Source organism: Amycolatopsis sp. La24 (assembly GCF_029087445.1).
GTDB lineage: Bacteria > Actinomycetota > Actinomycetes > Mycobacteriales > Pseudonocardiaceae > Amycolatopsis > Amycolatopsis nivea.
Genome location: NZ_JARACH010000047.1, coordinates 1 through 55331, shown reverse-complemented (window position 1 = coordinate 55331; position 55331 = coordinate 1). Strand labels below are relative to the sequence as shown.

60 protein-coding genes (1 of these 60 running past the window's edge) are annotated in these 55331 nt (G+C 69.7%); 14 read left to right on the top strand and 46 right to left on the bottom strand.

What is annotated here, in order from left to right; genetic code table 11:
• The 8 genes from nuoE to PUT80_RS33120 all read right to left on the bottom strand — a co-directional run.
• Positions 1-32, bottom strand: partial view of an NADH-quinone oxidoreductase subunit NuoE gene (nuoE, locus tag PUT80_RS33155; RefSeq protein ID WP_043836118.1) — the 5' portion only. Its footprint begins 832 nt before the window's first position; 32 of the gene's 864 nt are visible here — the first part of the coding sequence; its start codon is at positions 30-32; the stop codon falls past the left edge of the window.
• Positions 29-1360: an NADH-quinone oxidoreductase subunit D gene (locus PUT80_RS33150; protein WP_037818884.1), complete on the bottom strand. Its 1332-nt coding sequence runs from the start codon at positions 1358-1360 to the stop codon at positions 29-31. Before PUT80_RS33150 ends, nuoE begins: the two co-directional genes overlap by 4 nt.
• On the bottom strand, positions 1357-2118 hold the full coding sequence (locus PUT80_RS33145; protein WP_037818880.1) for an NADH-quinone oxidoreductase subunit C: 762 nt from the start codon (positions 2116-2118) through the stop codon (positions 1357-1359). Before PUT80_RS33145 ends, PUT80_RS33150 begins: the two co-directional genes overlap by 4 nt.
• Positions 2119-2124: 6 nt before the next feature.
• Positions 2125-2673, bottom strand: a complete 549-nt coding sequence (locus PUT80_RS33140; RefSeq protein WP_009072052.1) for an NADH-quinone oxidoreductase subunit B — start codon at positions 2671-2673, stop codon at positions 2125-2127.
• A 4-nt stretch (positions 2674-2677) separates the two neighbouring features.
• Entirely contained in the window at positions 2678-3088 is a 411-nt protein-coding gene (locus tag PUT80_RS33135; RefSeq protein ID WP_037818926.1) for an NADH-quinone oxidoreductase subunit A, read from the bottom strand.
• Positions 3089-3645: 557 nt separating this feature from the next.
• A complete protein-coding gene (locus PUT80_RS33130; protein ID WP_275294517.1) occupies positions 3646-4938 on the bottom strand; it encodes a geranylgeranyl reductase family protein in 1293 nt (430 codons plus the stop codon).
• 10 nt (positions 4939-4948) lie between these two features.
• Positions 4949-5638, bottom strand: coding sequence for a demethylmenaquinone methyltransferase (locus PUT80_RS33125; protein WP_037818876.1), 690 nt, complete (start codon positions 5636-5638; stop codon positions 4949-4951).
• A 10-nt stretch (positions 5639-5648) separates the two neighbouring features.
• Positions 5649-6302 carry a DUF4386 domain-containing protein gene (locus PUT80_RS33120; RefSeq protein WP_275294516.1) on the bottom strand — a complete coding sequence of 218 codons (654 nt, stop codon included), beginning with the start codon at positions 6300-6302 and terminating at the stop codon, positions 5649-5651.
• 81 nt (positions 6303-6383) lie between these two features.
• Here PUT80_RS33120 and PUT80_RS33115 point away from each other — a divergent pair, with 81 nt between their 5' ends.
• Positions 6384-6842 (top strand): MarR family transcriptional regulator, encoded by a 459-nt coding sequence (locus PUT80_RS33115; RefSeq protein WP_275294515.1) that lies wholly within the window; start codon positions 6384-6386, stop codon positions 6840-6842.
• A 10-nt stretch (positions 6843-6852) separates the two neighbouring features.
• Here the strand turns inward: PUT80_RS33115 and PUT80_RS33110 are convergent, their stop codons facing one another.
• Both PUT80_RS33110 and PUT80_RS33105 read right to left on the bottom strand, forming a co-directional pair.
• Complete coding sequence (locus PUT80_RS33110) at positions 6853-7956, bottom strand: glycosyltransferase (protein ID WP_275294514.1); 1104 nt, start codon at positions 7954-7956, stop codon at positions 6853-6855.
• A gap of 3 nt (positions 7957-7959) precedes the next feature.
• Positions 7960-9030 (bottom strand): glycosyltransferase family 1 protein, encoded by a 1071-nt coding sequence (locus PUT80_RS33105; protein WP_275294513.1) that lies wholly within the window; start codon positions 9028-9030, stop codon positions 7960-7962.
• Positions 9031-9254: 224 nt separating this feature from the next.
• Between PUT80_RS33105 and PUT80_RS33100 the strand changes: the two genes are divergently transcribed.
• Positions 9255-10088: an inositol monophosphatase gene (locus tag PUT80_RS33100; protein ID WP_037818869.1), complete on the top strand. Its 834-nt coding sequence runs from the start codon at positions 9255-9257 to the stop codon at positions 10086-10088.
• A 76-nt stretch (positions 10089-10164) separates the two neighbouring features.
• Here the strand turns inward: PUT80_RS33100 and PUT80_RS33095 are convergent, their stop codons facing one another.
• The 5 genes from PUT80_RS33095 to menD all read right to left on the bottom strand — a co-directional run bounded on the left by PUT80_RS33095 (position 10165) and on the right by menD (position 15032).
• Positions 10165-10629 (bottom strand): DUF3592 domain-containing protein, encoded by a 465-nt coding sequence (locus tag PUT80_RS33095; protein WP_275294512.1) that lies wholly within the window; start codon positions 10627-10629, stop codon positions 10165-10167.
• 9 nt (positions 10630-10638) lie between these two features.
• Positions 10639-11313 carry a hypothetical protein gene (locus PUT80_RS33090; RefSeq protein WP_275294511.1) on the bottom strand — a complete coding sequence of 225 codons (675 nt, stop codon included), beginning with the start codon at positions 11311-11313 and terminating at the stop codon, positions 10639-10641.
• A gap of 57 nt (positions 11314-11370) precedes the next feature.
• A complete protein-coding gene (locus tag PUT80_RS33085; RefSeq protein ID WP_275294510.1) occupies positions 11371-12888 on the bottom strand; it encodes a M1 family metallopeptidase in 1518 nt (505 codons plus the stop codon).
• Positions 12889-12979: 91 nt separating this feature from the next.
• Entirely contained in the window at positions 12980-13324 is a 345-nt protein-coding gene (locus PUT80_RS33080; RefSeq protein WP_200864430.1) for a hypothetical protein, read from the bottom strand.
• Positions 13325-13355: 31 nt separating this feature from the next.
• On the bottom strand, positions 13356-15032 hold the full coding sequence (gene menD, locus PUT80_RS33075) for a 2-succinyl-5-enolpyruvyl-6-hydroxy-3-cyclohexene-1-carboxylic-acid synthase (protein ID WP_037818922.1): 1677 nt from the start codon (positions 15030-15032) through the stop codon (positions 13356-13358).
• A gap of 93 nt (positions 15033-15125) precedes the next feature.
• Between menD and PUT80_RS33070 the strand changes: the two genes are divergently transcribed.
• The 3 genes from PUT80_RS33070 to PUT80_RS33060 are packed head-to-tail and all read left to right on the top strand — an operon-like array spanning position 15126 to position 18119.
• Positions 15126-16049, top strand: a complete 924-nt coding sequence (locus PUT80_RS33070) for a 1,4-dihydroxy-2-naphthoyl-CoA synthase (RefSeq protein WP_037818864.1) — start codon at positions 15126-15128, stop codon at positions 16047-16049.
• 13 nt (positions 16050-16062) lie between these two features.
• On the top strand, positions 16063-17202 hold the full coding sequence (gene menE, locus PUT80_RS33065; RefSeq protein WP_275294509.1) for an o-succinylbenzoate--CoA ligase: 1140 nt from the start codon (positions 16063-16065) through the stop codon (positions 17200-17202).
• A 47-nt stretch (positions 17203-17249) separates the two neighbouring features.
• Entirely contained in the window at positions 17250-18119 is an 870-nt protein-coding gene (locus PUT80_RS33060; RefSeq protein WP_238603457.1) for a 1,4-dihydroxy-2-naphthoate polyprenyltransferase, read from the top strand.
• Between the two features lie 109 nt (positions 18120-18228).
• Here the strand turns inward: PUT80_RS33060 and PUT80_RS33055 are convergent, their stop codons facing one another.
• Positions 18229-19668 carry an aldehyde dehydrogenase gene (locus PUT80_RS33055; RefSeq protein ID WP_275294508.1) on the bottom strand — a complete coding sequence of 480 codons (1440 nt, stop codon included), beginning with the start codon at positions 19666-19668 and terminating at the stop codon, positions 18229-18231.
• 104 nt (positions 19669-19772) lie between these two features.
• Here PUT80_RS33055 and PUT80_RS33050 point away from each other — a divergent pair, with 104 nt between their 5' ends.
• The gene (locus tag PUT80_RS33050; RefSeq protein ID WP_275294507.1) at positions 19773-20420 is read left to right on the top strand and encodes a TetR family transcriptional regulator; all 648 of its coding nucleotides are present in this window, start codon (positions 19773-19775) and stop codon (positions 20418-20420) included.
• Here PUT80_RS33050 and PUT80_RS33045 read toward each other — a convergent pair.
• Genes PUT80_RS33045 through PUT80_RS33035 form a run of 3 tightly spaced genes read right to left on the bottom strand, consistent with a single transcriptional unit; the run spans position 20398 to position 22246 of the window.
• Positions 20398-21474 carry a PLP-dependent cysteine synthase family protein gene (locus tag PUT80_RS33045; RefSeq protein ID WP_037818859.1) on the bottom strand — a complete coding sequence of 359 codons (1077 nt, stop codon included), beginning with the start codon at positions 21472-21474 and terminating at the stop codon, positions 20398-20400. The two genes, PUT80_RS33050 and PUT80_RS33045, sit on opposite strands and share 23 nt — an antisense overlap.
• Entirely contained in the window at positions 21471-21761 is a 291-nt protein-coding gene (locus PUT80_RS33040; protein WP_275294506.1) for a DUF4229 domain-containing protein, read from the bottom strand. The genes PUT80_RS33045 and PUT80_RS33040 overlap by 4 nt, the downstream gene beginning before the upstream one ends.
• Positions 21762-21772: 11 nt before the next feature.
• Positions 21773-22246 (bottom strand): Lrp/AsnC family transcriptional regulator, encoded by a 474-nt coding sequence (locus PUT80_RS33035; protein ID WP_009072012.1) that lies wholly within the window; start codon positions 22244-22246, stop codon positions 21773-21775.
• Between the two features lie 362 nt (positions 22247-22608).
• Here PUT80_RS33035 and PUT80_RS33030 point away from each other — a divergent pair, with 362 nt between their 5' ends.
• Both PUT80_RS33030 and PUT80_RS33025 read left to right on the top strand, forming a co-directional pair.
• Positions 22609-22821: a BldC family transcriptional regulator gene (locus tag PUT80_RS33030; RefSeq protein WP_009072010.1), complete on the top strand. Its 213-nt coding sequence runs from the start codon at positions 22609-22611 to the stop codon at positions 22819-22821.
• Between the two features lie 174 nt (positions 22822-22995).
• Positions 22996-23178, top strand: a complete 183-nt coding sequence (locus PUT80_RS33025; protein WP_037818857.1) for a hypothetical protein — start codon at positions 22996-22998, stop codon at positions 23176-23178.
• Positions 23179-23271: 93 nt separating this feature from the next.
• Here the strand turns inward: PUT80_RS33025 and PUT80_RS33020 are convergent, their stop codons facing one another.
• The 7 genes from PUT80_RS33020 to hemL form a co-directional block, all read right to left on the bottom strand.
• On the bottom strand, positions 23272-24564 hold the full coding sequence (locus PUT80_RS33020; protein ID WP_037818855.1) for an AAA family ATPase: 1293 nt from the start codon (positions 24562-24564) through the stop codon (positions 23272-23274).
• An 85-nt stretch (positions 24565-24649) separates the two neighbouring features.
• Positions 24650-25642 (bottom strand): c-type cytochrome biogenesis protein CcsB, encoded by a 993-nt coding sequence (ccsB, locus tag PUT80_RS33015; RefSeq protein ID WP_275294505.1) that lies wholly within the window; start codon positions 25640-25642, stop codon positions 24650-24652.
• Between the two features lie 3 nt (positions 25643-25645).
• Entirely contained in the window at positions 25646-27250 is a 1605-nt protein-coding gene (locus PUT80_RS33010) for a cytochrome c biogenesis protein ResB (RefSeq protein WP_275294504.1), read from the bottom strand.
• The gene (locus PUT80_RS33005) at positions 27247-28020 is read right to left on the bottom strand and encodes a cytochrome c biogenesis CcdA family protein (protein ID WP_037818851.1); all 774 of its coding nucleotides are present in this window, start codon (positions 28018-28020) and stop codon (positions 27247-27249) included. The genes PUT80_RS33010 and PUT80_RS33005 overlap by 4 nt, the downstream gene beginning before the upstream one ends.
• A gap of 498 nt (positions 28021-28518) precedes the next feature.
• Complete coding sequence (locus tag PUT80_RS33000) at positions 28519-29100, bottom strand: TlpA disulfide reductase family protein (protein ID WP_037818850.1); 582 nt, start codon at positions 29098-29100, stop codon at positions 28519-28521.
• A complete protein-coding gene (locus PUT80_RS32995) occupies positions 29097-29723 on the bottom strand; it encodes a histidine phosphatase family protein (protein WP_009071997.1) in 627 nt (208 codons plus the stop codon). The genes PUT80_RS33000 and PUT80_RS32995 overlap by 4 nt, the downstream gene beginning before the upstream one ends.
• Complete coding sequence (gene hemL, locus PUT80_RS32990; protein WP_037818849.1) at positions 29720-31024, bottom strand: glutamate-1-semialdehyde 2,1-aminomutase; 1305 nt, start codon at positions 31022-31024, stop codon at positions 29720-29722. Before hemL ends, PUT80_RS32995 begins: the two co-directional genes overlap by 4 nt.
• A gap of 103 nt (positions 31025-31127) precedes the next feature.
• Between hemL and PUT80_RS32985 the strand changes: the two genes are divergently transcribed.
• Entirely contained in the window at positions 31128-31640 is a 513-nt protein-coding gene (locus PUT80_RS32985) for a TspO/MBR family protein (protein WP_078870730.1), read from the top strand.
• On the opposite strand, the gene PUT80_RS32980 is transcribed toward PUT80_RS32985, so the two are convergent.
• The 12 genes from PUT80_RS32980 to PUT80_RS32925 form a co-directional block, all read right to left on the bottom strand.
• Positions 31637-32170, bottom strand: a complete 534-nt coding sequence (locus tag PUT80_RS32980; protein ID WP_134663677.1) for a DUF5666 domain-containing protein — start codon at positions 32168-32170, stop codon at positions 31637-31639. The two genes, PUT80_RS32985 and PUT80_RS32980, sit on opposite strands and share 4 nt — an antisense overlap.
• Before the next feature lie 7 nt (positions 32171-32177).
• A complete protein-coding gene (locus tag PUT80_RS32975; protein WP_134734117.1) occupies positions 32178-33380 on the bottom strand; it encodes an ABC transporter permease in 1203 nt (400 codons plus the stop codon).
• On the bottom strand, positions 33377-34075 hold the full coding sequence (locus PUT80_RS32970; protein ID WP_037818846.1) for an ABC transporter ATP-binding protein: 699 nt from the start codon (positions 34073-34075) through the stop codon (positions 33377-33379). The genes PUT80_RS32975 and PUT80_RS32970 overlap by 4 nt, the downstream gene beginning before the upstream one ends.
• Positions 34072-35313: an efflux RND transporter periplasmic adaptor subunit gene (locus tag PUT80_RS32965; protein WP_275294503.1), complete on the bottom strand. Its 1242-nt coding sequence runs from the start codon at positions 35311-35313 to the stop codon at positions 34072-34074. Before PUT80_RS32965 ends, PUT80_RS32970 begins: the two co-directional genes overlap by 4 nt.
• A 64-nt stretch (positions 35314-35377) precedes the next feature.
• Entirely contained in the window at positions 35378-35716 is a 339-nt protein-coding gene (locus PUT80_RS32960) for a hypothetical protein (protein ID WP_275294502.1), read from the bottom strand.
• Between the two features lie 49 nt (positions 35717-35765).
• Complete coding sequence (locus tag PUT80_RS32955; RefSeq protein ID WP_037818844.1) at positions 35766-36236, bottom strand: hypothetical protein; 471 nt, start codon at positions 36234-36236, stop codon at positions 35766-35768.
• The gene (locus PUT80_RS32950; RefSeq protein ID WP_051729650.1) at positions 36236-36805 is read right to left on the bottom strand and encodes a hypothetical protein; all 570 of its coding nucleotides are present in this window, start codon (positions 36803-36805) and stop codon (positions 36236-36238) included. The genes PUT80_RS32955 and PUT80_RS32950 overlap by 1 nt, the downstream gene beginning before the upstream one ends.
• Before the next feature lie 20 nt (positions 36806-36825).
• Positions 36826-37797, bottom strand: a complete 972-nt coding sequence (gene hemB / locus PUT80_RS32945; RefSeq protein WP_078870729.1) for a porphobilinogen synthase — start codon at positions 37795-37797, stop codon at positions 36826-36828.
• Positions 37798-37890: 93 nt separating this feature from the next.
• A complete protein-coding gene (locus PUT80_RS32940) occupies positions 37891-39423 on the bottom strand; it encodes a bifunctional uroporphyrinogen-III C-methyltransferase/uroporphyrinogen-III synthase (protein WP_037818842.1) in 1533 nt (510 codons plus the stop codon).
• Positions 39424-39505: 82 nt separating this feature from the next.
• Complete coding sequence (hemC, locus tag PUT80_RS32935; RefSeq protein WP_037818841.1) at positions 39506-40453, bottom strand: hydroxymethylbilane synthase; 948 nt, start codon at positions 40451-40453, stop codon at positions 39506-39508.
• Positions 40454-41767 (bottom strand): glutamyl-tRNA reductase, encoded by a 1314-nt coding sequence (locus PUT80_RS32930; protein ID WP_037818840.1) that lies wholly within the window; start codon positions 41765-41767, stop codon positions 40454-40456.
• Positions 41768-42556, bottom strand: coding sequence for a redox-sensing transcriptional repressor Rex (locus PUT80_RS32925; protein WP_037818914.1), 789 nt, complete (start codon positions 42554-42556; stop codon positions 41768-41770).
• 979 nt (positions 42557-43535) lie between these two features.
• Between PUT80_RS32925 and PUT80_RS32920 the strand changes: the two genes are divergently transcribed.
• The gene (locus PUT80_RS32920) at positions 43536-44204 is read left to right on the top strand and encodes a hypothetical protein (RefSeq protein ID WP_275294501.1); all 669 of its coding nucleotides are present in this window, start codon (positions 43536-43538) and stop codon (positions 44202-44204) included.
• Between the two features lie 29 nt (positions 44205-44233).
• On the opposite strand, the gene PUT80_RS32915 is transcribed toward PUT80_RS32920, so the two are convergent.
• The 3 genes from PUT80_RS32915 to PUT80_RS32905 are packed head-to-tail and all read right to left on the bottom strand — an operon-like array spanning position 44234 to position 47592.
• Positions 44234-45790 carry a molybdopterin-dependent oxidoreductase gene (locus tag PUT80_RS32915; protein ID WP_275294500.1) on the bottom strand — a complete coding sequence of 519 codons (1557 nt, stop codon included), beginning with the start codon at positions 45788-45790 and terminating at the stop codon, positions 44234-44236.
• A 58-nt stretch (positions 45791-45848) separates the two neighbouring features.
• Positions 45849-46064 (bottom strand): glutaredoxin family protein, encoded by a 216-nt coding sequence (locus tag PUT80_RS32910; protein ID WP_037818910.1) that lies wholly within the window; start codon positions 46062-46064, stop codon positions 45849-45851.
• A gap of 22 nt (positions 46065-46086) precedes the next feature.
• Complete coding sequence (locus PUT80_RS32905) at positions 46087-47592, bottom strand: AMP-binding protein (protein WP_275294499.1); 1506 nt, start codon at positions 47590-47592, stop codon at positions 46087-46089.
• A 293-nt stretch (positions 47593-47885) separates the two neighbouring features.
• Between PUT80_RS32905 and PUT80_RS32900 the strand changes: the two genes are divergently transcribed.
• The 3 genes from PUT80_RS32900 to PUT80_RS32890 all read left to right on the top strand — a co-directional run bounded on the left by PUT80_RS32900 (position 47886) and on the right by PUT80_RS32890 (position 50878).
• Positions 47886-48584, top strand: a complete 699-nt coding sequence (locus PUT80_RS32900; protein ID WP_037818909.1) for a sigma-70 family RNA polymerase sigma factor — start codon at positions 47886-47888, stop codon at positions 48582-48584.
• 97 nt (positions 48585-48681) lie between these two features.
• Entirely contained in the window at positions 48682-49770 is a 1089-nt protein-coding gene (locus tag PUT80_RS32895) for a DUF5667 domain-containing protein (protein WP_275294498.1), read from the top strand.
• Between the two features lie 199 nt (positions 49771-49969).
• On the top strand, positions 49970-50878 hold the full coding sequence (locus tag PUT80_RS32890; protein ID WP_051729659.1) for an HAD-IB family hydrolase: 909 nt from the start codon (positions 49970-49972) through the stop codon (positions 50876-50878).
• A gap of 7 nt (positions 50879-50885) precedes the next feature.
• Here the strand turns inward: PUT80_RS32890 and PUT80_RS32885 are convergent, their stop codons facing one another.
• Positions 50886-51293 (bottom strand): RidA family protein, encoded by a 408-nt coding sequence (locus PUT80_RS32885; protein WP_037818834.1) that lies wholly within the window; start codon positions 51291-51293, stop codon positions 50886-50888.
• 61 nt (positions 51294-51354) lie between these two features.
• On the opposite strand from PUT80_RS32885, the gene PUT80_RS32880 reads away from it, so the two are divergent.
• Positions 51355-51966 (top strand): TetR/AcrR family transcriptional regulator, encoded by a 612-nt coding sequence (locus PUT80_RS32880; protein ID WP_275294497.1) that lies wholly within the window; start codon positions 51355-51357, stop codon positions 51964-51966.
• Positions 51967-51969: 3 nt separating this feature from the next.
• On the opposite strand, the gene PUT80_RS32875 is transcribed toward PUT80_RS32880, so the two are convergent.
• The 4 genes from PUT80_RS32875 to PUT80_RS32860 all read right to left on the bottom strand — a co-directional run bounded on the left by PUT80_RS32875 (position 51970) and on the right by PUT80_RS32860 (position 54763).
• Positions 51970-52998 (bottom strand): lysophospholipid acyltransferase family protein, encoded by a 1029-nt coding sequence (locus PUT80_RS32875; protein WP_275294496.1) that lies wholly within the window; start codon positions 52996-52998, stop codon positions 51970-51972.
• Positions 52995-54041 carry an NAD-dependent epimerase/dehydratase family protein gene (locus tag PUT80_RS32870; RefSeq protein ID WP_037818830.1) on the bottom strand — a complete coding sequence of 349 codons (1047 nt, stop codon included), beginning with the start codon at positions 54039-54041 and terminating at the stop codon, positions 52995-52997. Before PUT80_RS32870 ends, PUT80_RS32875 begins: the two co-directional genes overlap by 4 nt.
• Positions 54042-54302: 261 nt before the next feature.
• Complete coding sequence (locus tag PUT80_RS32865) at positions 54303-54404, bottom strand: AURKAIP1/COX24 domain-containing protein (protein ID WP_007030867.1); 102 nt, start codon at positions 54402-54404, stop codon at positions 54303-54305.
• Between the two features lie 143 nt (positions 54405-54547).
• Entirely contained in the window at positions 54548-54763 is a 216-nt protein-coding gene (locus tag PUT80_RS32860; protein ID WP_033291067.1) for a helix-turn-helix domain-containing protein, read from the bottom strand.
• Positions 54764-55331 lie beyond the last annotated feature (568 nt).

Genomic DNA, 55331 nt, shown 5'->3' with positions numbered 1-55331 from the left:
CCCGGCTCCGGGACTGCGGTCGGGTTCGTCATCGGTCAACTCCCCCCAGAACCGGGTCGATCGAAGCGATCACGACGACGAGGTCGGCCACCAGGCCGCCTTCGGCCATCGCGGGCATCGCCTGCATGTTCACGAAACTCGGCTCCCGCAGGTGCACGCGAAGCGGGCGGGTGCCGCCGTCGGACACCAGGTGCGCGCCGATCTCGCCGCGCGGCGATTCGACCGGCGCGTAGACCTGGCCCGGCGGCACGTGGAAGCCCTCGGTGACGAGCTTGAAGTGGTGGATCAGGGATTCCATCGACTGGCCCATGATCTTCTTGACGTGGCCGAGCGAGTTGCCCATGCCGTCGCTGCCGATGGACAGCTGCGCGGGCCAGGCGATCTTCTTGTCCTCCACCATGACCGGGCCCGGCTCGGCCATCTTCGCGACCTGCTTCATGATCCGCAGGCTCTGGTGGATTTCCTCGAGCCGCAGCAGGTACCGCGCCCAGCTGTCCGCGTCGGTCGAGGTCGGCACGTCGAACTCGATCTCGTCGTAGCGCGAGTACGGCTCGGTCTTGCGCAGGTCCCACGGCAGGCCCGCGGCGCGCAGCACCGGGCCGGTGATGCCGAGTTCGAGGCACGCGTCCAGCGGCAGCACGCCGACGTCCTTGAGCCGGTTCCGCCAGATCGGCTGACCGGTGAACATCTTGTCGTACAGCGGAAGCCGCTTGTCCATGAGCTTGCAGAAGTCGAGGACCTTTTCCGTCCAGTCCTCGGGGAAGTCCTGCGCGAGCCCGCCGGGCCGGATGAACGCGTGGTTCATCCGCAGGCCGGTCAGGTACTCCAGCAGGTGCATGGCTTCTTCGCGCTCGCGGAAGCCGAGCGTCATCGCGGTGGTGGCGCCGAGGTCCATGCCGCCGGTCGCGATGAACACCAGGTGCGAGGTGATCCGGTTGAGCTCGAGGAGAAGCACGCGCAGCAGTTCCGCACGCGGCGGGGCCTTGATGCCCAGCAGTTTCTCGACGCCGAGGCAGTAGCACATCTCGTTGGACAGCGGGGCGAGGTAGTCCGCGCGGGTCACGAAGGTGACGCCCTGGGTCCAGTTGCGGAACTCCGCGCTCTTCTCGATGCCGGTGTGCAGGTAGCCGACGACCGCGCGCAGCTGCGTGACCGTCTCGCCTTCCAGCTCCAGCACGAGCCGGAGCACGCCGTGCGTCGACGGGTGCTGCGGGCCCATGTTGATGACCATGCGATCGTCGTGCTGGGCGTCGCCGAGCACTTCGTCCCAGTCCCCGCCGGAGACGTGGTAGACGGGGCCTTCGGTGGTGTCCCGGACTTCCGCGTACTCGGCTTCCGTCGTTTCGTTGGTGCTGGTCACGAGTACGACCTCCGCTGGTCTGGCGGCGGGATTTCCGCGCCCTTGTATTCGACCGGGATCCCGCCGAGCGGGTAGTCCTTGCGCTGGGGGTGGCCGTCCCAGTCGTCCGGCATGAAGATGCGGGTGAGCCCGGGGTGGCCGTCGAAGACGATGCCGAACATGTCGTAGGCCTCGCGCTCGTGCCAGTCCGCCGTCGGGTAGACCGGGACGAGGGACGGGACGTGCAGGTTGTCCATGTCCATCGTGACTTCGAGGCGGATCCGGCGGCGGTAGGTCATCGACAGGAAGTCGTAGACCGTGTGCATCCGCTGCGGGACGTCCACGCCGTAGTCGACGCCGGTGACCGCCAGCAGCATTTCGAACCGCAGGCCCGGGTCGTTGCGCAGGACCTTGGCGATGTCGACGAGGTGCTCGCGGCTGACGTAGAAGGTGATCTCGCCGCGGTCCACAGTGGTCTGAAGGATCGCGGTCGGCGGGATCTTGTTGTCCGCCAAGGCGGCCATGAACTCGTCGGCGAACTCGTCGAACCAGCCGCCGTACGGGCGCTCCGCGGGCGGCGGGCTGTAGGCGGGCAGCCGCAGGCCGCCGTAACCGGAGGTGTCCCCGCTGCCGCGGACACCGAACATGCCCTTGCGCTCGCGTCCGGCGACGACCGGTTCGGCCGCGCCGGGGCCGTGCGCTTCGAGGCCTGCTTCGGGCCGCTCCGCGCTGGACTGCGGGCCGCCGGTTTCGGGAGTCTCTTCGGGGTTCTCAGGCACCGGTGCTCACTTCTTCGCGTACTTGATCGAGGACGGGATCAGCTCGGTACGGGCCCCGCTGGCCGCGCGGATCGCGGCGCGGCGGGCGTTGATCGGCTCGTCCTGGATCTTGGCGTGCAGCTTGAGGATCGCGTCGAGCAGCATTTCCGGCCGCGGCGGGCACCCCGGCAGGTACATGTCGACCGGCACGATGTGGTCGACGCCCTGCACGACGGCGTAGTTGTTGAACATCCCGCCGGACGACGCGCAGACGCCCATCGAGAGGACCCACTTGGGCTCGGCCATCTGGTCGTAGATCTGGCGCAGGACCGGGGCCATCTTCTGGGTCACCCGGCCGGCCACGATCATCAGGTCGGCCTGGCGCGGCGTCGCGGAGAACCGCTCCATGCCGAACCGCGCGATGTCGTAGCGCGAACCGCCGACCGACATCATCTCGAACGCGCAGCAGGCGAGCCCGAACGTGGCGGGCCACAGCGAGTTCTTGCGTGCCCAGTTGACCAGTCCCTCGAGGCTGGCAAGAAGGATGCCGTTGGGGAGTTTTTCTTCGAGGCCCATGGGTTCAGTTCCAATCCAGGCCGCCGCGCCGCCACACGTAGGCGTACGCGAACCCGACCGTCACGATGAACAGCACGATCTCCACCAGGCCGAAGACACCGAGTGCGTTGGCGTTCACCGCGAACGGGTAGAGGAACACCATCTCGATGTCGAACAGGATGAAGAGCATGGCCGTGATGTAGTAGGCCACCGGCATCCGGCCGCCGCCGACGAGCGGCTGCGGCGACGGTTCAATGCCGCACTCGTAGGCAGCGGTCTTCGCGCGGTTGTACCGCTTCGGCCCGACGAGCGGACCCAGCAGCACGGAGAACACGGCGAACCCCGCCGCGAGCACGAAAAGCAGAACGAGCGGCAGATACACGTTGAGTCCGGGCGCCGCCGGTCCGGGATCGGCCTGCGCCAGCACGGGCACCATCAGCACGGGGTCTTCGCCATCCTTTCCGCGCCGCTGCGGGTTGTTCTCGGGTGGTGGTCCGAGTTCTCGGTTGCGCACCCTAAGGGAGCTGGGTCACACCGCCGAGGGTCAGGGCGCCCTTACGGCCCGTGTCCGACCCACCACCTGCTTGTGAAATAGTTCACAAGCGACGAGTCGCGGTTGTGAAGCGATTCACAAAGCATGGGGGGAGTGTAGGACGTGAGTCACACTCTTGTCCCGAGGGGTTATGGACTAAGGCAGCCCTAACTAGACAGAACGATCCCCCAGGCCCACCCCCGCGCACAATCGCGAGACCAGCGGTAAAGCCCGATTCAAGAACCGCGCCGAGCAGAACCCCCGACTCGATCTTGTGACGTATCACACTGACCGGCCGGACAACCATTGCTCCACCCGGGTAATGCTCCGGCCCCGGAACGCCCGTGCCGCCCCGAAACCTGGCTCCCGAACGCCCTCGTCACGCCCGGCCCAGAACGCCCCAATGTGGCATTGGGTGCATGTCACGCACCCAATGCCACATTGGGGCGGGTGGCGAGAGGTCAGCGCGGGCTGGGGGTGACGCGGGCCAATGCCGCGATCAACCGATCCACCCCATCGCCCCCACGAGCGTCGTAACACCCGGAAAGCCCCTTGTACACCAAGGGAAGAATCTTGTTGACCCGCAACCCGTACTTGGTAGCCGCGTGCATGATCTTCGGCTTCCCGATCAACTTCGCGAACACGTTCCCCAGCCGGTAATACCCGCCCATCAGCTCGCCGACAGCACGGGGATACCCCTCCAACGCCCGCTCCCGAGACGGCCCCTCCGGCCGAGCCAACGCCTGCACCACAGCCTCAGCCGCGAGCTGCGCCGACTCCATCGCCGCCGAAATCCCCTCGCCGTTGAACGGGCTCACCATCCCCCCGGCGTCGCCGAGCAGCAGCAGCCCGTTCCGGTAATGCGGCGTCCGGTTGAACCCCATCGGCAACCCGGCCCCGCCGACCTTGCCGATGGCGTTCTCCTCGCGGTACCCCCATTCCTCAGGAGTCCCGTCAAGCCACTGCCGCAACAACGCGCGATAGTCGGTGTTCCGGAACGACGCCGAGGTCGACAGCATCCCCAGCCCGACGTTGACCGTCCCGTCCCCCAACGGAAACGCCCACCCGTACCCAGGCAGCAGCTTCGGATCCCGAGGATCAGACCGGTCCCACAGCTCAAGATGACCCTCGATGAACGGGTCATCATGCTTGGGACTCTTGTAGTACCGCCGAACCGCGACCCCCATCGGCCGCTTCTCGTTCTTGTCGATCCCCACGCTCAACGCCAGACGCGCCGACACCCCGTCGCAAGCCAGCACCAACGGCGCCCGATAACTGACCGGCGTCTTCTCCGGCCCGACCTTCGCCTCAACCCCCACGACCCGGCCGGAAGCATTGGTAATCGCCCCCGTGACCGTGGTCCGCTCGTACAACCGAGCCCCAGCCTTCACCGCGGTCTTCGCCAGCAGGTCATCAAAGTCGTGCCGAGTACGCGAGACGCCGTAAGGCGGGTAATCAGTGAGATCCGGCCAATCGAACTCCAGCGTCAGATCCCCGGTGAGAATCCGCAGCCCCCGGCTCCGCACCCAGCCCGCTTCCTCGCTGGTGTCCAGACCGAGGTCGATCAACTGCTTCACACCCCGCGGCGTGAGCCCGTCCCCGCACACCTTCTCGCGCGGAAAGACGGTCTTCTCCAGCAGCAGCACGTCCACCCCGGCGCGCGCGAGGTAGGTGGCCACGGTCGAACCAGCCGGTCCAGCCCCGACCACGATCACTTCGGCGTCGTGGTCCGGGCTGCGGCGCGAAGTCGTCATGCCGCCGAGTTTAGGCAGGCTTGCGCGCTCGGTGGATCGCGACGACGCCGAATGTGAGGTTCAGCCACTCCACCTCGGTCCATCCGGCGCTCGCGATGATCTCGCCGAGCCCGCGCTGATCAGGCCAGGCGAGCATCGATTCGGCCAGGTAGGAGTAGGCCTCGGGGTTGGTCGAGGACCGGCTGCCGACCCAGGTGAGCAGCTTGAGGACGAACCGCCGGTAGATGAACCGGATGGGGGCGAAGGTGGGCGTCGACACCTCGCAGATCACCAGCCTGCCGCCCGGTTTGACCACCCGCAGGATCTCCGCGAGCGCGCCCTTGGTGTCGACGAAGTTCCGCAGCGCGAGGGAGATGGTGACGGCGTCGAAGCTGTTGTCGGCGAACGGCAGGCACATCGCGTCCGCGGCGACCATCGGCACCTTCCGGTGCAGGCCCGCCTTGAGCATCCCGACGGAGAAGTCTGCGGCGAGGCACCAGGCTCCGCCGCGCGCGTACTCGACGGTGGACACCCCGGTGCCCGCCGCGAGGTCGAGCACCTTCTCCCCCGGTTTGGCGTCCAGCACGCGCGCCGTGGTGGTGCGCCAGCGCCGGTCGAACCCGAACGTCATGAACGAGTTCGCCCGGTCGTAACCGGACGCGACGCCGTCGAACATCGCGGCGACTTCGTGCGGATCCTTGTCCAGGCTCGCTCGGGGCATGGGTCCGAGATTAGTCCGTCCGTGCCGCGCGGTCGCGCGGGAGCAGGACGCTGGCGGCGACCAGCCACGCCAGCCCGCCGAACCGGCCGACCGGGATCAGCGGATACAGCGCCGGGGTCAGCAGCGACAGCGAGGCGAGCACCGCGGCCGCGGCGACCACCAGCCCGGCGACCGACAGCCAGCGCGGCAGCAGGTTCAGGAACAATGCGGGCACCGCGATCCCGGCGATCAGCAATGCCAGCGGCACCACGAAGCCCGGCCCGCCGGACGCGAACGCGAGGCTGGTCAACGCGCGCGCCACCGCCGGCGTCTCGCTGGACTGCGCGGCGGTCCAGGTGATCAACCCGCTCATCGCGAGCGCGGCCGCGGACAGCACGCCGCCGGTCAACCCGATCACCGCGCCCGGTGCCGCGACGCCGAGCCGCCGCTGTCTGCGATAGGCGGTCGCGGCCCAGACCGCCAACGGAACCGACGCGCCGAACACCGCGAACGCGAGCAGCTGCACAACGCCCTGGTTGCCGCCGATATACGCGGCGACCTCAGCCGCACTGGAATCCGGCCGCGTCCCCGTCGCCCCGAGCACCGCCGACGCGACGGTCAGCGCTCCGAACGCCAGCGCCGGTGCCAGCAAGGGCGGACCGCCCTGCCGAGTCATGGTCGTCATAGCAAACCTCCAGGTCAATTAGTTTCACTAGTGTAACGATTACACTGGCGTAATGGATTGTCAAGCGATACGGTTCAGGGCATGCAAGGACCTCCGCAGTTCGGCAGCGCTTTCCTGCTGGCCCAGCTGGGCGCACACGCGACCCAGCGCTTCGCCGAACGCGTCGCGGACCTGGGCCTGACCCCGCCCCAGACCGGCCTGCTCCGGGCGATCGCGCGGCGGCCCGGCGAGAGCCAGCAGGCGCTGGCCGCGGAACTGGGCACGCCGCCGACCCGGCTGGTCGCCCTCGTCGACGGCTTGGAGCAGCAGGGCCTGATCGAACGCCGTCGCAATCCGCAGGACCGGCGCCTCTACGCGGTTTTCCTGAGCGACAAAGGCCAGGAGACGATGGCCGCACTCGCGAAAGCCGCCACAGCACACGAAGACGAGATGATGGCCGCACTGTCCACAGAGGAACGTTCGGTGCTGCGCGACCTGCTGGCCCGAGTCGCCGCCGACCACGACCTAACCCCCGGCGTCCACCCCGGCTACCGCGGCTAGTTGTCCTTTGTCAGCCCAGCGCGGCGAGCATTCCGCGGACTGAGTTCGGCCAAGCGAACTCCTCCGCCCGCGCCCTCGCGGCTGCCCGCCGGATCTCTTCAGGACTATCCAGCAGGCCGGTCACCGCGCTGGCGAACGCGGGCGCGTAGTCATCCACCGCCGCCCCGCACCCGGGCCGCACGATCTCCCGCAATGCCGAGGACGCCGAAACCACTACCGGCGTACCGGAAGCAAGCGCCTCCAAAGCCGCTAGCCCGAACGTCTCATGCGGTCCCGGAGCCAGCGAAACATCCGCGCTGGCCAGCAATCGAGCCACCTCGCCGCGTCCAGCCAAGAAGCCGAGGAACGTCACCGGCAAGCCCCGGGCCCGCCGTTCCAATGCCCGTCGTCGCGGACCGTCCCCCGCAATCACCAACCGCACCCGCGCGCCGGACTCAGTCAGCTCGGCGACCGTATCCACGCTCCGCTCAACATGTTTCTCCGGCGACAACCGACCACAATGGACAATCAACGCGTCGGCACCGCCAGCCAGCGCCGACCGCCACCCGGAATCCCGCATCGACGGCGCGAACGTCGCCAGATCCACCCCTAGCGGCACCCGCCGGACGTTGGGCGCGGCGATCCGCTCGAACTCCGCGTGTGCGAAGGCTGTAGTGCACACCACCGTGTCGTACGACGCCGCCATCCGCCGGTTGGCGGCATCCGCGACGTGCCGGGCCATCGCGCCGGGCAGCAAAAACTGTTCCAGCAACCGGTCCAGCCGCTCGTGCGAAATGACCATGCTGGGCACGCCGTTCCGCCGCGCCCAGACGCCCATCCCGCGCAGGGTCAACCGGTCGGACACCTCCAGCCGGTCCGGTTCCAGCCGCCGCAGCACCGCGCGGACCCGCTGCGGATCGACCGCGCGGTACCCGCCGGTGCCGGGAATTTGCAAGGCAGGCAACGAATACCGGCACACCCCGGTCGGCAGGCTTTCCACCGCGTACCGCCGCCCCGGCACGACCAGCGTCACCCGGTGCCCGCTGGCGACGTACCCCGCGCCGAGGTGGTTCAGCGCGGTCCGCAGCCCGCCGGACCGCGGTCCGTAGAAGTTCGCCAGCTGGACGATGTGCATGGCTCAAGCCGCACGCGCGACTCGGCCCTGTACCGCTTCGTAGTGCCCGACCAACTCCCGGCACACCGCGGGCCACGTCCGGCCCAGAACCACTTTCCGCGCCTTCTCGCCCAGCCGGGCCCGCAACGCCGCGTCGCGCAGGTCGTTGACCTTGGCAACCAGCGCCGGGCCGAACGCCTCCCGGTCAGCCGGCAGCAAATACCCGGTACGGCCTGGCAAGACGAGATCCTTCGGGCCGCCCGCGTCCGGCGCGAGCACCGGCAGTCCGGACGCCATCGCCTCCTGCACCGCCTGACAGAACGTCTCGTGCGGTCCGGTGTGCACGAAAACGTCGAGGCTCGCGTACGCGACCGAAAGCTCGTCACCGTACTTCGCGCCGAGGAAAGCCGCGCCAGGCAACCGTTCCCGCAACGACGGCAGCTCAGGTCCGTCGCCGACGACGACCACGCGCACGCCCGGCATCCCGGCCAGCACGGTCAGCCGGTCGACCTCCTTCTCCGGCGCGAGCCGTCCGACGAACCCGACCAGCAGCTCGCCGTTCGGCGCGAGTTCCGCGCCCAGCGCCGGATCCGCGTGCGCCGGGGAAAACCGGCTGATGTCCACGCCGCGCGCCCAGCGGTGCACGCGCGGAACGCCGTGCAGTTTCAGCTGTTCGATCGAGTCCGACGACGGCGCGAGCGTCCGGTCGGCCCGCGAGTGCAGGCGGCGCACCCAGCGCCAGGCCGCCCGCGCGCCGATGCCGAAGCCGTACGACGTGGCGAACCCGGCGATGTCGGTCTGGTAGACGGCGATCGACGGCACCCGCAGCCGTCTGGCCGCGGCGAGCCCGCGCGCGCCGACCACGAACGGCGAGGCCAGGTGCACGACGTCCGGGCCGAAATCGGCCAGCGCGGTCAGCACGGTGCGCGTCGGCAGGCCGATCGGCAGCGAGTTCACGCCGGGGAAGTCCAGCGCCGGAATGCGGACGACCGGCGCGCCGCGGTAACTCGCCGGACCCGGTCCCGGGGCGACGACCAGCACGTCGTGCGCGGATTCGACCAGGTGCTCGACGACCCGCAGCACGGAATTCGTCACGCCGTTCACCTGGGGCAGGAAACTTTCGGTGACTATGGCGACTCGCACGGCGTCACTGTCGCAAAACCGCAGGCAGGGCGGGCCAATCCCGCGTAACCGACCGGCCAACGGTGGCGAAACACTCCGCAGCGTCCGCGCCCGGGCGCCGACCGTCGAAGAATTCGCCACGACATGTCATCTTCCGGTCGTGTCCCGGACACCAGGAACGCCCAGACTAAGCAGGCATGACCCTCTTGTCCTCCAGGCCGTCGCGGCCCGTGGAACCCGGGCTGCTCTCCCGAGCACTCGAGGTCGCGGGGCGGCTGGCGAACGACGCCACCGACGTGATCACCGCGACCGCGGGCCGCGGCGCGCACCCGGCGACGCTGGATTCGCCGTTCGACTGGGTCACCGACACCGATCGGATCCTGGAACGGCACACCCGCCGCGTGCTGACCGCGGAGTTCCCCGGAATCCCGGTGGTAGGCCACGAATTCGGCGCCGACCACGGCGCGGACGTCGCGGAGTACCGCTGGGTGGTCGACTCCGTGGACGGCACCGCGAACTACGTCGCCGGAGTGCCGTGGTGCGCCTACAGCCTCGCCCTGGTCGACGCGAGCGGCCCGGTGGTGGGCGTCGTCGCCGACCCGTACCGGGCGCAGATCTACGCCGCCGCCCGCGGCCGGGGAGCCCGCGCGAACGGAAAACCGCTGAAACTGGTCGACCGCGCGGGCACCGCCGGAGCGATCGTCTGCACCGAACTGGCGCGCAAGGGCCCGTGGCCGGGAATGGGCGAGTTCATCGAACGAGCGGCAGCCGCCCACACCGGGGTGCGGGTGCTGGGGTCGGCCGCCCTGTCGATCGCCCAGGTCGCGCTGGGGCACGCCGCCGCGGCGGTGCTGCACAGCTACCACGAATGGGACGTCGCGGGCTCAGTCGCAATGGCGATCGAGGCGGGCGCGGTGGTGCTGGACAAACATGGCGAGGACGCTGCCCTGCCTACCGACGGACTGCTGGTCGCCGCACCCGGCGTCGCCGACGAAGTACTCGGCTGGTGGCAGGAAACCGCCGGAACCTGAAGTTCGTGAGGGCCACCCTGAGGGAATCTGATTCCCTCAGGGTGGCCTTCACGAACCGTGCCGAGCCACCCGAAGCTCACACCTTCGCGGGGATCGGTTCCGGAGCGGACGCGGACCGGTCCCGCTTCATCAACCGGCGCAACCACCACAGCAGCGGGCCCGCCACCAGCCACGTGATCAGCACCGTCATGCCCACCGGCAGCAGCGTCAACGTCGCGGTCCGGCCGGCGACCCTGGTCAGCTCGGGGTTCGTCGCGTCGTACTCGATCGCCACCAGCTGGCCGGCGGCGAGGCCCGACGGGTACAGCACCCCGGTCGGCGGGCTGTGCACGATGCCGTCCGGGGTCTGGTACTGGATGATCGTGCGGTCGAAGGCCACCGACTCGACCGTCGCGTTCGCCGTGCCCAGGTGCGATTCGATCGCGCTGTCGTTGCGGAACGCGGCGAAAACCAGGCTCACGCACATCACCGTGAGCAGCACAGCCACGCCCAGCACGGCGAACCACGCGATCCGCCGTGCCTTCACACTCCTGGCTGCCACACCGAGAGTTTAGTCGGGTGCACCGACCAGCTCGGCACTCGGCAGCCAGTGCGCCCGGTACAGCACGTGCAGGTTGTACGAGTTCACCAGCAGCTGAGACGTCCAATGCAGCTGAAAACACTTGTGCTGCGCCGATTCCTCGCCCGGAGCCGAACCAGGGGCTCCGAACGCGAGGTCGAAGAAGTCCTCGGCGGTGTGCCGGAAGACCGCCGGGCTGCCGGTCAGGAACATCGTGTTCGCGTGGAACCGGTCGAGCAGCCGGTCCCGGATGGGCCATCCCGGCCAGTCGATCGGCCGCCGATCGGCCGGGACCCGCACCGTATGCGGCCGGGACGGGCCGAGCGCTGCCCGCAGCCGCGGCCACTGCGAGGGGCGCAGGTGCGCGGTGTGCTGGCTCAGCACGAGATCCAGCGGACGACCGGCGAACTCCGGTTCCTCGGGAATCCGGCCGGTGCGCAACGGCAGGTGGATGATCGTGTGCCGGGACCGCGAGGCCAGCAGCCACAGCACCCCGATCCGGTACGCCGCGCCGCGGTCGACGTACATCTCCACGTGCGACATCTCCGTGCCCGGAGCGACCTCGAACAACAGCGCGGTGTCCAGAACGGGATCAGGGCGCAGCACCCGCCACTCCCGGCCGTCGAGCCGGGCGTGGCGGAGCTGCGCCCGCACTTTCATGGCCACGGAAATCCTCCTCCTGGAGCGGAACTCTCCAGGATCCCGCGGCCAGGCAAGCGAATTTCAGTGCCGCTCAGCCGCCGCCAGCGCGCGGTGGTTCGCCTGGATCTGGTCCCACGCCTTCGGCTTCGCCGGAACGGCGGCGAACGCCTTGGCCGCCGCGACCGTCCCATTAGGACCGACGGCGGGCTTCCCCTTGGTGAACAACCAGGTCTGGAACAGCTCCTGCAACGGCTTGCCCGACACCTTCTCGGCGAGCGCGATGAAGTCCGGGATCACCGCCGCTTTACCGGCCTTGGCCGTCTGCCACTGCTGGAGGATCGAGAAGAAAGCCTGGTCGCCGACCGTGGTGCGCAACGCCTGCACGGCCATCGCGCCCCGGTCGTACACCGCGCGGTCGAACTGGTTCGGCTCGCCCGGATCGCCCGGCAGGACCTGCCAGAACGGGTCGTCGGCGGCGTAGGAGTCGTACGCGTACTGCGCGAGTTCCGCGGTCGTGCCCTCGCCCTGGTGCTCGGACCACAGGTACTCGGCGTAGGACGCGAAGCCCTCGTTCAGCCAGATGTCGCTCCACTTGCCCAGCGAAACGTTGTCGCCGAACCACTGGTGTGCGTTCTCGTGCGCGATCAGCGTGGTGTTGGAGCCGGCTGCGAAGTTGCGCGCGCCGTAGGTCGGCCGGGTCTGGTTTTCCAGCGAGAAGGTGATCCCGCTGGTCACCACGCCGCCCTCGGCCTCGAACGGATACGGCCCGAACTGCGACGCCAGGAACTCGTCGACCTCCGGCGTCCGCTCCACGCTCGCCTTGGCCGCGTCGAGCGAATCGCCGAGATCCGACCCGTAGGCGGTGATGAACGGCTTGCCGTCCGGCGTGGTGGACTGGACCACGTCGTACTTGCCGACGATGAACGACGTCAGGTAGGTCGCCTGCGGTTTGGTGCTGCGCCAGTTCCACCGCGTCCAGCCGGCCCGCTTCTTGGTTTTCTTCACGAGCGTGCCGTTCGAGATGGCGGCGAGCCCGTCCGGAGCCTCGATCGACACGTCGTAAGTCGCTTTGTCGGTCGGGTGGTCGTTGGAGGGGAACCACCACTGCGCGCTTTGCGGCTCGTCGACCCCGAGCGCCCCGAACGCGCCCTTCTTCCACGTGTTCAGTCCGCCGACCTTCTCCGTCGACGGGCTGTCGGAGTAGCTCACGACGACCGTCGCGGACTGGCCCTTCAGCAGCGGCTGCGCCGGCGTGATCACCAGCTCGCCGTCGCCGTTCTGATTGGTGAACTGCGCGGGCCGGTTGTTCACCAGCACCTTCGACGCCTTGAGCGCGAAGTCAAGGTCGAAGCGCGACAGGTCCTGGGTGGCGGTGAGCAGCAGCGTCGTGGTGCCCGACAGGACGTCGGTCTCCGGCTGGTAGCTCACGCGGATGTCGTAGTGCTGCACGTCCGTGCCGCCGTTGCCGGCGTTCGGGTAGTACGGGTCGCCGACCCCCGGCGCGCCCGGTGCCGGCACTGCCGAGGCGGTGCCTGCCAGCAGCACCGTCGCGACTCCAGCCGCAACCGCCCCGATTCCGGCCCGAGTTCTCGATCGCATGGTTCCTCCAAGGTGGCCAATGCGACCGAACGTATCCACGTGAGCACCCCACAGGTACGTCCGAACGACGGGTTCTTACCCACTGGGAAGATCATCCGGATTCGGCGATCCACCACGCGATGGCGATCGGGATGCCGTACAGGATCGGGCCCGCGTACAGCCCCGGCCACGGTCCCCAGCCGCGCCGCACGGCGAGCCCGGCCATCGCGAACGACCCGGCGATCGCCGCGAACCAGCCGACCCACGGCAGCGACGCGACCGCCTGCTGCCCGGCCGCGCTGCAGATCGCCCTGCTGTCCCCGGCGAAGCAGTTGTCGCTGGCCATCACCAGAAACGACGAGAAATACGAGCACACCAGCCCGATCAGCGCCAGCGCCGCCACCGCCGCGCTGAACCAGGCCCACCGGCCTCGCGGGCGCAGGTCCGCCTCGTTCACGAAATCCCCCATATTCACCGGCCCCCGCCGGTTAAACCGTCCCCACCGCTTCCGCGACCGCGGACTTCAGCCGCGCGTGGAGATTCCGGTGCTGCGCCCGGTCGACCCGGACCTCGACGACCCGCAGGCCCGGCGCGGGCCGCAGCGCGGCACGGAACTCTTCGACCGTCTCGGCCAGGACGTGCGGCACCCGGTAGCCCGCACAGAGCGCACCCAGATCCGCGCCGTGCGGCGTGCCGAAGACGCGCTCGAAGCTCGCCGAGTGTTCCGGCGCGCCCTGCTCCAGCAGCGAGAAAATGCCGCCGCCGTCGTCGTTCAGCACCACGATCGTCAGGTCCGGCAACTGCTCCGCCGGACCGGTGAGCAGGCCGGACGCGTCGTGCAGGAAGGTCAGATCGCCAAGCAGCGCGTACGACGGCGCGCGGTGCACAGTGGCCGCGCCGATGGCCGTCGACACCGTGCCGTCGATCCCGGCGACGCCGCGGTTGCGGTGCACCAGGACGTCCGGACGCAGCCGTCCAGCGAGCGCGACATCGCGCGTCGGGTTCGAGGAGCCGACCACCAGCAGCGCGCCTTCCGGCAGCGCGTCGACCAGCTCCGTCGCCACCCGTACGCCGCTCGGCCACGGCTCGGCGGCCAGCGCCGTCGAAACCGCCTGGCTGGCCGCGGCGTCCGCGCGCTGCCAGCTCGCGAGCCACTCTGGGTCCGCGGGCTTCGTCGGTTCGGCGAACCACTGTCCGACCTGGCGGACGTTGTGCGCGGGCGCGGGCCAGTCCGAATCCGGGCGCACCAGCAGCACCTCGACCTCCGGGTCCGACAGCACCTTCTGGACCTGCCGGAACACCGTCGGACGGCCGAGGCACAGCACCTGCTCGGGCCGGTGCCGCGAGATGAATTCCTCGACGCCCAGCAGCCAGGCTCCGGACGACATCGCGGTCGCGCCGGACAGGCCGAGCCCGCCGGTCTCCGAAACCACCGGCCAGCCGTGCTGTTCGGCCCACTCGCTGGCCGCCTGCGCGCCGGTGTCGCACGCGATCACCAGGCCGTGCCGCGCCGAGGGGACCACGAACGAGGGCAGCGCGCCGAAGTCCGGCAGCTCGGTCCAGCGTTCGCCGTCCGGGCGGCCTTCGAGCGATTCGTACCACTCGCCGTCATCGTCGAGGTCCGGCACGAGCGGCTCGCGGAACGGGATGTTCAGGTGTACCGGCCCGCAGCGCCACTCGCCGTACGCGGCGTTCCACGCGCGGCAGATCTGGCTGCGCCAGTAGGAGTTCTGCCCGGCCCGGCGTTCGGCGACGGCCAGCTCGTCGAAGTAGCGGACCGCGTCGCCGTACAGCTCGTACTGGTTGATCACCTGGCTCGCGCCCGCCGAACGCAGCTCCGGCGGACGGTCGGCGGTGAGCACGATCAGCGGCACGCCCGCCCGGTCGGCCTCCAGCACGGCCGGGTGGAAGTTCGCCGCCGCGGTGCCGGAGGTGCAGACCACCGCCGCCGGACGGCCGGTGCGCGCCGCGATGCCGAGCGCGAGGAACGCCGCGCCGCGCTCGTCGATGCGGACGTGCAGCTGCAGCCGTCCCGAAGCGGCGGCGTCGTAGAGCGCGATGGACAGCGGCGCGTTGCGAGATCCTGGACACAACACGACGTGCGACACGGTGTTGCGGACGAGTTCGTCGACGATGACCCTGGCCTGCGCGGTGGACGGGTTCACCGGCAGGCCCCCGTTAAGGAACCGTCCGACGGGCACTCCCCGGGGGCGGCGTCAGGCACAGCGATCATGTCCACAGGTCCTATTCTCCCAAACGTGGATGACGCCCGAGTTTCCGAGCTGTTCGACCCCGCCGCCTGGTCCGAGGTCGAAGGGTTCTCCTTCACCGACATCACCTACCACCGTTCGCGAGATGCCCGCTCCGGCAAACGGGTGGTCCGGATCGCTTTCGACCGTCCGGAGGTCCGCAACGCCTTCCGCCCGCACACCGTCGACGAGCTCTACCGGGCGCTCGACCACGCCCGGATGAGCTCGGACGTCGGCTGCGTCCTGCTCACCGGGAACGGCCCGTCGCCGAAGGACGGCGGCTGGGCGTTCTGTTCCGGCGGTGACCAGCGTATTCGCGGACGCTCCGGGTATCAGTACGCGAGCGGGGAGACCTCGGACACGGTCGACCCGGCGCGGGCGGGGCGGCTGCACATCCTCGAGGTGCAGCGATTGATCCGTTTCATGCCGAAACCCGTGGTCGCCGTGGTGCCCGGCTGGGCGGCGGGCGGCGGGCATTCGCTGCACGTCGTGTGCGATCTCACCCTCGCCTCGGCCGAGCACGCGCGGTTCAAGCAGACCGACGCGGACGTCGGCTCGTTCGACGCGGGCTACGGTTCGGCGGGCCTCGCCCGGCAGGTCGGGCAGAAGTTCGCGCGCGAGATCTTCTTCCTCGGCCGCGACTACACCGCCGAGCAAATGCACCGGATGGGCGCGGTCAACGAGGTCGTGCCGCACGCCGAGCTGGAGCGGGTCGCGCTCGAATGGGGCTGGACGATCATCGGCAAGTCGCCGACCGCGCAGCGGATGCTGAAGTACGCGTTCAACGCGATCGACGACGGGCTCGTCGGACAGCAGCTGTTCGCCGGCGAAACCACCCGGCTGGCGTACATGCAGGACGAGGCCGTCGAGGGCCGCGACGCGTTCCTGGAGAAGCGCGACCCGGACTGGTCCGACTACCCGTACTACTACTGAGAAGGTCGTTTCCGTGCACGTGGTGTGGCTCGACGGCAGCGCCGACGCGCTGACCGCCCTCGACGCGGCCCTGGCGGCTGCCCTCGACGGCGGTCCGGCGGTGCTGCCGCTCAACTCGGCGGATCCGTCGGCGCCGGCGCTGCTCGAGGCGATGGCCCCGGAGCAGCCGGTCGAGCCGGACACCGCCGTGGTGATCGCCACGTCCGGGTCCACCGGAGCGCCGAAGGGAGTGCTGCTGTCGCCGCGTGCGCTCATCGCGTCCGCGACGGCAACGCACGCCCGGCTCGGCGGCCCCGGGCACTGGCTGCTCGCCACGCCCGCGCACTACATCGGCGGCCTGCAAGTCCTGATCCGAGCGCGGCTGGCAGGCACGAAACCGGCGTTCCTGACCGGCACCGGCTTCCGCCCGGACGAGTTCGCCGCCGCGGCCGCGCCGGTGCTCGCGGAGAACGGCCCGCGCTACACCGCGCTCGTGCCGACCCAGCTAGTCCGCCTGCTCGACGACGGCGGCGCCGGCCTGGCCGCCGCGAAGGCCTTCGACGGCATCATCCTGGGTGCCGCCGCCACCTCGCCCGCGCTGCGAGCGCAAGCGGCTGAGGAAGGCGTGCAAATCGTCCCGTCGTACGGCATGAGCGAGACCGCCAGCGGCTGCGTCTACGACGGCGTTCCGCTCGACGGGGTGCGCGTAGAACCCGACGCTGACGAGCGACTGTGGATCTCCGGCCCGGTGCTGTCGCACGGCTACCGCCTCGCTCCGGAACTGACCGCGGAGTCGTTCCGGGAAGGTTCTTTCCGCACCTCCGACCGCGGCCGCGTGTTGGCCGACGGCCTGATCGAGGTGCTCGGACGCGCGGACGACGTCATCAACACCGGCGGGGTCAAGGTGTCCGCCGCCGCGATCGAACGGCTGCTCGGCGCGCAGCCCGGGGTGCGGGACGCCTGTGTCGTCGGGATTCCGGATCCGCAGTGGGGCGAGGCGGTCGTGGCGATGGTGGCGGGTTCGACGGACGAGGCCGCGCTGCGAGCCGCGGTCCGGGCTGAGCTGGGTGCGGCCGCGACGCCGAAACGCGTCGAGTTCGTCAGCGAGTTGCCGTTGCGCGGACCGGGAAAGATCGACCGGCAGGCAGTGGTCGCCGCCCTCCGGACGCGCTGAGCGGGTTCACCGAACGGGTGAAGATCGCATGGCGTTGAATGGACCCCATGGCGACAGTCAGTGAGTGGATCGAAGGCGCCCGGCCGAGGACGCTGCCGAACGCGATCGCACCGGTCGTGGCGGGCGTCGGAGCGGCGATCGCGCTCGACGCGTTCTCCTGGTGGCGTTCGCTGCTCGCTCTGCTGGTCGCGTTGTCGCTGATCATCGGCGTGAACTTCGCCAACGACTACTCCGACGGCATCCGCGGCACCGACGAAAACCGCGTCGGCCCGCTGCGTCTCGTCGGCTCCGGCGCGGCGAACCCGAAGGCCGTGCTGCGTGCCGCGCTGACCTCCCTGGGCTTGGCCGGAGTGCTGGGCCTGGCGCTCGTCGCGCTGAGCGGATACTGGTGGCTGCTCGCGATGGGCGCGCTGTGCATCCTCGGCGCGTGGTTCTACACCGGCGGCAAAAAGCCTTACGGCTACTACGGTTTGGGCGAGATCGCGGTCTTCGTGTTCTTCGGACTGGCCGGCGTCCTCGGCACGGTTTACGTCCAGGCCGGCCGGGTCAGCTGGGACGCACTGGGCTGCGCGGTAGCGGTCGGCTCGTTCTCGATGGCGGTGCTGGTGGCGAACAACCTGCGCGACATCCCGACCGACCTCGAGTCCGGCAAGCACACCCTCGCGACCCGCATGGGCGACGGCGGCACGCGAAAGCTCTACCTGACCCTGGTGACGGTCCCGTACGCGCTCACCGTGCTGATGGGGATCTGGCACCCGCTGCTGTTCATCACCTTCGTGACCGCGCCGCTGCTGCTGAAGCCCATCAAGTCCGTCGGAGGCGGCGGCAAGGGCCGGGAGCTGATCCCGGCCCTGCGCGACACCGGCATGGCGATGTTGGCGTGGGCGGTGCTGAGCGCGGTCGCCCTGTCGCTCTAGCGGCTCACTGCGGTCGCCTGCTAATTCGCAAATACCGCCCGGGCCCTGCTCCGCCTTGAGCCCACCGAACCGAGCCGGGCGGTATTGAAAACGCGGTCGCCCTCGCGCTCTAACGCCCCACCGCAATCGCCTGCCACTCCACGAACTCCGCCAACCCGTGCGAGCCGTACTCACGGCCCACCCCGCTCGCCTTGAACCCGCCGAACGATGCGTTCCCATGCCGCGGTGCGCCGTTGACGTGGAACGTCCCCGTGCGCACCGCCCGTGCGAGCTCGACGCCGTGTTCCGCGTCGGCCGTCCATACGCCGCCGCTCAGGCCGTAGTCGGAGTCGTTCGCGAGCCGGATCGCCTCTTCCTCGGTGTCGAACGGGATCACCACGAGCACCGGCCCGAAGATCTCCTCGCGCGCGATCCGCATGTCGTTCGTGACGTCGGCGAACACCGTCGGACGCACGTAAAACCCGTCCGCCAGTTCAGGATTCGCGAGCGGCTCGGCACCGCCCGCCGCGATCCGTGCGCCCTCCTCGACGCCTAGCCGCAGGTACGACAGCACGCGCTCGTACTGGTCTTGGCGCACGATCGGCCCGACGAACGTGTCCGGCTTCGCGGGATCGCCGACCACGAGCCCGTCGGCCATTTCCGCGAGCGCGGTCACCACCTCGGCGTACCGCTCGCGCGCCGCGAAGATCCGCGTGTGGGCCACGCACATCTCGCCGTTGTTCGCGAACGTCGCGGTCCGGATCCCCTCGGCGACGGTCTTCGGGTCCGCGTCCGCGAGCACGATCGCCGCGGACTTTCCGCCCAGCTCCAGCCCGACGCGCTTGAACTGCTCTCCCGCCAGCGACGCGATCCGCCGCCCGGCCGCGGTCGAGCCGGTGAACGAGATCTTGTCGACGCCGGGGTGCGTCACCAGGTACTCGCTCACGTCGCGATCGGCCGCGAACACGCTCACCACGCCCTCGGGGAACCCGGCCTCGGCGAAGATTTCCGCCAGCAGCATCGCGTCGAGCGGGGTTTCCGGCGCGGCCTTCAGCAGCACCGGATTGCCCGCCAGCAACGCTGGAATCAGCTTCACCAGCGCGGCCGAATGCGGCGAGTTCCACGGGATCACCGCGGCCACCACCCCGACCGGCGCGGCGCGCACGATCGTCCGGTTGCCCGCCTCGTCGGTCAGTGTCTCCTCCCAGCCGAACTCGCGCGCGGTCTTGAGCCACGCCGCCGTGCGCTCCGGGAGGTTGTGCTGCGTCCAGCCGGTGAACCAGCTCGGCGAGCCGTTCTCCGCGGTGATCAGCTCGGCGATTTCGTCAGCGCGGGCGGCGTGCAGTTCGTTGAACCGCTCGACCAGGCGCAGCCGCTCGGCCAGCGGAGTTCTCCCCCACGGCTCGAGCGCCCGCCGGGCCGCCGCCACCGCGCGGTCGACGTCCGCCTTCGAGGCCTTCGGCGCGGTCCCGACCAGCGCCCGGTCGTGCGGCGAACGGATTTCGAAGGTGTCGGTCGTCGCGGGCTCGGTCCAGCGGCCGCCGAGGAAAAGCTGGTCGTAAGTGCGCATCGGGATCTCCTGCCAGAGTTAACGGAACACTGCTCTCTTGTTCTCGAAGCTAACAGGACGCTGTTCTTTTATCAAGAGAGCAGTGTCCTGTTACACTCCGAGGCGTGTCCGACTTCCAGCGCGCCCGCAGTCCCGAGCAAGTGGAAGCCCGTCGCGAGGCGATCCTCGACGTGGCCGAACAGCTGATGACGGAGTCGTCCGTCAGCGAGGTCAGCATGCGCGAACTGGCCCGCCGGGTAGGCCTGTCGGCGTCGAACGTCGCGCGCTACTTCCCCACGCGGGAGGCCGTCTACCTGGAGGTCCTCGACCGCGCTCGCGGCGCATGGCTCGATTCGCTCACCCTTGACGGCGATCTGTCGGAGGTCGCCGCGGCCCTCGCCCGTTCACTCGCGACGCGACCGGTCCTGTGCGAGCTGATCAGCGTGCTGGCGAACGTGCTGGAGCGCAATGTCTCGACGGAAATCGCGCGGGACTACAAGCTGCGCTCGGCGAAGCACAACGCCCGCACCGCCGACCTGCTGCACGCCGCGCTGCCAGGCCTTTCCGCGGAGACCGCACAAGAACTGTCGTCCGCGATCTTCATGTTCACCGCGGGAATGTGGCCGCTGGCGCACCCGAACGAGGCCGTCCAAGAAGCCATCAAGGACCCGCGCCTGTCCGGCTCCCGCCTCGACTTCGAGGACCGGTTGCGCCGCCTGATCGTCGTGCTGACGCTGGGCTACCAGGAAGCTAGGCGTCGAATCGGCCAGTGAGCAGGAACTCGTCGAACCGCGCCCGATACGGCGCGAGGTCGATCCCCTGCTCGCCGAGCCATTCGTCCGAGTAGTACGTGTTCGCGTACCGCTCCCCGCCGTCGCACAGCAGCGTCACCACCGAACCCGCCTGGCCGTCCGCCAGCATCCGCGAGATCAGCTGGAACGCGCCGTACAGGTTGGTCCCGGTCGAGCCGCCCGCCCAGTGCCCGGTGCGGTCCCGCAGCAAGCGGATCGCCGCCAGCGAACCGGCGTCGGGCACCTGGAACATTTCGTCGATCACGCCGGGCACGAACGACGGTTCGCAACGCGGCCGTCCGATGCCTTCGATCCGCGACGGCATCCCGGTCGCGTAGTCCGGCGCACCGGTTTCCCACGCGCCGTAGAACGACGAGTTTTCCGGGTCCACCACGCAGATCTTCGTGGTGTGCCGCTTGTACCGGACGTACCGGCCGAACGTCGCGCTCGTGCCGCCGGTGCCCGCGCCGACGACGATCCACGACGGCACCGGATGGCGTTCGGCACGCATCTGCGCGAACACCGATTCGGCGATGTTGTTGTTGCCGCGCCAGTCCGTCGCGCGCTCGGCGTAGGTGAACTGGTCGAGGTAATGCCCGTTGCACTCGGCGGCCAGCCGCTCGGCCTCCGGGTACATCGCCGGCGCGGAGTCGACGTAGTGGCACTCGCCGCCGTAGAACTCGATGAGCGCGATCTTTTCCTTGCTCGTCCGCCGCGGCACGACGGTCACGAACCGCAGGCCGAGCATCCGCGCGAAGTACGCCTCGGACACCGCTGTCGAGCCGCTGGACGCCTCGACCAGCACGGTGTCCGGGCCGATGTGCCCGTTGACCAGGCCGTACAGGATCAGCGAGCGCGCGAGGCGGTGCTTGAGCGAGCCGGTCGGGTGCACCGACTCGTCCTTCAGGTAAAGGTCGATGCCCCATTCCGGGGGCAGCGGGAAAACGTGCAGGTGAGTGTCGGCGCTGCGGTTGGCGTCGGCCTCGATGATCCGGACTGCTTCGCGGACCCAGGCGCGGCTGTGCGGTTTGCTCATGCCGCGGAATCGTCGGCCGGGGTCTCGCCGCGCAGCTGCGAACGCAGCTGGGCACGAGCACGCGCACGGGATTCGTTGCGCTTGGCCAGACCGGCCGTCACGCGCTGGTTCAGCCCGCGCAGGAGCAGCAGTCCGAGCGGAAGGCCGACGACGAGCCCGATCAGCAAAGAGACCAGCAGCGGCACGCCGACCAGCGAAAGCACGACCGCGACCACCGCGACGAGCGCGAACCGCGCGATCAAGTACACCGTCAGGTCACGGGGAAGGTGGTCCGGTGTCTCGCTCACACCGAAACAGGCTACGCCCCGCTCGCCGGGTCCTCGTCCAGGCCCGCGTTGTTGGGGCGGCCCTCGAACCGGGTGGAGAGCACCACTGTCGTGTTGGTACGGCCGACGCCGGGGATGCGGCGCAGCCTGCCGAGAGTGAGCTCCAGCTCGTCGACCGTCGAAACCCGCACCTTTACTACGAAGGCCTCGTCGCCCGCGACCGCGTAACAGCTCTCGACCTCGGGCAGTTCGCCGAGCGAAGCGGCGACGTCCTCGTCGGTGGCGGTGTCGGTGGGATGGATGCCGACCAGCGCGGTGACGCCGAGTCCGACCGTGTTCGGGTCGACCATCGCGTGGTACCCGGTGATCACGCCTGCCGCCTCGAGCTTCCCGACGCGTTCGTGCACCGACGACGCGGAGAGCCCCACCGTCCGGCCGAGGTCGGCGTAGGTAGCCCGGCCGTTGGCCCGCAGCTCGGCGATGATCTTCCGGTCCAGCTGATCCACCGGCTCATTATGCGGCGCGCCCGCGCGGGAGGCGCATCCCGGTAGGCCCCGGATTGTCTCCTGCGTCACAGCAACCTCGGCACCGGACGCCGCCCAGACGCGGCCTTTGCTCAGTCTTTACCCGAATCTCGGCGCAGCTGGTCAGAAAATGCCTGGTCAGCGAGGCGCGAACGAGCACTGAGCGATCCTGAGAATCTGCTGAGTTATGTCCCTTTTGCACTTTAAGGGCTCTTTACCCAAGGACAACCGTTCGAGTACCCGACGGGTGAAGTGCCACGATTGCCGCGTTGGCCACCCGGGCGCGACGGGCGAAATCGCCCGATGCCCCCGGTATAGCAAGTTGGGCGTTAAGGAGGCGGAAAATGACCGCAACCATGGGCGGACGGTTGCTCACCCCGGGTGAGGTGGCCGCTCTGTTCCGGGTGGACCCGAAGACCGTGACCCGCTGGGCCACCGCGGGCCGCATCGGCTCGATCCGGACGCCGGGCGGACACCGCAGGTTCCGCGAGTCCGAGGTGAACGACCTTCTGGCCGAGCTCACCACGGACGCGAGCGAGCCGACCCGCAAGATCTGATCCGCGGGTCTCGAACACGCCGAAGGGTCGTGACTGGCAAGGGGTGCCTCCCGCATCGCTTGCCGGTCACGACCCTTCGCCGCGTTCCGGGGCGGGTCCGCGCGCGCACCGTCCCCCCGGTCCGGCCCGATTGCGGCTAATCTGGGGGGCCAGCACGACGGAAGGACCCCGGGCATGATCCCTTTGCTCGCAGCGGTGGGCGCGATCACCATCGCCGTTCTGTTGTGGCGGGCACTCGGCGCGCAGCGGATCAGCGTCCCGCAGCGCCGCCCGGCCGTCGCTCCCGACGACGATCCCGAATTCCTGCGCAAGCTCTCCGAACAGCAGCGCAAACGCCCGGACGAAACCGACTCCTGAGCGTGTTTGATTGCCCCGGCTCCGCCGGGGCGCCGAGATCGCGCCGGGTTGTGGTTGCGGAGCCCGCACGGTCAATCAAGCGCAGCCGCTTGGTCAAGCCCTGCCGTTAAAACCGTCCGCCACGGTCGCCGCCAGTTCCAGCAGCGCCAGCCGGGTGTCCCCGCCGAGACGCTCCAGTTCGATTTCCGCGCCCTCTTCCAGGTGCGCGTCGAACGGGATCCGGCACACCGAACGCACCTTCGCGCCGAAGTGCGCGGCCAGCTTGTCCAGGTCGACCGAACTGCCCTTCGGGCGCACCGAGTTGATCACCACGACCGAGCGTTTCACCAGGTCGCCGTAGCCGTGCGCCTCGAGCCAGTCCAGCGTCGCCGAGGCGCTGCGGGCCCCGTCGACCGAACCCGAGGACACCACCACCAGCGAGTCCGCGACGTCGAGGACGCCCTTCATCGCCGAGTGCATCAAACCGGTGCCGCAGTCGGTGAGCACGATGTTGTAGAAGTGCTCGAGCAGGTTCACCGTGCGCCGGTAGTCGTTCTCGGAGAACGCCTCCGACACCGCCGGATCCTGTTCGCTGGCCAGGATTTCCAGCCGGCTCGACCCCTGCGACGTGTACGACCGGACGTCGCTGTAGCGCGTGATCTTGTCCGCGTCCCGCAGCAAGTGCCGCACGGTCGCGGTGGTCTCGATGGCGATCTTCTGCGACAGCGTCCCGCGGTCCGGGTTCGCGTCCACCGCCACCACGCGGTCGCCGCGCAGGGACGCGAACGTCGCGCCGAGCGTGGTCGTGGTCGTGGTCTTGCCGACGCCGCCCTTGAGGCTCAGCATCGCGATCTTGTAGCACCCGCGCAGCGGCTGGTTGACCCGCGCGATCAGCTCGCGCCGGCGCGTGTCCGCCGGGCTCTCCCCCGGGTTGAGCAGCTTGCCGCTGCCCAGGTACACCGCCTTGCGCCAGCCGGACTGCGGCGTGCGCTTCTGCTGTTTCACCAGGTGCGCGGTGGCCAGCTCGTCCGCGCTGGACGCCGGTTGCGGCAATCCCTGCGCCCCGGCCGGAGCGCCCGGCACGGGAGCCACGCCCGGAGGAGCGACGGGCTGCTGCTGGTGCCCCGGCGGGGCGGCGTGCTGCGGCTGGTGCTGCTGATGCTGCTGCGCGGGAGGCTGCAGCGGCGGCAGGTTCTGGTCATAGTGCGGCTGGTAGCCGCCCGGCTGCGGCAGCGGCTGGTACGCGCCCTGCGGCGGCGGGTCGACGACCTGCGTCGGCTGCGCGTCGTACGGCCCGGTGCCGGGGTGCGGCGTCGAGTCGGTGCGTTCCTCGGAGAACATGGCAGCCGGTTCCTGGGCCTGCTCGGACTGCTGTTCGCCGGCAGTCTCTTCACTGGGTCCGGTCACCGTTGCCAACCTCCCGGGTACGTCGAAGGGCCCCTGGCGACGACGGTAGTCGCCCGAGGCCCGGTCCGGGCGGTGGACCCCCGGCTCAACTCACTCCGGCGTAGGAATGCAGTCCGGCGGTAACCAGGTTGACGAAGAACAGGTTGAAGATCGTCACCGAGAACCCGACGATGTTGATCACCGCCGCGCGCGTCCCGCGCCAGCCCGCGGTGGCGCGGGAGTGCAGGTATGCCGCGTAAACGACCCACGCGATGAACGCGACGGTCTCCTTCGGGTCCCAGCCCCAGAACCGGCCCCACGCGGCCTCGGCCCACACCGCGCCGCACAGCACGCCGAAAGTGAAGATCGGGAACGCCACGATCGTGGCGCGGTAGGCGATGCGGTCGAGGACGTCGGCGGAGGGCAGCTTCGGGCCGAAACCGGCGAACTTGGCCGGGTTGCGGTCGTGCGCGGTGCGGAAGAGGTACAGCACGCTCGCCACGCCCGGCACCAGGAACACGCCGGAGCCGATGATCGCGGCGGACACGTGGATGTAAAGCCAGTACGACTGCAGCGCGGGCACGACCGGCGCGGCGACCGTGTAGAGCATCGTGCCGTTGATGAACATCAGGATCACGACGGGCAGCAGCAGGAACCCGGTGAGGTGGCGGACCGGGAACTTCTTGATCACCACGAGCCACGCGACGACAGTGATGAAGGTGACCGCCATGCCGTACTCGTACATGTTGCCCCACGGCGCGCGGTGCACCGCGAGTCCGCGCAGCACGATCGCCGACAGCTGCAGCAGCGCGCCCAGCACCAGCAGCGCCGCGCCCATCCGGCCGATCCGCTCCGCGCGGCCGACCGCACGCGGGGCCTCGGGCTCGGCCGGGACGTCGCCGTTTTCGATCGCGGCGTCGTCGGAGTCAGGTCCGCCCGCGCCGACCAGCACGCGCTTGCGGCTGCGCTCGGCGGCGAGACGGCCCTTCGCGCCGAACGCCTGCTCAAAGAGCGTGAACAGCAGCGCCAGCACGTAAATCGCCACTGTCGTCGTGTACAGCAGGTCGCTGTACTGCGAGAAAGTCTCGTTGATTTCCATGCCTCAGCTGCCCTTCCGGCCCGTGACCAGCCGTTCGCTGATCCGCTGGAATTCCTCGCCGTATCCGGCTTGATCCGTGCGCGCGAGCCCCGCGACCTCGATCACGGTACTCGCGCCCTCGTCCTTGCCCGGCCGCACCCGCACCCACACGCGACGCCGCTTGACCAGCAGCGACGCCCCGAGTCCGGCGAACATCACGATCGCGAAGCCGAGCACGTAGCCCTGCGTCGGATCGTGCGAGATCTGCAGGTTGACCCACTTGTTGACGCCGTCGAAGCGGACCTTGGTGCCGTCGTCGAGCGTCAGTTCCTGGCCGACCGCGAGGTTCTTGCGGGCGACCCGCTTGAGCCTGCCGTCCTGGACGCGGGACTGGTCGACCGAGAACACCGACTGGCCGCGGCCCGCGTCGAGACCGAGGTCGCCGCGCAGCACGTCGACGGCGACCATCGGGTTGTTCAGCTGCGGCGCGGTCGAGGTGAGGACGCCGCCGTGGATGAACGAGGACGGCGCGAAGAGGCCGGTGATCGCGAGCTGCTTGGTGCGCCGCTGGACCTCGTCGGTGACGCCGGGCTGGTCGAACTTCGTCGCGCCCTCGGACAGCATCGTCGACGGGTTGGTGAACATCCACTGGGTGTTCTGCGTGCGCTTCTCGCCGTTCGGGAAGGTCACCGTGAACTGCGGCGAATAACCGTTGCCCAGCAGGTAAACCCGGTCGCCGACGGTGCGCAGCGGCTCGTTGACCTCGAGGTCGTACGGCTTCCACGTGCCGGTCTGCAGGTCCTGGCCGGACTGGTACTCGATGTGCGAGTGGTAGTAGTCGGCCTGGTTGGTGGCGGTGTAGCGGGCGGTGAAGTCGTTGACCTTCACGCAGAACGGGTCGAGGTCGGTGCCGTCGACGCGCAGGCCCGCCTCGAACGAGTCGTAATTGTAGATGCCCGAATTGCAGAACTGGCCGCCGTTGGCCTGCACGATGACCTGGCCCTCGTAGCTGTAGAGCTTGCCGAGTGCGAAGAAAATGATCAGGCCGAGCATGCCGAAGTGGAAGAGCAGGTTGCCGGTCTCGCGCAGGTAGCCGCGTTCGGCCGAGACGCTGAACCCGCCGCCGTCCTCCTCGCGCTCGACGCGCCGCCAGCCGGACAGCTGCTTGCGCACGTCCTCGCGGATCGTCTCCGGTGTGCGCGCGGTGCGGGCGATCCGGTGGTGCGGCATGCGCGCGAGATTGCGCGGCGTCAGCACCGGCTTGGCGCGCATCTGCTTGAGGTACTCGAAGCTGCGCGGCGTGAGACAGCCGATCAGCGAGATCATCAGCAGGATGTAGATCGCGGAGAACCAGACGCTGGAGTAGACGTCGTAGAACTCCAGCTTGTCCAGCAGCGATCCCCACCAGCCGTGCGCGCTGATGTACTCGTCGACCTTCGGCGCGTTCAGCCGCCGCTGCGGCAGCAACGCGCCGGGCAGCGCGGCGAGCGCCAGCAGGAACAGCAGCACCAGTGCGGTGCGCATGGACGTCAGGCCGCGCCAGGTGTTGCGCAGGAAAGCCAGGAACTGCTTGGCCGCGGACGGCCGGTACGGCTGGGGATTCTTCGGGGGCGCTTCGGTAGTGGTCACAGCGGCAGCTCGAGATCGGAGGCGACGGAGTTGCGGAGCCAGCCCATGACGTCCCCCCACAGCCCGGTGACCAGCAGGATGCCGACCACCATCAGCAGCGCCCCGCCGAAAATCTGCACGCGGCGGCCGTTGCGGCGAAGCCAGTCGGTGGCGCGCACGGCCCAGCGGGCGCCGAGCGCGATCAGCAGGAACGGGACGCCGAGGCCGAGGCAGTAAACGAGCACCAGCACGTACCCGCGGACCGCGGCCCCGCCGGTGGCGCTGGCGAGACTGGTGACAGCCGAGAGCGTCGGCCCGATGCAGGGCGTCCAGCCGAGCCCGAACACCGCGCCGAGCACCGGCGCGCCCCACAGCCCGCCGCCGGGCACGCGGTGCGAGCGGACCTCGCGCTGCAGCCCCGGGATCCAGCCGATGAAGACCAGGCTCATGAGGATGGTCAGGATGCCGCCGATGCGCTGCAGCAGATCCTCGTTGACCAGCAAGGTGTTCGCGAGCCAGACCAGCGTGCCCATGGTCGCGACGAACACCACGGTGAACCCGAGCACGAACAGCCCCGCCGCGCCGAGCACGGCGTAGCGGCCTTTCTTGCGCTCCTCGCCGTCGCGCACCGCCGGGGCGTCTGCGCCGACGAGAGCCGCGAGGTAGGCGAGATACCCAGGCACGAGCGGCACCACGCACGGCGACGCGAACGAGATGGCCCCGGCCACCAGCGCGACACCCGCGGCGAGCAGCAGCGGCCCGGAGAGCGCCAGCTCGGACACGGAGTTCACGCACTTGAGAGTAGGCAGTGAGCTGGACGTGAGGCGGGCGGGGCCCGCTCACAGGACCTACGCCACAACGCGGGTGGGACCTTGGTCCTGTGCTCGTGCGCGGCTAAGCCGGTGAGAACCGGCATGGGCACTCACGAGGAGCCCGGGCCGCCGAAGAACGCGCGACGCCGGGCTGGCAACGGCCTCCTGCACGGCTCGGGCCGGAGACCCCCAATGCCACTTTGGGTGCGTCGGACGCACCGAACGCCACATTGGGTGCGTCACATGCACCCAACGCCACATTGGGTGCGTCACATGCACCCAATGTGGCATTGGGGGCTTCTCTGCGACGCAGTCCGCGCCGCGGCAGAACCGAGAGGTCGTGAGGGTTCCCCTCACGGAATCTGATTCCGTCAGGGTTCCCCTCACGGACCTCCCCGGCGCGGAGCGAGCACCGGGCTGAGCGGAGCGCCCCCGGCCGAGCAGAGCGCGAGGTTCGGCGAGCGCTACTTCCCCCCGCTATTTCTCCGCGCTGAGCCGCTGCACCACCGGAACCAGGTCCGAGGCCAGCACCTGCCGCAGGAACACCGCGGCCACCCGGTGCTGTTTGTCCAGCACCAGCGTCGACGGGATGATGTTGCGCGGATACCCGGCCAGCTGCAGCAGCACGCGGCCGGACGGGTCCCAGATCGACGGGTACGTCAGGCCGCGGTCGCGGACGAAGTCCTGGGCGACGTCGCGGGCCGGGTCGCGGACGTCGAGGCCGATGACCTGGGCGCCGAGCGGGGCGATCTGCTTGCTCGCGGTCTCCAGTTCGGGCGCTTCGGCGCGGCACGGGCCGCACCACTGGCCCCACAGGTTGATCACCAGCGCCTTGCCCGGGAAGTCCTCGATCGAGAGCTGTTTGCCCTCGTGCATGAGGTCGTCGCCGGCCAGCGTCGGGGCCTTCTGCCGTTCGTTCTCCGGGTAGCTGATGTCGACCTTGCCGCCGGGCGAGACGAAGGTGAAGGTGCCGCCCGAGACGACCGCGTCCTTGCCGGTCGAGCAGCCCGTCACGACCAGCGCGGCGGCCATCAGCATCCCGAGCAGCCGCCGTTTCATGCGCCGGTCACCTTGGGGTCGGTGGTGCCCGCGGGTTCGCTGTAGACGATCTCCAGCAGCTCTTCACCGTCGAAGACCAGGCTGGTGAGCGACGCGAGCGAGCACTGCCGCTGCCGCGGGTCGTGCCACAGTCGCTTCGCTTCCAAGAAGCGGCGAAGCGTCCAGATCGGCAGCTGGTGCGACACGCACAGCGCTTCGCGCCCTTCGGCCTTTACGCGCGCACGGTGCACCGCGCCGAGCATGCGGTGTGCGATCTCGACGTACGGCTCGCCCCACGACGGCTTGAACGGGTTCACCAGGTGCGGCCACGCTTTCGGCTGCCGCAATGCGCCGTCGCCCACGGCTACGCGCTGGCCCTCGAAGACGTTCGCCGCTTCGATGAGGCCTTCGTCAGTGGCGATGTCGAGACGGTGCGCGCCCGCGATGGGCGCCGCCGTCTCCTGCGCGCGCTGAAGCGGCGAAGCGACGACGTACGCGAGGTCGTGCCCGGCCACCGCTTCGGCGACAGTGAGCGCCTGACGCTGCCCGCGCTCCGACAGCCGGAAGTTCGGCAGCCGCCCGTAGAGGATCTTCTCCGGGTTATGGACTTCACCGTGCCGCAGCATGTGGACGACGGTGGTCATGGGCGAACCGCCTCAGCCGCCGCGCGCGCCGCCGCGGGCAACGCAGCTTCGATCACAGCGAACGCTTCGTCGTCCATCGCGGCGTTCACGAACCACGCCTCGTACGCGCTCGGCGGCGGGTACACGCCCGCTTCGAGGAGCGCGTGGAAGAACGCCGGGAAGCGCCACGTCTCAGTGGCCTGCGCGTCCGCGTAGTTGCGTACGGGCTTGTCGGTGAAGAAGACGCTCACCAGGTTGCCCGCGAACTGCACTGTGTGCGTGACGCCCGCTTCGCTGAGCGCCTTGTCGAAAAGCCCGCCGAGACGCTTCGCGTTGGCGTCGAGCTTCGCGTACACAGCGTCGTCCGCTTCGCGCAGCGCGGTGAGACCGGCGGCGACCGCCACCGGGTTCCCGGACAGCGTGCCTGCCTGATAGACGGGACCGCCGGGGGCGAGCTTCGCCATGATGTCCGCGCGACCGCCGAACGCCGCGGCGGGCAGTCCGCCCGACATCACCTTGCCGAACGTGTACAGGTCGCCAGCCACGCCTTCGAGGCCGAACCAGCCAGCGCGCGAAACGCGGAAGCCGGTCATCACTTCGTCCATGATCAGCAGCGCGCCGTTTTCGTGCGCGATGTCCCGCAACGCGGCGTTGAAGCCAGCGTCCGGCGGCACCGCGCCCATGTTGCCCGCGGCCGCTTCGGTGATCACCGCGGCGATCTGGCCCTCGTTCTCCGCGAAGGACTTCCGCAGCGCGTCAAGATCGTTGTACGGCAAGACAATCGTGTCCGCGGCCTGCGCGCCGGTGACGCCCGGCGAGGTCGGCAGGCCGAGCGTCGCGACGCCGGAACCCGCTTCGGCGAGCAGCGCGTCGACGTGCCCGTGGTAGCAACCGGCGAACTTGACGATCTTGGCGCGGCCGGTGAAACCGCGGGCGAGCCGGATGGCGCTCATCGTGGCTTCGGTGCCGGAGTTGACCAGCCGGACCTGCTCGACCGGGCCGACCCGGCCGATGATCTCCTCGGCGAGTTCGACCTCGCCGATCGTCGGCGTGCCGAAGGACAGCCCGTGCTCCGCGGCCGCGCGGGCGGCGGCCACCACCTTCGGGTGCGCGTGCCCGAGGATCATCGGGCCCCACGAGGAGACGAGGTCGACGTAGCGGTTGCCGTCGGCGTCCCACAGATACGGGCCCTCGCCGCGGACCATGAACCGCGGCGTGCCGCCGACCGAGTTGAAGGCGCGCACCGGCGAGTTCACCCCGCCCGGAACGGCCGCCTTGGCGCGTGCGAACCATGCTTTGGACTGCTCGGTGCCAGTGCTCACCGTCCCAGTCTTGCAAATCCTCCATCCGGGTGTCGGCGGCGCCCAAGCTGCCACCCGATTGCCACCCGGCACACCGGCCTCACTCCTCTTAGGATGGGCGCGCATGGACGGGGCGAGCCATGGAGGAGACGTGACGGCGCCCACACACCGCCGGAACCCGTGGCTGATGCTCGCGGTGTTCTTCGGGCTGGTCGGCGTCATCGCACTGGTAGGCGCGCTGGCGGCGACGACCGCGCCGGACGCCTACAACCGGTACGTGCTGCCGGAGTGGGCCCCGCCCTCGTCGCTGTTCAGTCCGGTGTGGACGGTCCTGTACATCGTGCTCGCCGTCGCGGGCTGGACGTATTGGCGCACCGACGGCGAGAACCAGGGCTTCGCCGCGTACGGCATCGGCCTGCTGTTCAACCTGATGTGGATCTCGCTGTTCTTCGCGGGCGGCTCCACGCAGGTCGCGTGCGTGGACATCGTGCTGCTCGATTTCACCGTGATCGTGACGATCGCGTTGTTCTACCGCCGGTCCCGCGTCGCCGCGCTGTTGCTTGTGCCATACCTGGCGTGGCTGCTCTACACGACTGCGCTGAACGTCGCGATCATCGCGCTCAACGACGTCCCCTAACGGGCCGGCTGCGCCACGATCGCCTGTGCGGTCACCGAACCGTCCGTGCCGGTGCGCCCCTGGACGGTCACCGTCTGTCCCGGTTTGAGGTCGCTGAGCTTGCCCGGCTGAGTCACCCCGACCGTCGTACTGTCCGAAGTGGACACTGTGACTTCGCTGCCCTGCACGGTCTTCACCGTGACCGTGCTGCCGTCGACCTTCTCCACGGTGCCGACCGTCCCGCGACCGCCTCCCGCGCGTCCGCCGAATCCGCCGCCCTGCTGTTGTCCGTCCGCCGGAGCGGTACGGGCGCTGGAAGAGCCGCTCGACGAGCCGAACGCCGCGTGCGTCCAAGCGCCGCCGGCGAACGCCAGCGCCAGCACGAGCAACCCGGCGAGCACCAGCGTCGGCTTGCCGAACGGCCGGGCGACCTGCTTCAACTCGGCAGTGAGATCGCCCTGGACGGCGGGCTCGGCGATGAGGTCTTCCGGACGCGACGCGGCGGGTTCCTCCGGCGGGGTCGGGATGGGCTGGGTGGTCGACGCGGACATGACGCTCCTACTCGTGCCGGAGGGCGTCGATCGGCCGCAGCCGCGAAGCCCGGTTCGCCGGGAAACTGCCGAAGAAAAGCCCGATCAGGGCGGACACCGCGAACGCGAGCGCGATCGACGACGGCACCACGACCGGCTGGATGCCCGCGACGGCGAACCGGCTGCCGACCACCCCGATCAGCACGCCGAGCAACCCGCCGAAGAGGCTCAGCATGGTCGCCTCGGCGAGGAACTGGCCGAGGATCGCCGAGCGCGGCGCGCCGATCGCCTTGCGGATGCCGATCTCGCGAATCCGCTCGGTGACCGTGACGAGCATGATGTTCGTGACGCCGATCCCGCCGACCAGCAGCGAGATCGCCGCGACCGCGCCGAGCAGCACGGTGAACGTCTGGATCGCCGACGTCCGGGTCTGCAGCAGCTGCGCGGAGTTCTGGATCTGGAAGTCCGGATTGGCCGAGGCCTGGATGCCGTGCCGGGCGTCGAGGATCGCGGTGACCTCGGCCTGCGCCAGCCCGATCGCGTCGGCATTGGTCGCCTGCACGGCGATCTGATTCAGCCCGCCGTAGCCGGCGAGCGAGTTCTGCACCGCGCTGATCGGGGCGATCGCGACGTCGTCGGCGTTCTGCAGCCCGGTGCTGCCCTTCGTTTGCAGCACGCCGATCACGGTGAACTGGATGCTGTTGATCAGCACGTTCTTCCCGACCGGCTCGGCGGTGCCGAAGATCGACTGCGCGGTCGTCGGCCCGAGCACGACGACCTTGCGCGCCTGTGTCACGTCCTCGGCGCTGAACAGCTGACCGTCGGCGATCTGCCGGTTCGTGGTGGTGAAGTAGCTGGGTTCGGTGCCGACGACGCTCGACACGTCGTAGGAGGTCTGCCCGTACGTCGCGGTCGCGCTGGTGTTCACCACCGGAGCCGCCGCCTTGACGTCCGGCGCACCCACCGGGTCGACCAGCGCGTGCGCGTCCTGCACGGTGAGCGGCCGGACCTGGCTGGACTGCCCGCCGCCCCGAAGCGGCGACACGTTGACCACGTCGGTGCCGAGTCCCTGAATGCTCGCGGTGATCGCCGCCGAAGCACCGTTTCCCACTGCCACCAACAAGATCACCGACGCGACCCCGATGGTGATGCCGAGCGTGGTGAGCACCGAACGCAGTTTGTTCGACGCGAGACCGCGCACCGCGAACCGCATGATCTCCACGAAGTTCACGCGACCACCCCGGTGCGGACCTCGTCCGACACGATCCGTCCGTCGCTGACCCGCACGACGCGGTGCGCGTGCCGCGCGACCTCGTCCTCGTGCGTGATCACCACGACCGTGCGGCCGAGCGCGTTGAGCCGGTCGAACACGCCGAGGACGTCGACAGTGCTTGCGTGGTCGAGGTTTCCGGTCGGTTCGTCGGCGAGCAGCAACGCCGGTCCGCCGACCAGCGCCCGTGCCACCGCGACGCGCTGCTGCTGTCCGCCGGACAGTTCGTTCGGCAGATGTTTGGCCCGATCGGTCAGCCCGACCATCTCCAGCGCGGCGAGCGCGCGGCGGCGGCGCTCCCCTCGTTTGAGTCCGCTGTAGACCATCGGCAATTCCACATTGGACAACGCACTGGTGCGCGGCACGAGGTTGAAGGACTGGAAGATGAAGCCGATCTTTCGGTTGCGCAGCAAGGCAAGCTGGCGTTCGTTGAGATCGGCGACGGAGAACCCGTCCAGCAGGTAGCGGCCGGAAGTGGGGGTGTCGAGACAGCCGAGCATGTTCAGCAGCGTCGACTTCCCGGATCCGGACGCGCCCATGATCGCCACGTACTCGCCCGGCCACACCTGCAGATCGACCCCGCGCAGCGCGTGCACCGCGGTTTCCCCGCTGCCGTAGGTCTTGCGCAGTCCGGAGACCGCGATCACCGGCTTCATCCCCGGCCCCCGCCGCCGACGCCGCCCTGGCGTCCACCGCCGAATCCGCCCTGCTGACCGCCGCCGAACCCGCCGAGACCGCCCGTTCGCTGCTGGCCGTTGGAGCCGCTCGACGTCGTCGGCGACGCAGCGGTGAGCACCACGCTGTCGCCCTCATTGAGCCCGGACTTGATCTCCACAGTGGACTCTCCGCGCACGCCGACCTCGACCTGGCGCGAAACCGGCTGCCCGTTCTGCTCCACGGTGACCACGTTCGTCGTCCCACTGGTCCGCACCGCCGCGGCCGGGACGCTCAGCACGCCGTCGGCTTCCGCGACCGTGATCACGACACTCGCCGACTGTCCGGGCCGCAGCCCCGACGGCGGGTTCGCCAACGTCAGCTTCGCGCCGTAACTGACGACGTTGCTGCTCGTGGTCGGGGTGAGGTCAATGCTGGAAACGGTCGCCTGCAACGGTTGGTCCGGCGTCGCATTCAAAGTCACGGTGGCTTTCTGCCCAGTTTTCACCTTGCTCACGTCAATTTCCGCCACCGAGGTATTGACGACAAGACTGCCCATGTCGGTGATGTCGATAAAGCCCGTGCTGCTGCTGGACGAGGATTGCTGTCCGGACTGCCCGCCAGAGCCGGAACTGGAACTCGACGACGCCCCCGCCGAATTGTTGCTGGAATTGGACCCGCTGCCCGTTTGCTGCCCGACCGTCCCGTTGATCGCGGTCACCGTCCCCGCACCGGGCGCGGTCAAGGTCGTGGCGGCGAGCGCTGATTCCGCGTTGTCGACGTCCAGCTGCGCTTGATCCACTTTGGCCTGCAGCGACGTGGTGCTGCTCTGCGCCTGCGTCGCGGTCTGGTTCGCGGGAGGGTTGTCCTCCGCCGTCGTGAGGTTGTCCTCGGCGACCGCGAGATTGGCCTTGGCGACCTGAAGTTGTTTGCTCGCCTGGGAAGAGTCGATGGTGGCGAGCTTCTGCCCGGCGCTCACGACGTCGCCGACCTTCACGTCGATGCTCGTGACCTTGCCGGACGTCGTGAAGTTCGCGGCACCGGTGTACGTGCTCGCGATCGTGCCCGCCGCCGAAACGGTCTGCGAGACGTTCGCGCGCCGGACCGGCGTGGTCCGGGTTTGTGCCTGCGCGGTCGAACTGGCCGGCGAAAAGGCTTGGTAAATCCCGAAAGCCGCGCCGCCGAGCAGCACGACAAGGACTCCGTTGACCACCCAGGTTCGTGTGCGCAGCCGCGTCATGGCCGCAAGATTGCGGGGCCCGCTTAGCAGTGAGCTGTTGGTTCCCTGTGGGACAGCTGTGTAATCAGTACTTCTTCTTTTTGTGCCGCGCCCGCACCGCGAGCAGCAATTGGCGGACCGCGTCCACCACCAAGACCGCGGACAGCGTGCCGAGCCCGAGCGCCCCGGCGATATGTCCGCCGAAGTACCGTTCCGAGGCCAATCGCGTGCCGTCGCCCGCCGTGGTGACGACCGTGACGACCCCGGCGTGCCACAGCGCGAACGCCGCCCACAGCGCCAATCCGGCCACCACGACCTCGCCGAGCGCGACGAACGCGCGCCACGGCTGGTTGAGCTTCGTCTGCGGCTGGGTTTCCTCCGGCGGCCAAAGCCCGGCTCCGGTCGGCTGGGGTAGGTCGATCACGGGATCCAGCCTTTCAGGTTCGCCGTCGTCGCGCGTCCCTCGTGCGGGTTCAGTTCCGGGAGTCATCGGCCTGCTCCTCGGGTTGGTTCTTCGCGGCCAGCTCCGCGAGCGCGGTTTTCAGCGCTTCGACGTCGCGGGCCCAGGCGAGCACTACCGTGCCGTCGTCCAGCTCGACCGGCAACTCGTCGTACTTGCGCGGCACCGACCAGCCGCCGCCGAGCACGCGAGTCCCGACCGGCGCGCCGACGTCGGTCACCGAGGCGATCCGCTCGGCGGCCACCGTCTCGCGGCCTTGCCGCAGCCCCTCGGTGGTGACCTCCAGCGAAAGGAACCGCCGCCGCGCGTAAACCCAGGGCAGGGTCAGCGCGACCAGCGCGACGCCGATCAGCACCCAGCCGACGACGTGCGTCGGCCCGCCGGTGGCCAATTCGGCGAGCGCGCCCAGCAGGGCGAACAGCGGGCCCCAGATCAGCGCCGACCAGCCGACGCCCGGCTCGGAGTACAGCGTCCTTGCCGCCATTACAGGTTCTTGCCGACCTTCGGGAAGTAGTCCGCGACCTTCGGCAGGTACAGCAGGATCAGCATGACGACCAGCGTCAGCGACGACGCGAGCGCGTAGACATTGCGGGGCACCCCGAGTTCGAACACGATGGCGAGCACCGCCAGCAGCGCTGCGATGGTGCGCGCCGAACGCGTACCCTCGCGGGCCTTCCAGGCGAACAGCACAAGCAGGGCGCTGTAACACAGCGCGCCGATCAGCATGGCCCACACGAAGAAATTCGCGGTGGACTGAGCCTGCTCGAGGGTGATCGCTTGGCCAGGCTGCTGCTGCTTCATGATCGCGTCGGCGAACTGCTGCTTGACCGCGACGAGGACTACTTGACCGACCACGATGATGAGCGCCGCCACGATGGCGAGCACGAACGCGGCGTGCACCTCCAGCGGCGGCTTGGCCTTCGGCGCGGTCTCCCCCGGCAGCACCGGATCCGGCGCGCGCCCGCGTTTGCGGCGCTCGTCGTCGGTGAGCCCGGAAAGATCGTCCGAGGTCACGCTGGCTGGCTTCGGGGTGTTCTCGTCCTTCTCGGCCACCCGAAAGACCCTACCCGGGCTCAGTCCAGCCAGGCCGCGGCCTCGGCCGCCCAGTAGGTGAGGATCAGGTCCGCACCCGCGCGGCGGATGGAGGTGAGCACCTCGAGCACCGTGCGCTCGCGCTCGATCCAGCCGTTCGCCGCGGCCGCCTCGACCATCGCGTACTCGCCGGAGATGTTGTACGCCGCGACGGGAACCGGCGAAATGTCGGCGGCCGCCTTGATGATGTCCAAATAGGACAGTGCAGGCTTGACCATGACCATGTCCGCGCCCTCGGCCAGGTCGAGTTCGAGTTCGCGCATCGCCTCGCGCGCGTTGCCGAGGTCCTGCTGGTAGGTCTTGCGGTCGCCCTTGAGCTGGGAGTCGACGGCCTCACGGAAGGGACCGTAGAACGCGCTGGCGTACTTGATCGAATAGGCGAGAATGGCGGTCTCGCTGTGCCCGACCTCGTCGAGCGCCCGGCGGATCACGCCGACCTGCCCGTCCATCATCCCGCTCGGCCCGAGCACGTGCGCGCCCGCTTCCGCCTGCGCGACCCCCATTTCGGCGTACAACCGGAGCGTGGCGTCGTTGTCGACCACGCCGTCCGCGTCGAGAACGCCGCAGTGCCCGTGGTCGGTGAACTCGTCCAGGCAGGTGTCGGCCATCAGCACGGTGGAGTCGCCGAGTTCGCTGCGCAGATCCCGCAACGCGACGTTGAGGATGCCGTTCTCGTCGACCGCGCCGGACCCCTGCGCGTCCCGCTTCTCCGGAACGCCGAAGAGCATGATCCCGCCGACGCCAGCGTTGACGGCCTCGACCGCGGCCTTGCGAAGAGTGTCGCGAGTGTGCTGAACGACCCCCGGCATGCTGGCAATCGGCCGCGGTGCGTCAAGACCCTCGGCCACGAACATCGGCAGGATCAGCTGCCGTGGCCGCAACGTGGTCTCACTGACCATCCTGCGCATTGCCGGAGTAGTACGAAGCCTGCGGGGTCGCTGCTCAGGGAACACACATCCAAGGTACTCCCGCACTCATCCCGAAAGCCGTGAAGGGCTCCTTGAGGGAATCTGATTCCCTCAAGGAGCCCTTCACGGACCGAAACCTCAGCTGCGCCGAGTCCGCTTGGCCTTGCGCGGCGGCGGCAGCGCGCCCTCAGCCCGAAGCCGGGCGGCGTGCTCGGCCAGCGCGTCCACCAAATGCGGCACGTCAGCCTTCTCCGGCTGCACATCCACCCGCAGACCGAACTCCACCGCAGTCTCGGCGGTCTTCGGCCCGATGCACGCCACCAGCGTGCGCGTGTGCGGCTTCCCGGCAATCCCGACCAGGTTCCGCACGGTCGACGACGAGGTGAAACAGACCGCGTCGAACCCGCCGGTCTTGATCATCTCGCGGGTCTCGGCTGGCGGCGGCGCGGCCCGGACGGTCCGGTAAGCCGTGACGTCATCGACTTCCCAGCCCCGCTCGACCAGACCGGCCGACAGGATCTCGGTGGCGATGTCCGCGCGCGGCAGCAGGACGCGGTTGACCGGGTCCAGCACGTCGTCGTACGGCGGGAACTCGGCCAGCAGGCCCTCGGACGACTGCTCGCCGGTCGGGACCAGTTCCGGGATGATGCCGAACGAACGCACCTTCGCCGCGGTCGATTCGCCGACGCAGGCGATCTTCACGCCGGAGAACGCGCGCGCGTCGAGACCGAACTCCTCGAACTTCTCCCACACCGCGCGCACCGCGTTGGTGGAGGTGAAGACGATCCACTGGTAGCGGCCGTCGACCAGGCCCTTGACCGAGCGCTCCATCTGCGCCGGGCTGCGGGGCGGCTCGACCGAAATCGTCGGGACCTCGTGCGAGGTCGCGCCGTGGCCGCGCAGCCGCTCGGCCATCTCGCCAGCCTGCTCCTTGGTGCGCGGCACCAGGACCTTCCAGCCGTACAGCGCCCGCGACTCCCACCAGGACAGCTTCGACCGCTGCCCGGCGGCCTGCCCGACCGTCACGACCAGCGGGCCGACCAGCTCGCCCGCGTCGTTCGCGACCGAGGCCAGCGTGGTGTCCAGCGTGCGCTGGGTGTTGATGGTGCCGTTCGCGGTGACCGCGACCGGGGTGGTCGGGGGCAGCCCCTTCTCGGTGAGCTGGCTCGCCGCCTCGGCCAGGTGCGCCGAGGTCGCGTGCAGCACGATCGGGCCGGGGACCGCGGCCAGCGCGCCCCAGTCGACCTCGCCGCGGACGTCCGCCTCGGTGTAGGTGCCGCCGAGCGCGACCCCCGCGTACGCGGGCACCGCGGTGCCCGGCGCGACGCCCGGGATGACGTCGAACACGGCCGAGGTGCGGGCGACGGCCTGGACCTCGGCCACGACGGCCGGGCTGGTCAGCGGGTCGCCGGAGACCAGCCGCAGCGCGAGCCGGCCTGCCTTGGCCTCGGCGGTCAGGTCCTTCGCGACGTCGGACGGTTCGCCGACGGCGGGGCGGACCTCGGCGCCGGGGGCGGCGAAGGCGAGCACGCTGGCGGGCACGTCCGGGTCGGTCACCACGACCTCGGCCTTGGCCAGGAGTTCCTGGGCGCGGACGGTGAGCAGCCCGGCGTCCCCGGGGCCCGAGCCCACGAAGGCGACGCGCCCGGCGGTCTTGCGAGCAGGGGTCATCGTTGGTGTTCTTCTCCTCTTGGGCGGCCGGTGCTCCGGCCGCTGGTGTCGGGCAGGTCGTGCGGGTCGGTGACGGCTGGCGTCACAGCGCGGGGCCGAGCAGCGCCCCGGCTCCCAGGTCAAGCAGTTCGGCGGCCAGTTCCCGGCCGAGCTTCTCCGCCTCGCCGATCCCGGCGATCGCGGACGCCCGCACCATGTCGACGCCGCCGTTCTCGCCTTCGACGGCAGCGGTGCCGCGCAGCGAGATGCGTTCCACCACCGCGCCCTCGTCGTCGAGGTCCTCGACGATCTCGGCGAGCGCGCCCACCGGCGCGCTGCACCCGGCTTCGAGCGCGGCGAGCAGAGCCCGTTCGGCCGTCACCGCGACCCGCGTGCTCTCGTCGTCCACCGCGGACGCGAGCAGGTGCTCGATGTCCACGTCGGCGGCCCGGCACTCCAGCGCCAGCGCCCCCTGCGCGGGGGCGGGCAGCATCTGGATCGGGTCGAGGGTTTCGGTGATCTCGTCCACCCGGCCGACCCTGGCCAGTCCGGCACGCGCGAGCACCACGGCATCCAGCTCGCCGTCGGTCACCTTGCGCATGCGGGTATCGATATTGCCTCGGATCGGCACGATTTCCAAACCGAGACCCAGCGCGCGCAGCTGCGCCATCCGCCGGGCCGCGCCGGTGCCGACCTTCGCGCCCGGCGGAAGCTCGCCGAGGGTGAGGCCGTCGCGCGCGATCAGCGCGTCGCGCGGGTCCTCGCGCGGCGGCACCGCGGCCAGCACGAGGCCGTCCTCGGGCGCGGTGGGCAGGTCCTTGTACGAGTGCACGGCGACGTCGATCTCGTTGCGCAGCAACGCTTCCCGCAGCGCCGAGGTGAACACGCCGACCCCGATCTGCGAGATCGGGGCGCTGGAGAGGTCGCCGGGGGTGGTGACGGTGACGATCTCCACCTCCGCCCCGGTGGCGCGGATGGTGTCGGCGACGATGCCGGTCTGCGCGAGGGCGAGCTTGCTGCCCCGCGTGCCGATGCGAATGACTCTGGTCACTTACCGCTTCTTCTCGGATTCCGGCGCTGTCGGGCTCGCCACGGCCGCAGGAGCCTGCGGGTCGAGGCAGAACAGTTCCCGCAACGCGTTGGCGTAGTCGGTGTCGGCCGTCTCGGCGGCCAGCTGCTTGACCCGCACCGTCGGCGCGTGCAGCAGCTTGTCGACCACGCGGCGAACCGTGCGGCCGACCTCTTCGCGAACCTGGCTGTCGAGTTCCGGCAGCCGGTTGTCCAGGCGGAGCAGCTCCGCGTCCACGACCTCGGCCGCGCGCCTGCGCAGCGCGGTGACCGTGGGCGTGACCTCGGCACTGCGCTGTCCGGCGAGGTACTCGCGCACCTCGTCGAGCACGATGCCGTTGGCTTTGGCGGTCTGCCGCTCGGTGGTCGGGGCTCCGGCGTCGCGCATGCGGCGCTGGATCGTCTCCAGGTCGACCACGGTGACGTCGGCGAGTTCGGCGACCGCGGGGTCGACGTCCTTGGGCAGCCCGAGGTCGCAGACGACCAGCCGCCGGCCGGCGCGCGCGGGCACGTGCCCGGCGAGGAAGACCGCGTCCTGCGCACCGGTGCACGCCACGACGAGATCGGCCAGTTCGACCGCGTCCGCGAGTTCAGTCAGCGGCACCGAACGAGCCGGGATCCCCTCCGCGACGACCTTCTCGGCCAGCCGGGCGGCGTTGGCTTCGGTGCGGTTGGCCACGGTGATCTCGGCGATCCCGGCCTTGCGCAGCTGGGCGGCGGCGAGCGCGCCCATCGAACCGGCCCCGACGATCAGCGCGTGCTTGCCCGCGATGTCCCCCGCGGCGGCCAGCGCCTCGGACACGACGGACGCGCCGAGCTGGTCGAGCCCGGTCTCGGAGTGCACGCGCTTGCCGACGCGCAGCGTGGTCTGGATCAGCTCGTGCAGTGTGCGGCCGACGGTGCCGGCGTCGCGCGCGGTCGCGTACGAGGACCGGACCTGGCCGAGGATCTGCGTCTCGCCGACCACCATCGAGTCGAGGCCCGAGGCGACGGAGAACAGGTGCTCGACGGCCGCGCCCGCGTAGTGCACGTACAGGCTGTCGTACAGCTCGGCGGGCTCCATCCCGGCCTTGCGGGAGAGCACCTCCGAGACGTCGTTGACGCCGCCGTGGAACGTCTCGACCACGGCGTAGACCTCGATGCGGTTGCACGTCGAGACGAGCATGACCTCGCTGATGTGCTCCGCCTGCTGCAGGTCGTGCAGGACCTTGGTCAGCTCGTCCGCGGGGATCGCCGCACGCTCGAGCGTGCCGAGATCCGCACTGCGATGGGAGAGCCCGACCGCCAACACGCTCATTCAGCGCACCACCATTCCGAGACCGCCGTCCGTACCGGCGCCGTTTCGTCCGCTCCCATTGTCGGCGGGCCCGCCGGCGCCGGGTAACCCGGTATTCCCCCGGTTTTCCCCGGCGGATGCCGCGCTGTCGGCGCGCCGAGCCACGTGGAACGAGAGGATCTGCAGCTCGACGGCCAGGTCGACCTTGCGGACCTCGACGTGTGCCGGCACCTGGAGCACTACCGGCGCGAAGTTGAGGATGCACTGGACGCCGCCTGCTACCAGCCTGTCGCACACCGACTGCGCGGCGGTAGGAGGTGTGGCGATGATCCCCACGGAAATCTCCCTTTCGGAGCAAACGCGAGGAATGTCGTCCATGTGGGAGACCGGGAGACCCCCTACGGGAACGCCGATCAGATCGGGGTCGAGGTCGAAGAGCGCTTCGACCGGGAAGCCGCGGCCGGGGAAGCCGCCGTAGTTGGCGAGCGCGTGGCCGAGGTTGCCGATCCCGACCACGGCGACCCGGTGCTGCCGGGTGAGGCCGAGGATCCGCTCGATCTGGCTGACGAGCACCTGCACCTCGTAGCCGACGCCGCGGGTGCCGTACGAGCCCAGGTAGGAGAGGTCTTTGCGGAGCTTGGCGGAGTTCACGCCCGCCGCGGCGGAGAGTTCCTCGCTGGAGACGGTGGTCGCGCCCTGTTCGGCCAATCCGGAGAGGATCCGCAGGTAGACGGCCAGCCGGGCGACGGCGGCCTCCGGAATCTGCTTCGCGCGGACCGCGGTGTCCTCCGCATCGGAGACGGCGGGCATCTCGGCGGTAGGCGCGTTGTCGGCGTCCGGGGCGGGGCGGGAAGTGCGGGCGGCGCGGCGGGTGCGGGGTTTGGCGTCGCTCTCCGCTTCGGCCTGGGTTTCAGCCTGGGCTTCGGCGGCGGCCCGGGTGCTCGCCCGGCTGGCGCGGCCGTTGCCCGCGGCGTGCTCACCGGCGGCCTGGTCCTGCCCAGCCGCTCGGGCGCCACGGTCGGACGCTGCCCGGCCATTGCCCTCGGCGTGCTCACCAGCGTCTGCCCGGTTAGCGCGGCCGTTGCCATTGCTGGACGCGGCCCGGCCGTTCCCGGAAACGCGCCCATTGCCAGCGGCGTGCTCGCCACCGCCAGCGACCTGGTCGTCCCCGTTCTCCGCACCTGTCGCCGAGTTTCCGTTGCGCGCCAAGCCGTTCTCGCTCACCGTGGCTCGGCGGCGGCTGCCCGCGGCGTGCCGTCCACCGGACCGGCGCGCGGTCGGCGGGGCGGATTCGGCGGCGTCGGATTCGTCGCGGGGAGGCGTGGCCGGCGGTTCGGCACCGCTGCGCCCGCCCCGCTGTGTCACCACGCTGACTTCTCCTCAATCCGGCTTCGTGCCCGCGCTGTCCCCCACCTGCCTTGACCGGCAGTGGAAAACCAACCCTTGACCCCACGGCTTCCGTCCGGTTCGATGCCGGTCCTCGCGGGGACGGGTTCCTACGGTAGTCCACTTGTGAACGCATGCACAAAGTCACTGGTCATCCGCATGACCAGAAGCACAACGAAGCCTGCGGTCCGCCTGTAGGCGCACTTCCGATGACGATCTCCAGTTGCCTCGCCATCGGCCCGCCGAACGGCCAGCACCAACCTGCTGCGAGGCAGACTCAGCAGCCGCAAGCTGCGGCACGCCCGCACTCGCGTTAAGACGCAACCCCTTCGGGTAGCGGCTAAGTTATCCAGTCGTTGCCGGGTTAACAGCCACCAACCATCACCTTATTCGGGAGCAACTCGTGAGTCAGTGGCTGCTAGGCATCCCTTCCGTAGTTTTGATCGGCGGTTACGCGTACTGGTACTTCCGCAACTACCGCAAACGCCGCGACCAGTACGCCGCCGCGGCGGCCGAGCATGGTTGGGCCTACCAAGAGCGGGACCGCGACCTTCTCGGCCGTTGTCACGGGTATCCGTTCAACGATGGGCGGCGTCCTCGGGCTTGGCACGTCGTCACCGGAACGAACGGCGATCGCGAATTCACGTCGTTCGAGTACAGCGCCGTCTTTGGCCATGACGACGCTGAGTCAAGCGATCGCGCCGAGCGGCAGTTCACTCAGGTCTTCGCCCTCCAGTTACCTGGGGCGGCACCAGACCTGACCGTCCGGCCGCGCGGCATGCTCGGGCAGTTGGCCCATGGCCTCAAGACCAGCTCCAGCGGCAGTTCGGACTTCGATCGGAGTTGGGCGGTCGATGGGGCGCCTGCCGACCTCAGCCCGCAGGTCCGGAGCTGGGTCACCACACACCGCCGGCCGTTCCGGCTTGTCGCGGGCCAGTTGTGGACGTGGGCAGACGGTCGCATGGACCTCGCTCGCATCGAACCGGCTCTCAATGACCTGCACCAGCTCGCCGACGCGCTCAGCCGCCAACTGCCTCCGCCCGCATCAGCTAGCGGCGGGCACCACGCCTGAGGCTGTCCCGGCTCTTCGCAGGTCTGGGTTCACACCGCGGTGAACGGCACCTTGTGCCATCCAGTCGCACCGTCCGGCACCGGGTCCGCAGGATGGTCGGTCTGTGTGTACCCGGACTGGTCCGTCGCCCGCACCGTCACCGTGTGGCTGCCCGGCGGCACCGGCACCTCGGCCCACCACATCCGCCACGTGTCCTTGTTGACCTCGGCCGACAGCGTCGCCGGGACCCACGCGCCCTGGTCCACGCGTACTTCCACCTTCGCGATCCCGACGTGCTGCGCCCACGCCGTCCCCGCGACCCGGACCTTGCCCGCGCGCACCGACGTGCCGTCGCCCGGTGCGTCGATCCGCGATTCGGTCTTGATCGGGGCCTGTTCCGCCCAGCCGCGCTGCAGCCAGTACGCCTGCCGCGCGTCCCAGGTCGTGAACTCCAGGTCAGTGACCCATTTGGTCGCCGAGACGTAGCCGTACAGCCCGGGGATCACGATCCGCGCCGGGAAGCCGTGCTCGACCGGCAGCGGCTCGCCGTTCATGCCGATCGCGAGCATCGCGCCGCGCGCCGGGTCGAGCGCGACGTTGGCCGGGGTGCCGCAGGTGAAGCCGTCGACGCTGGTCGCGTACATCTGCTGCGCGCCCGCCTGCACGCCCGCCGCGTCCAGCAGGTCGACCAGGTCGACGCCGATGAAGTTCGCGGTCGAGATCAGGTCGCCGCCGACCTCGTTGGAGACGCAGGTGAGCGTCACCGTCCGCTCGATCAGCGGCCGGTTCCGGATGTCCGCGTAGGAAAAGCTCACCTCGCGGTCGACCATGCCGTGGATCTTGAGAGTCCAGTCCTCGGCCCGCACCTGCGGCACGACGAACGCGGTGTCGATCCGGTAGAAACTGCCGTTCGGCGTGATGAACGGCGGCGAGCCGAGCTTGTGGAAATCCGCGTCCGGCGGCAGCGGCGGGGCCTTCTTCGCGGCGACCAGCGGACCGATCGACGCGCGCGAACCGGTCGCGCTGCTGGTGGTGGACACGACCTCGCCGACGATCGCCGCCACCCCGGCGCCGGCCGCGATTCCCGCGCCGCGCTGCAGGACCTGGCGACGGCTGAGCCCTTGCCGCGGTTCGGTTTCCGCGGGCAGCGCGCGTTTGTGCAGCCAGCTGAACACCAGCAGCGAAGCGCCCAGCGCCAGCACCGGAGACAGCAATGCGAGCTGTCCGACGTCCGTGCGCTCGAACACCGCGAAGATCCCGAACGCGCCGACCAGGACCACCAGCAACTGGCCGGGCAGCGCACGGCGGCGCGAAAGCTGTCCGGCGAGCACCGCGAACGCCAGCAGCACCACGGCCAGGCCGATCTTGAGCACGGTCTTGTCGGCGGTCCCGATCGTCTGCTCCGCCCACACCACGACGGCGTGCGGGCTGTGCGCGATGACGAAGTCCGCGACCGCGACGAACGGCGACGCGTTGTACCCGACAAATCCGGCAACCAGATGCCCCACGCCCAGCGCGACGGCCAGCGAGACCAGCCCGATGAAGGTCGCGATGCCCAGCGACAGGCGCGGCCGGACGGTCGGCGGGGCTTCTTTCAACGCACTCACCCCACCATCTTCGGCGGGTCCGGGCGGGTCCGGCCCGTTCAAAGCGCTTACGGGTTGCTTACCGCAGTGCCGCGCGCAGCCGTTCTTCCTCGACGCGCCAGTACCCGTGCTCGACCCCGTCGATCAGGATCACCGGCACCTGGTCGCCGTATTCGGCCCGCCATTCCGGGTCGCTGTCGACGTCCGCGGTCTCCCACGGCACGCCCAGCTCGCCGCAGATCCGCGCGACGTCCGCCTCGGCCACGTCGCACAGGTGACATCCTTCGCGGCTCATCACGGTCACTTTGTGCACAGGATCAGCGTAGCTTCAGCCGGCGCAGCTTCCCGGTCGCCGAATGCGGCAGCGTCTCGGCGAACTCGACGGTGTGCGGCACCTTGTACCCGGCGAGATGCGCGGTGCACTGGTCCACCACCTGCTGCTCCGACAGTGCCGCGCCCTCGGCAGGCACCACGACCGCCTTCACCGCTTCGCCGCTGCGCTCGTCGACCACGCCCACGACGGCCGCCTCAGCCACCCCGGGCAGCTGCGAGATCACTTCCTCGACCTCGTGCGGGAAGACGTTGAAGCCGTTGACGATGATCAAGTCGTTGGCCCGGTCGACCAGGTGCAGGTCACCGTCGGAGTCGAGGTAGCCGACGTCGCCGGTCCGGAACCAGCCCTCGGCGTCCGGACCGTGCGCGCCGTCCGGCCAGTACCCGGAGAACAGGTTCGCCCCGCGCACCGACACCAGCCCGGTGCTGCCGCCTGCCTCGAACACGTCGTCCGGCTCCTCGGGATCGAGCGGCAACTCGTCCGCGGACCCGTCCGACTCCACCAGCCGCAGCTCGATGCCGGGCAGCGGACGTCCGACCGATCCGGGCTTCGGATAGCCGGTGACCAGCGTCGACGTCACCACCGGCGCGCATTCGGTGAGCCCGTAGCCCTCGTACACGTCGACCCCGGCGGCTTCGCGGATCGCCGCGAGCACCTTGGGGTGCAACGGCGCGGCACCGGACGTCAGCCGTTTCACCGTCGCCAGGCCATGAGCCAGCTCTTCGGGGTCGAGCGCGGCGAATTCGTTGTACATCGCGCGCACACCGGTGATCGCCGTGACGCCGTGCTCGGCGCAGTCCTGGAGCGTCCGCCGGGCTTCGAAGCGTTCGGACAGCACCAGCGTCGCGCCGACGGCCGTGGCCATGAGCAGGCCCGGGCCGAGACCGTAGACATGGAAGAGCGGGATCGACACCAGCACCCGGTCGTCGTGCTCGGTCACTCCGTCCACTTGGGACAGCTGATCGAGGTTCGCCAGCAGCGCGCGGTGCGACAGCAGCACTCCGCGCGGCGGACCGGTCGTGCCGGAGGTGTACGAGATGACCGCGATGTCCTCGCCGGAACGGCCGAGGTCGACCGGTTCGCCCGACTCGTCGCCGCGCGGCGGCAGTCCGGCGATGCCGTCGGGCAATTCGGCGTCGTCGCGCTGCACCACGCGTTTCGCGCCGCAGTGCTCGAGCAGCCGTTCCAGTTCAGGTGCGGGGGCCTGCGGAGAGAGCGGGACGGCGATTCCGCCCGCGCGCAGCACCGCGAACAGGGCGACCGCGAAGTCAGCCGACGTCGGGAGCCGCAGCACCACCGGGTCGCCCGGCGCGACGCCGGAGGACACCAGCCGGTGTGCTTGCGCGTGCGCCGCTTCGTCGAGCTCTCGCCAGGTCAGCGTGGCACCCGTGCCCGTCTCGGTGATCGCTGTGCGATCCGGCCAGCGGCTGGCCGCATCGGCGAGCAGGCCGGCGACGCCGTGGGCGGTGCTGATCCGGTCCACCCCCACCCCTCTCGTTCCGTTGCGGATTCGTCATCTTGTCACCCGTAATGGGGATGCTGCGCGATCGTCGCACCTCTGCCTGACCGGGACACTACCTACTTCGCGGTAACAACACGTATGCTGCACTGCGTCGCCGGGTGGCGTTGATCACTACCGGGTGACCCGAGCAAGGGAGTCGTCGTGCCGAAGCCGCCGGTCCACGAGGGTGTGGGACACGCGCCGAGGCACGCCCGCACGCCCTCGGGTACGCACCCGGCCGCACCAGGGACCGCCGGAGGTGCCGCCCGATGAGCCGTCCGATCACCCTGTCCGCCGCACCGCACCGCGGTCCGGTCTCGATGTTCGCCGACCGCGTGTTCGGCTCGCCCGCGGCCGCCGTGCCGCTGCCCAAGGCCGACGCCGAACCGGATCCCGCCGAGGTCGCGAAGGCCGAGGCGTGGGAACTGGTGCGGGCCGCGCAGGCGGGCGAGTCCTCCGCGTTCGGCCAGCTGTACGACCGGTACGTCGACGTCGTCTACCGCTACGCGCTCTTCCGCCTCGGCGACCGCGACCTGGCCGAGGACGTCACCAGCGAGACCTTCCTGCGCGCGCTGCGCCGGATCACGTCGGTCAGCTACCAGGGCCGCGACGTCGGCGCGTGGTTCGTCACCATCGCCCGCAACCTGATCCTCGACCACGTGAAGTCCAGCCGGTTCCGGCTCGAGGTCGTCACCGACGAGGTCGCCGAACCGGGCGGCGTGCCCGGCGGACCGGTCGGCCCGGTCGCCCAGGCCGGGCCCGAACAGCAGGCGATCGCGGGCGCGACCAGGGCCGAACTGCTGCGCTGCGTCGCCGAACTGGGCGAGGACCAGCGCGAATGCATCGTGCTGCGGTTCCTCCAGGGGCTGTCGGTCGCGGAGACCGCGCAGATCATGGACCGCAACGAGGGCGCGGTGAAGGCACTGCAGCACCGGGCGGTCCGGCGGCTCGCGCAGCTGCTGCCCACCGGCTTGCGTTGATCGTTCAACGAACAGCCGTAACTTTTTCGGCTTCTTAATCGTTTCTCACCCAGACCGGCGGTCAGGGCCGGGCGTTGGGTGGAGACGGAGCAGCACCGTGGGCGTGCCCGGGTGGTTTTCGCGTGGTCGGACCGAGAGCGAACGGTTCGACGACGCGATCGACGCTTCCCCCGGACAGCGGCCGGAAGAATTCGCCGAAGAGCTGGCACTGGTCGGCGCCCTGCGCGAACTGGGCCAAGCCGGAGCCCCCGATCCCGCCACCCGAGCCCGGATCCGCGCCGAGATCGAAGGCCGCATCGGCGAACCGCTCCCCCGCCGCCGGTGGCGGCCGCGAATGGCCGACCTCGCCGCCGCGGGCATCGCGCTGATCCTCGGCCTTGGCGGGCTCACGCTGCTGCTTTCGCGAGACGCCTTGCCCGGAGACGCGCTGTACAGCGTGAAGCGAGCCGGCGAGGTCACGTCGCTCGGGCTGACCTTCGGCGACGAAGCCAAGGCCGAGAAACACCTGAAGTTCGCCGCGAACCGCGTCACCGAACTGGGCCGGATGAGCGACGCCAGCCCGTCGGCGTACCAAACCGCCCTGCACGATTTCAGCAGTGACGTCCGCGCGGGCGTGTCCGAACTCACCGAACTGGCGACGACGAGCGGCAACCGCACGCGGCTGACGTCGCTGGAGTCGTGGGCGCAGAGCCAATCGCGGCAGCTGGAGTCGGAGCAGGCCGACGTCCCGGTGTCCGCCCTCGCGGATCTCCAGCAGGCACGCCTCCTGCTCGACCGGGTACAGCAGCGGACTTCCGCACTGGGCTCGCGGCTGAGCTGCTACCAGATCACCACCGGCACCACGGACGAACTCGGCCTCCTCCCGGCGCGCGGCGCGTGCACCCAGCAACCGCTGTCACCCGGCGGCTCCACGCCGACCAGCCCGCCGCCTGCTGCCGGGACGAGCGTCCCGCCGACGGACTCCCCGCTGCCGGTGCGCTCGGTCTCGTCGCCGACGCTGAGCGACCCGAGCACGCCGACCCCGACGCCGACGTCGCCCCAGATCCCGCACCCGCCGGTCCCGCCGAGCGTCCCGCCGCCGATCACCGCCCCCACCACACCCCGGATCCCGACCCGGCCCGCACCCCCGCCGGTCGTCTCGATCCCGCCGCTGCTGCCCGGACTGCCGCCGATCGTCATCGGCTGACGCCAAGGTCCGTGAAGGGCTCATTGAGGGAATGAGATTCCCTCAATGAGCCCTTCACGGACAGTCGGCCGCGACATGCGTCACCCCGGAACGCAACCCCTGTCCGAGGCGCGGGCCACATCTCCAACGGGTGAGTCGCACGGTCGCTACCCTGTGCTGCAGGACCCGGTCGGCGTCGTCCGCCGGGACGTGCCCGAACCTGGAGGCGGTGTGCGTGTCAGCTTGGCGTGGCAAGGATAAGAGTCAGGAACTGGAGCGGCTCGCCACGCTCGCCGGAGAAGCGTCGGCGGAGGCCGCGTCCTCCTCGGCGCAGCTGGCGACGACGGTTCCGCCCGCGCCGCCGGACCTCACCGCGGGCGCCTTCTTCGACGTGGACAACACGATGATGATGGGCGCGTCGATCTTCTACTTCGCCCGCGGGCTCGCCGCGCGCAAGTTCTTCACCTCGGCCGACCTCGCCGGTTTCGTGTGGGACCAGGTCAAGTTCCGCATCGGCGGGCGCGAGAACAAGGCCGACATCAAGACCCACCGCGAGCGCGCGCTGTCCTTTGTGGCCGGTCGCACGGTCGAGGAGCTCACCACGATGAGCGAGGAGATCTACGACGAGCTGATGGCGGACAAGATCTGGTCCGGCACCCGCGCGCTCGCGCAGATGCACCTCGACGCGGGCCAGCGCGTGTGGCTCGTCACGGCGACCCCGATCGAACTCGCCGCGATCATCTCCCGCCGCCTCGGCCTCACCGGCGCGCTCGGCACTGTCGCGGAAACCAAGGACGGCGTCTACACCGGACGGTTGGTCGGCGACATGCTGCACGGCCGCGCGAAGGCCCACGCGGTCCGCGCGCTCGCGTCGCGGGAGGGCCTGAACCTCAAGCGCTGCACGGCTTATTCGGATTCGCAGAACGACGTGCCGATGCTGTCGGTCGTCGGCACCGCGGTCGCGGTCAACCCGGACAGCGGCCTGCGCGACGTCGCCCGCGCCCGCGGCTGGGAGATCCGCGACTTCCGCACCGGCCGCAAAGCCGCCCGCATCGGCGTCCCGTCCGTACTCGGCGCGGGCGCGGTCGCGGGGGCGGTCGCCGCGGGGATGGCGTACCGCCGCCGCTGAAACCGGATCAGTCCAGCACCGCGGTCGCCTCGACCTCGACCAGCAGGTCCGGTTCGGCCAGGAACGCCACGCCGATCCCGGTCAACGGGGCCTGAATGCTGACGCCCAGCTTCTTCTCCGCCCGCTGCACGCCCTCGACGAACTCGCCCATCTTCTCCGGCGACCACTCGACGAAATACACGGTCAGCCGCGCGACATCCGCGAACGTGGCGCCCACCTCGGCCAGCGCCGCGGCCACGTTCAGGTAAGCCTGCTCGACCTGCGCGGCCAGGTCCCCTTCCCCGACGTGCCCGCCGTCCGCGGTTCGCGCGACCTGCCCGGCGAGGTACACCGTCCGCGAGCCGGTCGCGACGGACACCTGCCGGTAGAGGCCGACCTGCGGCAGCGAAGCGGGATTGACCAGGGTGACGGCCATGTTTCCTCCTGAAGATCCTCGGTCTTCAAAACATAGCATTGCAATGCTATAGAATGCCGCCATGGCGAGGGCGAAAGATCCGGCAGTGCGCACCTTGCTGCTCGAACGGGCAGCGCAGATGCTCCGCACCCGCGAACCGATCACCCTGCGCTCGCTCGTGACCGGCACCGGAGTGTCGACGATGGCCGTCTACACGCACTTCGACAGCATGGACGGACTGTGGAAAGCCTTGCGGCAGGAGGGTTTTACCCGGCTGGCGCACCGGATGGCCGAGGTCCGCCAGTCCGCCGATCCGGTACGCGACCACGCCGCGCTGATCTCCGCGTACCTCGGCAACGCGCTGGCCCACCCGGACCTGTACCGCGTGATGTTCGACGCCAACTTCGACCTGGAAGACGCCCAAGCCGCCGACGACACCCTCGAGTACCTCGTGCAAGCCGCCGCCCGCGGCCGCGACACGGGCCGGTACCGCGAAGGCCTCGACGCGCTCGAACTCGCCACGCAAAGCTGGGCCATCGCGCACGGTCTGGTCTCGCTGGTCGCGAACGGTCCCCTGCCGCGCGGCACGCTCGAGCACGGCGCGGCCTTGCTGACCGCGCTGTTCGTCAGCGTCGGCGACGAACCGCGGCGCTGCGAACGCTCAGTGCATCGGGGCTGGCGCCTGCCCGGCTGAAGCTCAGCCTCGGAAAACGCTGCGGCGCTGGGAAAGCCTGCGGTACAGCGAGTGCTGGATCGACTCGCGGACCTGGTCGGTGAGCGTGAACACCAGCATCGGATCGTCGACCGCTTCCGGGCCGTAGTCGTCGGTGCGGATCGGTTCGCCGAACTCGATGGTCCACTTCGTCGGCAGCGGCACCGCACCGAGCGGGCCCAGCAGCGGGAAGAACGGCGTGACCGGGAAGTACGGCAGTCCGAGCAGCCGGGCCAGCACCTTGAGCTCGCCGATCTTCGGATACGTCTCCTCGGCCCCGACCACCGACACCGGGATGATCGGCACGCCCGCGCGCATCGCCGCGGACACGAATCCGCCGCGGCCGAAGCGCTGCAGCTTGTACCGCGCGGAGAACGGCTTCCCGACGCCCTTGAAGCCTTCCGGCCACACGCCGACCAGTTCGCCGTTGGTCAGCAGGCGTTCGGCGTCGGCGTTGCAGGCGAGCGTCTGCCCGGACTTGCGGGCGAACGACCCGACCAGCGGCAGCTTGAACACCAGGTCCGCGCCGAGGCCGCGCAGATGCCGTCCGCCGGTCTCGTCGTGCACCGCGACCGCGGTCATCAGCGCGTCGAGCGGCAAGGTGCCGGAGTGGTTGGACACCAGCAGCGCGCCGCCCGCCTTCGGCAGGTTCTCGACGCCGAACGTGTCGACCCGGAACCACTTCTCGTACAGCGCGCGCAGCGGCGGCAGCACGAGCGTCTCGGTGAGCTCGGCGTCGAAGCCGAACTCGTCCACCTCGTAGTCGCCAGTGAGCCGGTGGCGCAGGAAGGTGAGCGCGCCGCGCACCGATTCCGACAGCGGATCGGCCGCGGGCTCGCGCGCCGGACCGGACGGCTGCGCCGGGAACTCCACGACCGGCGCGTCCACCCGCTCCTCGACCGGAGCCGGGGCCTCGGCGGGCTTCTCCCGGCCGGGTCCATGCAGCGGAATGACCTGTGCCTCAGCACTGTTCACGGGATTCGCCTCGCTTCCGGCCCTCGTCGCGTGGTTCATCGGCGCGCCTGCCCGGTGGCGGCGGCCTCGAGCACCTTGCCCGCCAGCCCGGCCAGCGCGCCGCCGTCGAGCACCGGACGCAGGCCGCGGCCGGCCACGTAGTCGTCGAACGCCTCGCGGGTGGTCCAGCGGGGCGTGTACCCGAATTCCTTCTTGAGCTTCGTGATGTCGACCGCGCGGCCGAAGTTCAGCAGCCGCACCTGGTCGGCGGAAAAATCGACCAGCCGGGCGCCGCGCAGCAGCTTCCCGACCGACGGCACCACGCCGCGCGGCATCGGCAGCCCGACCCGGCCCGCCCGGCGGATCGCCTGCGACAAGGTCAGCACGCCCTCGGACGCGACGTTGAACACGCCCGGCCGGTCTTCCAGCGTCGCCATTTCGAGCACTGACAGCGCGTCTGACCCGTGCAGCAGCTGCAGCCGGGAGTCGTAGCCGAAGACGGTCGGCACGACCGGCAGCGAGAAGTACCGGGCCAGCACGGTGTCGACCTCGGGGCCGATGATGTTCGCGAACCGCAGGAGCGTGACGGTCAGGTCCGGGCGGCGGCGGGCGAGCCCGCGCACGTAGCCCTCCATCTCGACCGCGTCCTTCGCGTAGCCGCTGGTCGACGGCGGGATCAGCTCCGAATCCTCGGTGAACACCGCCTGCGAACGCGCGCCCGCGCCGTAGACCGCGGCACTCGACTTCACCACGAGCTTGCGCACCTTCGGCGCGCGCTGGCACGCGGCGAGCAGCCGCATGGTGCCGATGACGTTGACTTCCTTGACCGCGGCGCGCCGGCTCGGCCCGGCCGGATGCGCGGTGCACGAGGTGTGCACGACGGTGTCCACCTCGGCGCTGCTGATCACCTTCGCGATGAGCGGATTGCGGATGTCCGCGCGGACGAACTCGGCGCGGCCCATCCGTTGCTGGACGTCCTTGGACGGCGGGGCGGTGTCGACGCCGATCACCCGCTCGAGATCCGGATGCGCGCCGAGCCTGGCGAGCAGCTTCCCGCCGAGGTCGCCGGCGACTCCGGTGACGAGCACGATGTTCGAGGCCATGGAACTCCCTGATCGGCAGCAGTGTGCAAGACGGAGTGATCACTCGGGGTGCGCGAACCTGCACTCGCTGGAAGCATCGCGCTGATGCACTTGCCATGTTACCGGCCCCGGACACCCTGCTGACCAGGTCTTACCTGGTATTTACGAGGGACGTCCGGATTGCGATACGCGCCTCACTCGATCGGGCGTAGGAAGGTCCGAACATGAGTGTGGCCCGTCCAGAGACTGGACGGGCCACGAAGCCCTAGCCGCGCGGACGGCTCACTTGCCGGCCTTGCGCCGCTGCACGCGCGTACGGCGCAGCAGCTTGCGGTGCTTCTTCTTCGACATGCGCTTGCGGCGCTTCTTGATCACGGAACCCATGGGCGCTCCTCTTGGTCGTCGGTCACGCTGCCCGGCGCAGCGTCCAACGGGTGGAGCGCACAGGCACGAGCGGTTTACCAGGTTACTAGCGTCCCGGCGCGGGCTGGTCGGCGGGCATGGTCTGACGCATGCCCGCCGTCGGATCAGCCCACGTCGAAGTAAGCACCCTGCAGATACTCGTGCACCGCTTTTTCCGGCACCCGGAAGGACTTCCCGACTCTGACCGCGGGAAGTTCGCCCGAATGCACCAGGCGGTACACGGTCATCTTCGAGACCCGCATCAGCGTGGCCACTTCGGCGACTGTCAAAAACTGGACCTGCCCTACCGCGGGCAAATCCTCCCTCTTGTTCGGCGACATGTTTACCGCGTCCTTCGACACGTGTCGCGCCACGAGGCTTCCCCACCTGTGGTATCGACACGCACGTGCTCTTCCGAGGGTAGCGGGACAGGTGGGACTCGTGCGACGCCTGTCACCAGGATGGGCCCTCACCTGGGGCTTCGCGTAGCCCGGACGGCGCAGCAGTATCCGATTTGCCGGATTCGGCCCGGTGCGGCGCTACGACATCGGCACCGCTGAACGGAGCAGCGGACCCGCCGACGCCCTCCCCGGGCCCTGGCTCGAAGCGCCCCAATGTGGCATTGGGTGCATGCGACGCACCGAATGCCACATTGGGTGCGTCAGGTGCACCCGATGAGGTTTTCTCAGCAGCGCGGTACGCGGTGGGTTCGTGGCAGTGATGCTGGTCAGGGCACTGTGGGCGTCGACCGGCTAGGCGCGCCGGGCGGCTCCTCTCCCACCGAGGTCCGTGAAGACATCCCTGGGTTTTGTTTGTCAAGCGGCTGTGGGTTGTTGTCTGTTTTGGCTGGTTGTGGTGGCTTGTGGCCAGGCGGTTGCTTCGTTGTAGTGGGTGCTGGTTGTGAGGCAT

Excerpts from the sequence above, each read along its gene's own strand:
- PUT80_RS33030 (WP_009072010.1), top strand. The coding sequence starts at position 22,609 with ATGACCGCAACCATGGGCGGACGGTTGCTCACCCCGGGTGAGGTGGCC.
- PUT80_RS33110 (WP_275294514.1), bottom strand. The coding sequence starts at position 7,956 with ATGCACATCGTCCAGCTGGCGAACTTCTACGGACCGCGGTCCGGCGGG.
- PUT80_RS32870 (WP_037818830.1), bottom strand. The coding sequence starts at position 54,041 with ATGGCCTCGAACATCGTGCTCGTCACCGGAGTCGCCGGCGACCTCGGC.
- PUT80_RS32910 (WP_037818910.1), bottom strand. The coding sequence starts at position 46,064 with ATGAGCCGCGAAGGATGTCACCTGTGCGACGTGGCCGAGGCGGACGTC.
- PUT80_RS33100 (WP_037818869.1), top strand. The coding sequence starts at position 9,255 with ATGACCCTCTTGTCCTCCAGGCCGTCGCGGCCCGTGGAACCCGGGCTG.
- PUT80_RS32880 (WP_275294497.1), top strand. The coding sequence starts at position 51,355 with ATGGCGAGGGCGAAAGATCCGGCAGTGCGCACCTTGCTGCTCGAACGG.
- PUT80_RS33130 (WP_275294517.1), bottom strand. The coding sequence starts at position 4,938 with ATGACGACTTCGCGCCGCAGCCCGGACCACGACGCCGAAGTGATCGTG.
- PUT80_RS32965 (WP_275294503.1), bottom strand. The coding sequence starts at position 35,313 with ATGACGCGGCTGCGCACACGAACCTGGGTGGTCAACGGAGTCCTTGTC.
- PUT80_RS32885 (WP_037818834.1), bottom strand. The coding sequence starts at position 51,293 with ATGGCCGTCACCCTGGTCAATCCCGCTTCGCTGCCGCAGGTCGGCCTC.
- PUT80_RS33055 (WP_275294508.1), bottom strand. The coding sequence starts at position 19,668 with ATGCGCACTTACGACCAGCTTTTCCTCGGCGGCCGCTGGACCGAGCCC.
- PUT80_RS32980 (WP_134663677.1), bottom strand. The coding sequence starts at position 32,170 with ATGTCCGCGTCGACCACCCAGCCCATCCCGACCCCGCCGGAGGAACCC.
- PUT80_RS33140 (WP_009072052.1), bottom strand. The coding sequence starts at position 2,673 with ATGGGCCTCGAAGAAAAACTCCCCAACGGCATCCTTCTTGCCAGCCTC.
- PUT80_RS33115 (WP_275294515.1), top strand. The coding sequence starts at position 6,384 with ATGCAAGGACCTCCGCAGTTCGGCAGCGCTTTCCTGCTGGCCCAGCTG.
- PUT80_RS33060 (WP_238603457.1), top strand. The coding sequence starts at position 17,250 with ATGGCGACAGTCAGTGAGTGGATCGAAGGCGCCCGGCCGAGGACGCTG.
- PUT80_RS33045 (WP_037818859.1), bottom strand. The coding sequence starts at position 21,474 with ATGAGCAAACCGCACAGCCGCGCCTGGGTCCGCGAAGCAGTCCGGATC.
- PUT80_RS33125 (WP_037818876.1), bottom strand. The coding sequence starts at position 5,638 with ATGCCCCGAGCGAGCCTGGACAAGGATCCGCACGAAGTCGCCGCGATG.
- PUT80_RS32995 (WP_009071997.1), bottom strand. The coding sequence starts at position 29,723 with ATGACCACCGTCGTCCACATGCTGCGGCACGGTGAAGTCCATAACCCG.
- PUT80_RS33135 (WP_037818926.1), bottom strand. The coding sequence starts at position 3,088 with ATGGTGCCCGTGCTGGCGCAGGCCGATCCCGGACCGGCGGCGCCCGGA.
- PUT80_RS33120 (WP_275294516.1), bottom strand. The coding sequence starts at position 6,302 with ATGACGACCATGACTCGGCAGGGCGGTCCGCCCTTGCTGGCACCGGCG.
- PUT80_RS32940 (WP_037818842.1), bottom strand. The coding sequence starts at position 39,423 with ATGACCCCTGCTCGCAAGACCGCCGGGCGCGTCGCCTTCGTGGGCTCG.
- ccsB (WP_275294505.1), bottom strand. The coding sequence starts at position 25,642 with ATGGAAATCAACGAGACTTTCTCGCAGTACAGCGACCTGCTGTACACG.
- PUT80_RS32930 (WP_037818840.1), bottom strand. The coding sequence starts at position 41,767 with ATGAGCGTGTTGGCGGTCGGGCTCTCCCATCGCAGTGCGGATCTCGGC.
- PUT80_RS33025 (WP_037818857.1), top strand. The coding sequence starts at position 22,996 with ATGATCCCTTTGCTCGCAGCGGTGGGCGCGATCACCATCGCCGTTCTG.
- PUT80_RS32860 (WP_033291067.1), bottom strand. The coding sequence starts at position 54,763 with ATGTCGCCGAACAAGAGGGAGGATTTGCCCGCGGTAGGGCAGGTCCAG.
- PUT80_RS32985 (WP_078870730.1), top strand. The coding sequence starts at position 31,128 with ATGGACGGGGCGAGCCATGGAGGAGACGTGACGGCGCCCACACACCGC.
- PUT80_RS33085 (WP_275294510.1), bottom strand. The coding sequence starts at position 12,888 with ATGCGATCGAGAACTCGGGCCGGAATCGGGGCGGTTGCGGCTGGAGTC.
- PUT80_RS32865 (WP_007030867.1), bottom strand. The coding sequence starts at position 54,404 with ATGGGTTCCGTGATCAAGAAGCGCCGCAAGCGCATGTCGAAGAAGAAG.
- PUT80_RS32970 (WP_037818846.1), bottom strand. The coding sequence starts at position 34,075 with ATGAAGCCGGTGATCGCGGTCTCCGGACTGCGCAAGACCTACGGCAGC.
- PUT80_RS33000 (WP_037818850.1), bottom strand. The coding sequence starts at position 29,100 with ATGAAACGGCGGCTGCTCGGGATGCTGATGGCCGCCGCGCTGGTCGTG.
- PUT80_RS32875 (WP_275294496.1), bottom strand. The coding sequence starts at position 52,998 with ATGAACCACGCGACGAGGGCCGGAAGCGAGGCGAATCCCGTGAACAGT.
- PUT80_RS32925 (WP_037818914.1), bottom strand. The coding sequence starts at position 42,556 with ATGCCCGCCGTCTCCGATGCGGAGGACACCGCGGTCCGCGCGAAGCAG.
- PUT80_RS32955 (WP_037818844.1), bottom strand. The coding sequence starts at position 36,236 with ATGGCGGCAAGGACGCTGTACTCCGAGCCGGGCGTCGGCTGGTCGGCG.